This is a genomic window from Azonexus sp., assembly GCF_047638095.1.
GTDB lineage: Bacteria > Pseudomonadota > Gammaproteobacteria > Burkholderiales > Rhodocyclaceae > Azonexus.
Window position 1 is genome coordinate 1 of the sequence record NZ_JBLJBW010000020.1, and the last position, 46,069, is coordinate 46,069.

The window sequence follows — 46,069 nt, forward strand, 5'->3', positions numbered from 1 at the left end:
AGCGCCTGGGCTGGAAAACCCTGGCCGTGAATCTGTCCGACCTCGCCGCGATGGGCGCGACGGCGCGCTGGGTGACGTTGGCCGGGGCCTTGCCGGTCGTCGATGAAACCTGGCTGGCCGCATTTGCCCAGGGTTTTTTTGCCTGCGCACAAACCTATGGCGTGGAATTGGTGGGCGGTGATACCACTGCCGGGCCGCTCAATCTGTGCCTCACCGCGCTCGGGGAAATCGAGCCGGGGCAAGCCCTGCGCCGCAGCGGCGCGCAGGCGGGAGACGAAATCTGGGTGTCCGGCCGCCCCGGCCTGGCGGCTTTGGGCCTGGCGCATCTCCAGGGCCGGATCAAGCTGCCGGAACCTTGGCCGCGCCTGTGTCTGGCGGCGCTGGAAAAGCCCCAGCCGCGCCTGGCGCTGGGGGCCGCCTTGCGCGGCGTGGCGCACGCGGCGATCGATATTTCCGATGGCCTGCTCGCCGATCTCGCCCACATCGCCCGCGCGTCAGGCCTGACGGCGACCCTGCAGCTGGTGCAACTGCCTGCTCTGGGCGACCTGGCCGGGCGCGGTGCACACTACGATGCCGACCTGCGCCGTCTGGCGCTGGAATGCCAGCTCACCGGCGGCGACGATTACGAATTGCTCTTTACCGCGCCGCTCGCTGCGCATAACCGCGTGGCGGAAATCGCGGCGCAGCTCGAATTGCCCCTATGGTGCATCGGCAGCATGTCGGCGGCAGAAGGCGCGGCCGATGTTGGTAGCGCGGTGTGCGTGCTCGACCCGGAAGGGCAGATCGTCGAATTTGCACGCCAAGGTTATGAACACTTCGCCGCCTAAAACGCCCAGCCTGCGTTTTTTGTTTGCCCACCCGGCGCATTTTTTTGCCTGCGGCTGCGGCAGCGGCCTGGTGCCCTGGGCACCAGGCACCTTCGGCACGCTGTTCGCTTGGGCGAGTTTTGGGCTTTTTCGTCCCCTGTTCTCAGAAACGGCGCTGCTCTTTTTGTTCGCCGCCGCCTATCTGGCAGGCATCTGGTTTATTGACCGTGCGGGCCGCGCCCTCGGCGATCCGGACCACGGCAGCATCGTCTGGGATGAAATCGTCCCTTTCTGGCTGGTGCTTTTGCTCGCGCCGCCGGGTTTTGCCTGGCAGCTGGCGGCGTTTGTCTTGTTTCGCCTGTTCGACATCACCAAACCGCAGCCGGCGCGCTATTTCGATACCCACGTCAAAAACGGCTTTGGCGTCATGGCCGACGACCTGGTAGCGGCGGGCTATACCCTCTTTTGTCTGGCGCTGCTGCTTCAGTTATGGCGCTAGAGCGGCGCTTATGCCGCGATTCGGTCGGCGTGCGCGCCCTTGAAAAACAGCGTGTGCCGCACTACTAAAAGCCGCGCTGGGCAGGCATAATCACCGATAAGCTTTATTTTTTGCAAAGAGGCCGGGTAGGGCGATGATTTTGCCATTTTGCTCAGGCGTCGAATTTCCTTTCAAGGGGTTGGGAATGTTCAAAAATCTGAAGATCGGCCTGCGCTTGGCGATTGGCTTTGCCCTGGTGCTGGCTTTGCTGGCCATTATTTCGGCGGTGGCGGTGATGCGTCTGAGTTCCCTGGACCATGAAATCGATATCGTCGTCAACGACCGTTTCCCCAAAACAGAGAGCGCCAATGCCATGATCGCCGCGCTCGACGTCAATGGCCGCCTGCTGCGCAATGCTTACATTTTCAGCGGCGAAGAGCGGCAAAAGCAGTTGGCCCTCTTGCCTGAGCAGAGCAAGATCATGAGCGAGAATCTGGAAAAACTGACGGCGACCATCCGCTCCGAGAAAGGTAAAGCCATCCTGGCGCGCATCAACGCCGCGCGTGCCCCTTACGTGGACAATATGCGCAAGTTTTTGGCCCTTCTGGAAGAAGACCGGCGCGATGAAATCGTGGTGTTGATGCAGGAAGGGCTGCGTCAATCGCAAATCGAATACATTGCAGCGATCCGCGAACTGATCGTTTTCCAGGCAGATGTCATGAAGGCGGACGGCAAAAAAGCCGGCGAAGATGCGCGCAGCGCCATTTTGTTGACACTCTGGCTGGCAGGCGCTTCCGTGTTGCTGGCCATATTGTTTGCCTGGTGGGTGACCCGCAGCATCACGCGCCCGGTGGCGGCGGCAGCGGCGGCGGCCAATGCCTTGTCAGAAGGTGATCTGACCGTGCATGTGGCGGTCGAGAGCCGCGATGAGATCGGCCAGTTGATGGCTTCCTTCCAGGCCATGATCGGCAAGCTGACGCAGATCATCAGCGAGGTGAACGTCGCTTCCAGCGCCCTCAATGATGCTGCCGGCCAGGTCTCGGCGACGGCGCAATCCTTGTCGCAATCCTCCAGCGAGCAGGCCGCCTCGGTGGAAGAAACCACGGCCAGCATCGAACAGATGACCGCCAACATCTCGCAGAACACCGAAAACGCCCGCGTCACCGACGGTATGGCGACTTCCGCCGCGCAGCAGGCAGAAGAGGGCGGCGGCGCGGTGCGCGAAACAGTCGATGCGATGAAACAGATTGCCGACAAGATCGGCATCATCGACGACATTGCTTATCAGACCAATCTGCTCGCCTTGAACGCAGCCATCGAAGCAGCGCGTGCCGGTGAGCATGGCAAGGGCTTTGCGGTGGTGGCGGCGGAAGTGCGCAAGCTTGCCGAACGCAGCCAGGTGGCGGCGCAGGAAATCGGCCAAGTGGCGTCTTCCTCCGTGAAACTGGCCGAAAAAGCCGGTGTTTTGTTGGATGAAATGGTGCCTTCGATTCGCAAAACCTCCGACCTGGTGCAAGAGATTGCCGCAGCCAGTAATGAACAAAGCCAGGGCGTGGGCCAGATCAATGGTGCCATGGGGCAACTCAATCAGGCGACGCAGCAAAATGCTTCGGCCTCTGAGGAACTGGCTGCGACCGCCGAAGAAATGGGTGGGCAGGCGGCGCAGTTGTCGGAATTGATGAGTTTCTTCCGCCTCAATGACAGCGCGCGCCCCCGGCGTGCTGCGCCGACGGCGAAAGCGCCGGCCAAAGCCGCCAAAACGGCGAGCCGCCCCGCTGCACGCAGTTTCCAGGCCACGCCGGCGCTCGATGAACAGGATTTTGAGCGTTTCTAAAGCAAGGGAGAGAGCAAGATGAATCAACTGGTAACGGCCTCGGCCGATCAGCTTGCCGCCCGGCGTAACACCGGCGGTGGCGACACGCATCAATATCTGACCTTCAATCTGGGCGGCGAGATGTTTGCCGTCGGTATTCTCAACGTCAAGGAAATCATCGAGTACGGTAATTTGACTGAGATTCCCATGATGCCGGCCTTCATTCGCGGCGTCATCAATCTGCGCGGCGCGGTGGTGCCGGTGGTCGATCTGTCGGCGCGTTTCAGCGGCCAGACCAGCACGGTGCAGCGGCGCACCTGCATTGTCATCGTCGAAGTCGAGCAGGACGAGGCCAAGCACGATATCGGCATCATGGTCGATGCCGTGTCCGAAGTGCTGGAAATCCAGGCCTCCGAAATTGAGCCGCCGCCCGCCTTCGGGGCCAAAATCCGTGCCGACTTCATTGCTGGCATGGGTAAGGTGACGGGCAAGTTCGTCATTATTTTAGAAATTCAGAAAGTGCTCTCGGTCGATGAAATGGCTCTGCTTTCTGATATGAGCCAGGGTAGTTCAGAAGTTCCACACCACTAAACCTGCTTGAGTGAGGCTTTTATGCGCGCGTTACAGAATTTTCGTATTGCTCCCCGTCTGACTCTGCTGCTCTTGATCGTCATTGTCTTGATGGCGGCGATTGCGCTGATCGGTTTGTCCAATTTGAGTGCGCTGGTTGGGCAAAATGAGAAGACTTTCCAGGAAAATACACAGCCCAAGAGCGAGTTGGCAAGCCTGACGAATCACTATGCAGAAATTCGCACGCAGATTCTGCTCGCCTTGCAGCATGCCCCGGATAGCCCCTATCTGGAAATGCATGATCATCCGGTCAATCTGCACGCCGACGCCATCAATCAACGGGTGCAGGAAGGCGAAAAACTCTGGCAAAGCTTCAGCACGCGTGCGGTTGAGCGTTCCGAGCGCGAAGCGGCATTGGTCGCCGCGCTGACCGAGGCGCGCAAGGCGCTGCTCGATGCCGGCCTGAAACCCACCCTGGCAAGCCTGACGCAAGGCGATTACCGACAAACCAACGTGCATCTCTTGCAAGATCTCAACCCGCGCCAAAACGCCTTCAACAAAGCGTCTACCGATTTGGCTGCAGAACTTGAAAGCGCCGCGCAGGCGCTCAATGTGGCGGCGGCGCAAAGTGCCGCAGTGGCGCGCAACTGGATCATTGGTGCAGGGGCTTTTGCGGTGTTCGTCGCGGCGCTTTTCGGTTTTGCCATCGTGCGCTCGATCACCCGCCCCTTGGGGGAGTCGGTGCAGGTGGCGCACGCCCTGGCCGAAGGCGATCTGACGGTGAGCTGTGTGCCGCAAGGGCGCGATGAGCTGGCCGAGTTGCAGGGGGCGATGCAGGGCATGATCGAAAAACTCGGCGGCATCATCACCGACGTCAATAACACCAGCAATGAAATCGGCAATGCCGCAACGCAGGTGTCGGCGACGGCGCAATCCTTGTCGCAGTCCGCTAGCGAGCAGGCAGCTTCGGTGGAAGAAACCACCGCCAGCATCGAAGAGATGACCGCCTCCATTGCACAAAACACCGAAAACGCCAAACTGACCAATGGCATGGCCAGCCAGGCCGCGCAGGAGGCGGCCGAAGGCGGTACGGCCGTGGCGCAAACCGTCGATGCCATGCACCAGATCGCCGACAAAATCGGCATCGTCGATGATATTGCCTACCAGACCAATTTGCTGGCCTTGAATGCTGCCATCGAAGCGGCGCGGGCCGGTGATGCCGGCAAGGGGTTTGCGGTGGTGGCGGCAGAGGTGCGTAAGCTTGCCGAGCGCAGTCAAGTGGCGGCGCAAGAAATCGGCGCGCTGGCTTCTTCTTCGGTGCAGCGTGCCGAAAAAGCGGGGGCTTTGCTGGGCGAAATGGTGCCGAACATTCGCAAAACTTCCGATCTGGTCGAAGAAATCGCTGCCTCGTCCAACGAACAATCGGTAGGCGTGGGGCAGATCAACAGTGCGATGAGCCAGGTCAATCAGGCCACGCAGCAAAATGCCTCGGCTTCGGAAGAACTGGCGGCGACGGCGGAGGAAATGAATGGTCAGGTCAATCAACTGCAAGATTTGATGTCGTTTTTCAAACTTGCACGCTGAATTTTTCTGCCTTCTGCCTTCTGCCTATGCCCGCACTGACCCGAAATCCGCACCATGTATGAACTAAAAATCAGCGACGCGGAATTCGCCCAGTTTCAGCGTTTTATTTACAAGGTGGCAGGCATCAGTCTGGCCGACAGCAAAAAAGTGCTGCTCATGGGGCGCCTGGGCAAACGCTTGCGCGCCTTGGATTTGACGAGTTTTGGTGAGTATTACCAGTACGTTGCCAGTGGTCAGGATGCGCTCGAGCGCCAGACCATGATTGATTTGCTGACGACCAATGAAACCTATTTTTTCCGCGAGGAAGCGCATTTCAATTTTTTGCGTCAGGTGATCGTGCCGGGGCATCCCAAAGGGCAGTCGCTGGATGTTTGGAGTGCCGCTTCGTCGACCGGTGAGGAAATTTATACACTGTGCATGGTTCTGGCGGATGAATTGGGGGCTAACGGGGCATGGAGTATTTTGGGCTCCGATCTCAGTACGCGGGTGCTGGAAACAGCACGCCGTGGGCAATACTGGCTGGACAGGGTGCGCGGCCTGCCGCCGGCCTACCTGAAAAAGTACTGTCTGAAAGGCGTTCGCAACCAGGAAGGCAGTTTTCTCATCGCGCCGGAATTACGTCGCCACACGCGCTTTCAGCAGGTCAATCTGAACACGGCCTTGCCCGATCTGGGGAAATTCCACGTGATATTTTTACGTAACGTGATGATTTATTTCGATAACGACACCAAGCGCCAGGTCGTTGCCCGTTTGGTGGAAAAACTGCGCCCAGGCGGCTATCTGATCGTTGGCCATTCGGAAAGCTTGAACGGCATCAATGAGCAGGTGCGCGTGGTGAAACCCACGATTTATCAGTTGCCAGCATAAGCATGAAAAAAATCAAAGTCATTGTGGTCGATGATTCGGCGGTCGTGCGCCAGGTGAATCGGGAAACACTGGAAAAAGCTCCGGATATCGAAGTCATCGCGGCCTGTGCCGACCCGCTGTACGCACTTGATAAAATGCAGCGCGAGTGGCCGGATGTGATCGTCACCGATATTGAAATGCCGCGCATGGACGGCATCACTTTCTTGAAAAAGATCATGGCGGAGCGCCCGACGCCGACGGTGATTTGTTCCTCGCTGGCCGAAAAAGGTGCGGCAACGACGATGGAGGCACTGGCCGCGGGCGCTTTGTCCATCATCACCAAACCCAAGATGGGGGTGAAGCAGTTTTTGCAAGACAGCGGCGAAGATATCGTCAGTGCCGTGCGCGCTGCCGCGCGAGCCAATGTGCGCCGCATACAAACTGCCGCCGCCCCTGGCGCGGCACTGCGCCCGAAGTTGTCCACCGATGCGGTCTTGCCCCCGGCGAGCGGCACGGCCATGCACAGCACCACGGATAAGGTGATTGCCTTGGGGACTTCGACCGGCGGAACACAGGCACTCGAAGCCGTGCTCACCCGCCTGCCGGCCACCTGTTCGGGTATCGTCATCGTGCAGCATATGCCAGAAAAATTTACGGCGCTCTTTGCCGAGCGCCTGAATGGCTTGTGCGCCTTGGAGGTGCGCGAGGCCAAAGAAGGTGACCGCGTGATGCCGGGCCGCGCCCTGATCGCACCGGGCGGGCGGCATATGGTTTTGAAGCGCAGCGGCGCGCAGTATTACGTTTCGGTGATCGATGGGCCGCTGGTGAACCGGCACAAACCGTCGGTCGATGTGCTGTTTCGCTCGGTGGCACAGGTGGCCGGGCGTAACGCCCTGGGCGTCATCATGACCGGCATGGGCGACGATGGCGCGCGCGGTTTGAAGGAAATGCGCACGGCGGGCGCGGCCACCGTGGCCGAAGATGAATCGACCTGTGTCGTTTTCGGCATGCCCAAGGTGGCGATCGAGATGGGGGCTGCGGAAAAAGTGCTGCCCTTGTCGCGCATTCCGGAAGAAATCATTGCTTATGGCCGTTGATCTGTCTGCGCCAGCCAATCCGAAAGAGTTGGAACGCTTGGCGCTCAATATCAATCCGGGCGGCTGGTCGGTGCAGGGGCAGCGCCCGATTGCCACCTTGCTGGGGTCTTGCGTGGCGGTGTGTTTGATCGATCCCAAATTGCGCCTGGCCGGGATGAACCATTTTTTATTGCCCAGTCGGGCGAGCAAAAAAAATACCGACGACGACGTGGTGCTGAGCGGCGATTACGCCATGGAGGTGCTGCGTAACGCCATGTATGCACAGGGCGCGCAAGCCGGCCGCCTGGTGGCCAAAGCCTTTGGCGGCGGCAATATCGTCAGCTCGATCAATATGGCGATTGGTGATCGCAATGCGGCATTTGCGCGGGAGTGGCTGGCGCGCGAAAGCATACCCTTGCTGGCCTCCGATTTTGGCGGTGCCTGGTCGCGCAAGGTGATCGTCGATCCAGTTTCTGGCGATGTGTTTTGTCGGCGCAATCCGATCAATCGCAGCGATGCGCAAGCGATGTTGCAGGCAGAAAACAAGTACGCACAAACCCTGACCCGCCCCCTTGCCGCGCCTAGCCAGGGCAAGAAAATCGAACTCTTCTGAAAAGCGGCGTCCTTTGCCTACGCGGTTGTGGACGCCGTTTTCGCTTACTTCACCCGCATGCCAGGCTGTGCGCCGCTGTCCGGGCTGAGGAGGTAGATGCCCGGGGTGCTGCCGGAGCTGTCGGAGGCGGCCAGGACCATGCCTTCGGATAGGCCAAATTTCATTTTGCGCGGGGCCAGATTGGCGGCCATGACGGTGAGCCGCCCGACCAGCTGCGCCGGATCGTAGGCCGATTTGATGCCGGCAAAAACCTGACGTGGGTTTTCTTCGCCAATGTCTAGCGTCAGGCGGATCAATTTTTCTGCACCCTCGACCTGCTCGGCATTGGCGATGCGGGCGATGCGCAAGTCGACTTTCATGAAATCGTCGATGCTGCATAGCGCGCTGTCGGCGCTGGCGTTTTTGGCGTTTTCTTTGGCGGGGCTGGCGTTATTCGTCACGGTTTTGTTCTCGGTGGGGGCAAGCGAAGTTTTGTTGGCCTCGACCAGCGCATCGATCAGCTTGGGATCGACGCGGGTCAGCAGGTGGCGGTAGGGGTTGATGGCGTGGCCGTCGGGCAGCAGCGTGGCGCTGTCGGCCCAGGTCAGCGGCGGCAGGTTCATGAAGGTTTCGACCTGCGCCGCCAGGCCCGGCAGCACCGGTTTGAGCAGGACGCTGAGCAGGCGGAACAGGTTGAGCGCATTGCTGCAGGCGGCGTGCAGCTCGCTTTCCTTGCCTTCCTGCTTGGCCAGTTCCCAGGGTTTGACGCTGTCGACATACTGGTTCGCGCCATCGGTCAGCGCCATGATTTCGCGGATGGCCTTGCTGAATTCGCGCGCTTCATAGAGTTCGGCAATGCGCGGGGCGGCGGCGTGAATGGCGCGCAGGGCGGGCAGGCTGGCATCGGCGGCGGTGAGTTTGCCGGCAAAGCGTTTTTCGATGAAACCGGCAGCGCGGCTGGCGATGTTGACGTATTTGCCGACCAGATCGGCATTGACCCGCGCCACGAAGTCCTCAAAATTGAGATCGATGTCTTCCATGGTGCTGGAGAGTTTGGCGGCAAAGTAGTAGCGCAGCCATTCCGGGTTGAGGCCGCCGGCAAGATAGCTTTCGGCGGTGATGAAGGTGCCGCGCGACTTGGACATTTTGGCCCCGTCCACCGTCAGGAAGCCGTGCGCGAAAATTTTGCTCGGCGTGCGGTAACCGGCGTGTTCCAGTTCCGCCGGCCAGAACAGGGCGTGGAAATAGAGAATGTCCTTGCCGATGAAGTGGTAAAGCTCGGTTTTGGAGTCTTTGGCAAAAAACTCGTTGAAATCCAGAGCTTTTTGCGTACACAAATTCTGGAAAGCGCCCATGTAACCGATCGGGGCATCGAGCCAGACGTAAAAATACTTGCCTGGTGCATCGGGAATTTCAAAACCGAAATAAGGCGCATCGCGCGAAATATCCCAGTCGGACAGCTTGTTTTCGCCGGGTTCGCCCAGCCATTCCTGCATTTTGTTGGCGGCTTCTGCCTGCAACACGCCGCTGGCGGTGTATTGGCGTAAAAAGTTTTCGCAGCGCGGGTCAGAAAGTTTGAAAAAGTAGTGGTCGGAGTGACGCAACTCCGGCTTGGCACCGGAGACGGCGGAGTAGGGCTCGATCAACTCGGTCGGCGCGTAGGCCGCGCCACAGGCTTCGCAGTTGTCGCCGTACTGGTCTTTGGCGTGACACTTGGGGCATTCGCCTTTGATGAAACGGTCCGGCAGGAACATTTGCTTTTGCGGATCGTAATACTGCTCAATGCTGCGCACCTCGATCAGGCCGGCGGCTTTCAGGCGCTGGTAAATGGTTTCTGCGTAGTGCCGGGTTTCCGGGGAGTGGGTGGTGTGGTAGTTGTCGAAGCCGACCAAAAACCCGGCAAAGTCACGGGTATGTTCGGCGTGCACGCGGGCAATCAGCTCTTCCGGGGTGCAGCCTTCTTTTTCCGCGCGCAGCATGATCGGCGTGCCGTGCGTGTCGTCGGCGCAGACATACCAGCAGGTATGGCCAGACATTTTCTGGAAACGCACCCAGATGTCGGTCTGGATGTATTCCACCAGATGCCCGAGGTGGATGGCACCGTTGGCATAAGGCAGGGCGGAGGTAACGAGAATTTTGCGCGACATGGGCGGAAGAAGGCTCTAATGGACGGACGAATCGTCGATTTTACCGCGCTTACTGGCGTTAAGGCTTTGTTCGATACTGTGAAGCAAGGTTAAAGATTGTGAAATCAGTTATTTATCGCTTGGCAGAATAGGGGTTTATGAGTAAAAATTGATGTTCTTTGGGAGGATGTATGATTTTTGCTGTCGTCGAAGATAGCCGCAGCCAGGCCGAGGTTCTACGCGCCTTGCTGAAAAGCGAAGGCTATCAAGTCGAAGTGTTTGCCGACGGCGAGAGCTTTTTGTCTGCCTTGCCGAGCCAGCGTTTCGACTTTTATGTGATCGATTGGGCCTTGCCTGACATCAGCGGCGACGTGCTCGTAGGCAAGATTCGTGAACATTGTGGCTGGGCGGTGCCGATTGTGGTGTGCACGGCACGCACGGAAGAAGATTTTGCTTCCGACATCCTGCGCCAGGGCGCAGATGATTACATTCCCAAACCTGTGCGCTATATGGAATTTCTCGCCCGGGTCAATGTGCTGCTGCGCCGCGTCAAGGGCAGAACACCGTCTTTGCTGCGTTTTGGCAGTATCGAGCTGGACGTGGATGGACGGCGCATTTCGCTCAACGGTCAGGAAATCGAGCTGACCCAGCGCGAATTCGATCTGGCGGTGGTCTTGCTCAATAACATCGGCCGCGTGCTGGGGCGTGACGAATTGCTGTCTTCGGTCTGGGTGCGCGAGGCCGCGGTCGATACGCGCACGGTCGATACCCACGCCAGCCGTTTGCGTAAAAAGCTTGGCCTGGCGGGCGAAAGCGGCCTCATGCTGATGTCGGTTTATGGCCAGGGTTATCGCCTGGATGCGGTAAGCCGTTAAACGGGCTTTGCGGTATACTCTACGAAATTAGTCGGGTATTTCCCTCATCTTTTCGCTGGAGTAAACCATGAGCCTCGTTGCACAAGACATCACGCACGCCCTGAATGAGGCGATCGATCCCAACACCGGAAAGAGCTACGTCGCCGGCAAGGCACTAAAAAATGTGCGTATCGATGGCAGCGACGTGGCCTTTGACATCGAGCTGGGTTATCCCGCCAAAAGTCAGATCGACTTGATCCGCAAGCAGGTGATTGCGGCAGTCAAAACCCTGCCCGGAGTGGGCAATATTTCCGCCAATGTCTATAGCAAAGTCATCGCGCACGCGGTGCAGTTGGGCGTCAAGCTCTTGCCCGGCGTGAAAAACGTGATTGCCGTTGCTTCCGGCAAAGGGGGGGTGGGCAAGAGTACGACGGCGGTCAATCTGGCGCTCGCCCTGGCGCAGGAAGGCGCGACGGTGGGCATGCTCGATGCCGATATTTACGGCCCTTCGCAACCGCAGATGCTCGGGCTTGCCGGGCAGCAACCGGAGTCGCGCGACGGAGAAAGCATGGAGCCCCTGCTGGCCTATGGCGTGCAGGCGATGTCGATCGGCTTTATGGTCGATGTCGAAACGCCGATGATTTGGCGCGGCCCCATGGTCGTCCAGGCGCTGGATCAAATGTTGCAGCAGACGCGCTGGAAAGAAGTGGATTACCTCATCGTCGACATGCCGCCGGGCACGGGCGATACGCAGCTTTCGCTGGCCCAGAAAGTGCCGGTCACCGGCGCGGTGATCGTCACCACGCCGCAAGACATTGCCCTGATCGATGCGCGTAAGGGTTTGAAAATGTTTGAAAAAGTGAATGTGCCGATTCTTGGTCTGGTGGAAAACATGAGCATTCACGTCTGTTCGAATTGCGGCCATACCGAACATGTGTTTGGGGCAGGCGGCGGCGAAAAGATGTGTGCCGATTACGGTGTGGAATTTCTCGGTGCTCTGCCGCTGGAAATGAGCATCCGCGAAATGGCCGACGGCGGCAAACCCACCGTGGTCGGCGCGCCGGATTCAAAAGCGGCGGAAATTTACCGCGCCATTGCCCGTCGCGTGGCGGTGAAGGTGGCGGAAAAAGCAAAAGACATGACGGCAAAATTTCCCAATATCGTGGTGCAAAACGCCTGATAAAGGCGCAAAAATAGCAAATTTGCATTGCACTGCGTAGGTGATACGCCCATAATCCCGGGCTAATCACCTCGCATGTGCCATGACTGACGCAATAAAATCGATACATAAACTGACCGAAGCCTTGGAACAAGGCTGGATGCAGTATCGTGCGCGCGGCGATTTTGATTTGTTCGTCGAATTTGTTGTTTTGCTCAATGGTTTGGCGGAGCAATTACATCGGCGGCATCTGCCGGGTTTGGTGCGTCAGTGTCAGGAACTTGAAAACGCTGCGCTAACGCTGTTTGTCGAGCCGGAAATGCATCCGGTGCCGCTCGATCAGGCACTGGCGATCGAGCGCAAGTTATCCCCCATTCTCGAGGGTTTGCGCTTGCAGGATGCGCCGCCGGGGCAAGGTGGGCGCAGCAGCGACAGCCGTCCGGGTTTGCCGCCGAAAGTGCGCGGTCGCCGGCGTTTGTTGCTAATCGCCCAGGAGACCTGCAGTCGCGCCCAGGCCTTGGCGCAACGCCTTGAATTTTTTGGTTTTCAAGCCGATTTACGCCCCTGGGGCAGTGATTTTTCTATCGTCGGCGAAGCCCCCCTGGCCGCGGTATTCATTCCGGAACTTGAGGGGCGGGCCTATCCGCCGGCGGCGATTCAAAGCATCGTCCAGATGCGCAGCGCTTTTCCCGCAACCTATATTTATTGCCTGGGTGCGCCGGTAAATCTGCAGAGCATCATTTTGCTGCAGCGGGCGGGGGCGGATACTTGCTTAACGGTGGGTGGTAGCGGCTGCGCCTTGATTTCGCATGTGCTCGATCTGATTGGTCGCCAGGAGCAAGACGCTTACCGGGTGTTGATCGTGGAGGATTCGGCGACCGCCACCGCGCACGTGCGCCGCGCCTTGACGCAGCACGCCATTGAAAGCCAGGCGATCAACGACCCGCGCCAGCTGCTCGAAGCGGCCGCGCAATATCGCCCAGACGCTATTTTGATGGACATGTACATGCCGTTTTGCACCGGCGTGGAAGCCACCAGTGCGCTGCGTCAGCTGCCGGAATATCGGGCACTGCCGGTAATTTATCTGTCCAGTGAAACCGATATTGCGCAGCAGGTGGAAGCCTTGCGTCTGGGGGGTGACCAATTTCTCACCAAGCCGGCCAACCCCATCATTCTGGCTTCGGTCGTCAAAACCAAGATCGAGCGTTATCGGGAGATGCTGCACGCCAGCCAGCACGATAGCCTGACCGGGCTGCTCAATCACTTGGCGTCAAAAATCCAGGTTGAACGCTTGGCGCTCGATGCGGCGCAGAGCGGTTTATTGACCGTGGCCATGCTCGATATCGACCGCTTCAAGTCGATCAACGACAACTACGGTCACCCCGTCGGCGATCAGGTCATTCGCAGTCTGGGCTGGCTCTTGCGCGGGCGTTTGCGCAGCAGTGACTTGATCGGGCGCTATGGCGGCGAGGAATTCATCGTTGCTTTGCCCGGGGTGAGGCCGGCGCAAGCCATGCGTTTGCTCGACCAGGTGCGCGAGGATTTTTCCCGCCTGCCGCATAGCCACGCGGGCGGCCTGCTGACCGCAAGTTTCAGCTGTGGCCTTGCCCAGTGGACGGGGCAGGAAACCGGGGGCGCTTTGATTGCGGCGGCAGACGAGGCCCTGCTCGAAGCCAAGCGCAGCGGGCGTAATCGGGTGGTGTTTTATGGCGGTGCCGCTGCCATGCAGGCTTTCGATGCGCTGTCAGATGCCGAAATCGACGATGAAATCGACGCCGAAACTACCGCGGCGACGAATTGCGCCGCTTGAAATTCAGGCCGGCTGCGCTGGGTTCGTGCAGGTGAAACAAGCGTTCGGCCCCGGCCTGTAAAAACGCCCGCTCGCTGCCGTCAGCCGAATTCAAGGTGCTGCTCGGCGCGTGCAAGAGTTTGTTGCTCAGACGTAGCGATAGCTGCGTGATGACGTCTTCCGGGTCGGCCCCGCGCGCCAGAAGTTTTAACGCCCGTTCCACTTCCAGCTGCCGGCTGCGCTCGGCGGCATCGCGCAGGGCACGGATGACGGGGACGGTGTCGCGCGCTTGTAGCCAGCCGAGGAATTCGTGCACCCGGTGGCCGATGATGCCCTCGGCTTCGACCACCGCCGCCTGGCGCGATTCGACGCCGCTTTCGACGATCTGCGCGAGATCGTCGACGGTGTAGAGAAACACGTCGTCGAGCTCGCCCGCCTCTTGTTCGACATCGCGCGGCACCGCGAGATCGACGATGAACATCGGGCGATGCCGGCGCGCTTTGATGGCGCGCTCGACCATGCCCAGGCCGATGATGGGCAAGGGGCTGGCCGTGCAGGAAACGATGATGTCGTGCTCCGGCAGGTGCTCCGGCAGTTGGTCCAGACGAATCGCGGTGCCGCCAAAACGCTTGGCCAACTCGCTGCCACGTTCGATGGTGCGGTTGGCAATGGTGACTTGGCGCGGCTGCTGGGCGCAAAAGTGGGCGGCGCAGAGTTCGATCATTTCACCGGCCCCGATGAACAAAATGCGCTGTTCTGCCACCGAATCAAAAATACGCTCGGCCAGATGCACGCCGGCCGCGGCCATGGAAACGATATTGGCACCAATGGCGGTGGTGCTGCGCACTTCTTTGGCGACGGAAAAAGCGCGCTGGAAAAGTTTGTGCAGGCGACTGCCCAAGGTGCCGGTTTCTTCGGCAGCGCGTATGGCGTCCTTGACCTGTCCGAGAATTTGCGGCTCGCCAATGACCATGGAATCCAGGCCGCAAGCCACCCGAAACGCATGGCGAATCGCCGCCGGCTGGTCGTGCACATAGAGGTAGGGCGCGAGCTCTTCCTGGCTGATCTGGTGGTAACGCCCCAGCCAGTCGATGATGGCATCCGGCGTTTCGGCAGCACAGTAGATTTCGGTGCGGTTACAGGTCGATAAAATGGCCGCTTCGCCCACGCCTTGCGTCGCCGCCAGGGCCGCCAGCGCGTGCTGCAATTTGTCGGCACCGAAAGCGACACGCTCACGAATGGCAAGCGGGGCAGAGTGATGATTGATGCCGAGGGTAAAAAGCACAGAAGACCAGATTTGTAATGAAACGCGGAGCGCGATTATAGCATTGCCACCCCATGACTAAAGGAGGTGAGCGCAGCGCGGGCGGGGCCGTTATAATCGGCACTTTCGTTTTGTTTGCCCCGATCATGCGTTCTCTTCTTGTTTTTTCTCTGGCGGTCTTGTTGAGTGCTTGTGCAACGCAAGATGATCCGTCGCGGATTCGCCAAATCGCCCAGGAAGGTGCCTTACGCGTCCATCCGGGCTTGCTGGGGCAGCCCGTACCGGCAGAATTGCAGACTGCTGCAGCGGCCCCCGTGCCGGCCCCGGCAGAAACCTCGTCGATGCGCATGGACGAGCAGGGTTTGCGCGCCCAGCGCAGCGTTTATTTCGATTTGAACCGGGCCGAGATTAAAGCCGACTACGCCAGCGTGCTGGCAGCGCATGGCCAATATCTGGCGCGCCACCCGCAAAGCCGCGTGCGCGTCGAAGGCCATGCCGATGAACGCGGCAGCCCCGCATACAACCAACGTTTGGGTTTGCAGCGAGCGCAAAACGTCCGCGCCACCCTGCTTGGGCATGGCGTGCAGGCCGCGCAAATCAGCGTCAAGAGCTGGGGCAAGGCCAAGCCGAAATTACTGGGGCGTAACGAAGAAGCCTGGGCAGAAAACCGCCGCGCTGACATCGTTTATGAAAAGGAAGACTGAGCGAAAAGATTCGTTTGTCGCCTGTTGTGTTCGATCAAGGCCCCGCAAGGGGCCTTCGTTTTTTCCGGGCGTTTGCCGGATGCACGCCTTTTGTGCGTGCCTATGAGCCGCTTGCCTGGGGTGTTGAAGGGTTTTGACAGCGGAAATGAAGAAGGCCCGGCAGGTTTCCCTGCCGGGCCTGGTTCGGTCGTCCCTAAAGGGACACCTTATTGTAGCAACGGCTCTCACCCCGGAAAGCTACATGGCGTTATTCTACGCACTTTGAATCACAAACTGCAAATCATGAGCGCGACATACACCATAGGCTTGGACATTGGCATCGCATCGGTTGGTTGGTGCGTTCTTGGCGAAACCCGTATCATCGACTTGGGTGTACGCGCCTTCGACAAGGCTGAAACGGCGAAGGAGGGCGAATCGCTGAATCTTGCCCGGCGCAGTGCGCGCCTGATGCGCCGACGTTTGTTCCGGCGAGCATGGCGTTTGAAAAAACTGGTCCGTCTGTTGAAAAGCGAGGGGTTGGTCGACGATAGCAAGGCGTTCCAGCCTGAGCGCACTTTCACCCATCCGCTCTGGCAATTGCGTGTCGACGGCCTAGACCGCCGCCTGAACGACGAGGAATGGGCGCGCGTCATCTATCACCTCTGCAAACATCGGGGCTTTCACTGGATCAGCCGCGCTGAAGCCAAGCAGGCCGAAGGCGATAGCAAGAGCGAAGGTGGAAAGGTCAAACAGGGCTTGGCTGGTACAGCCAAGCGGATGGCGGAAAAAGGCTATCGCAGCGCCGCCGAAATGGTCGTCAATGAATTCGTAAAACCGCAACTCGACAGTAGCGGTTTGATCAAGACAGACAAACAGGGAAATCCGATCCCAACGAGCGCAGCGCGAAACAAGCAAGGCGAATACACCAAAGCGCTTTCGCGGGAACTGCTTGCCAAAGAACTGATGCTGTTGTTCGAGAAGCAACGGGAATTCGGCAACCCGTACGCATCAAAGACGCTGGAGGCCGCCATTCTCGGCAGCGGCGACAAAAAGAGCGGATTGTTCTGGCAGCAAAAACCAGCCCTCGCCGGTGCCGGCCTGCTCAAGATGCTCGGCACCTGCACCCTGGAGAAGGGCGAATACCGCGCCCCGAAAGCCAGCTTCACCGCCGAACGCCACGTCTGGCTGACCCGCCTGAACAATCTGCGCATCGTCACCGATGGCGTTACCCGCCAACTGAACGAACAGGAACGCCAACTCTGCCTGCCCTTGCCTTACCAGCAAGCCAGTGATCTGACCTACAAGCAACTCGGCACGGCGCTGACCAAAGCCGGGTTGCTGCAAACGGGCAGCTTCAAATTCGCCGGTCTTGCCTACCCCACTGGAACACAACAGGCGGAAGGCAAGGCGAAAGACCCGGAATCTGCCGCGCTGGTCAAAATCCCCGCCTGGCAGGAACTGCGCCAAACGCTGATCAAGGCCAGCCTCGATGACGAATGGACAAAGCTCTCGGGCGATGCGCTCTGCGGTCAAGCGGAAATCTTCGACCAAATTGCCTGGGTACTCAGTGTCTATAAGGACGACGATGAAGTCCGCGCCGAACTCGCCAAGCTGGCGCTCCCCAACCGCGATGCGCTCATTGAAGCCCTGCTCAATATCCGTTTTGACAAATTCCACGCCCTGTCGCTGAAAGCCCTGCGCGCCATCGTCCCGTACATGGAAAAGGGGCTGCGCTATGACGAGGCTTGTGTTGAAGCAGGTTATCACCACAGCCAATTGCACAAGGTCGGCGAAGGTGAACACAAGTATCTGCCGTCACTCTACGCCGGACGCGATAAGGACGGGCGCATGCGTTTTGCGGAAGATACTGACATCCCGCGCAACCCGGTTGTCCTGCGCTCACTGAATCAGGCGCGCAAGGTGCTCAATGCCATCATCCGCCGCTACGGCTCGCCGACTGCAGTGCACATCGAAATGGCCCGCGATCTCACTAAGCCACTAAAAGGACATTGGAACTCGCAAGGTAAGTTCATCGAAGGGCGGCAAGATATCCAGAAAGAGCAACTGGAATTTCAAGCCAGAAATCAGCGCGATAAGGAACAATTCATCGAATTATTCGGTCATCCCCCCAAAGGCTCAGAGTTTGAAAAGTGGCGCCTGTACCGGGAGCAGAACGGACAATGCGTTTACTCGCAGAAACCGCTGGCACCGTCGGGCAATGTTGCCGAAATTTTCCTCGACGGCTCCACTGAAATCGACCACGCCTTGCCCTATTCGCGCAGTTTCGACGACAGCAAGAACAACAAAGTGCTAGTCCTGACTCGCGAAAATCGCGACAAGGGCAATCGCACGCCTTACGAATATCTGGGCGGTGCCGAAAACAGCGAACGCTGGCAGCGCTATGTCGCCTTTGTCGAAGCGAACAAGGCCTATCGGCTGGCCAAACGCACCCGCCTGCTGCGCAAGGATTTCGGCACCAAGGAAGCTGAGGAATTCCGCGCGCGCAACCTGAACGACACCCGCTATATCTGCCGCTTTTTCAAGAACTACGTCGAGCAGCATCTGAAACTCGCTGACAGCAGTGAGGCCAAGCGCTGTGTCGTTGTCAGCGGCCAACTGACTAACTTCCTGCGCGCCCGCTGGGGGCTGCTCAAGGTGCGTTCCGACAGCGACCGTCACCATGCACTCGATGCGGCCGTTGTTGCGGCCTGCAGTCACAGCATGGTGCAGCGCCTGTCCAATTACTCGAGCACTCGCGAACTGGAGCAGGTCCGCGATGGCTTCGTCAATATCGAAACCGGCGAAATCGTCAATCCGGCCATGTATCAGCAATTACGCGAGCATTTCCCCGATCCGTGGCCTTACTTCCGGCACGAACTCGAAGCCCGTCTGAAGATCGATTCGCCGGAATTGCTACGCGAAGAAATGGTACGCCTGGGCAGTTACAGCGAGGAAGAGCTCGCGGCCCTCAAACCCTTGTTCGTTTCCCGCGCAGTACAGCGTCGAGGCAGTGGAGCTATTCACGAGGAAACCATTCGCTCATCCAAGCGAATTGCGAATAACCAAAGCCACGTAAGAGTCTCGCTTCAAAAACTCAAGCTGGCTTCGCTTTCAAACATCGTAGGCGCTGGCGATCCTCGAAACGCCTCGCTAATCGATCTGCTGCAAAAACGCTTGATCGAATTCAACGACGATGCAAAACGCGCCTTTGCCGAGCCTATTTTCAAACCTTCCCGCGGCGGCGACGGGCCACAGGTCAAAACCGTCAAACTAATTTCAACTCAAAAGGGGGGTATGAAAGTTCGCGGAGGTGTCGCTGAGCTTGGCGACATGCTGCACGTTGACGTGTTTCGCGATGGAAAGCGGATTCTGATCGAACCTGCCTACATGGCCCACAATTCTGCTCGAATCGCACCTGGCTCTATCCCTGGCAGTGCAGAGTTTCTGTTCTCTCTGACCAAGAATGATTTAGTAGCCGTTACGCTCGGGGATGTCACCTATCAAGGGTACTTTGTCATGTACGAAAGCGACGGCCGTCTAACTCTTCGTGCCCACGACCAACCCAAGCCGGACAAAGACTATTTCCGGAAATCCGTCGCGAGCGCAAAACTAATCCAAAAATTCCACGTCGACACCCTCGGCAATATCTACCCCGCCCCGCCGGAGAAACGTCGTGGGCTGGCGTAGCGTGATGATCTCCCGGCCGGCCAAGCTGCGCCGGGAGCATTTCTCCCTGGCCATCGAGCAGGAGCAGACGGCGTTCGTCCCCTTCGAGGACATCGCTATCATCGTCCTCAACCATCGCGAAATCCAGCTCACCCACCCGGTCCTCTCCGCCTGTGCCGATTACGGCATCGGCCTCTACGCCACCGGCGACAACCACCAGCCCAATGGCGTTTTCCTGCCGTTTCTCGCCCATTCGCGCACCACGCGCCTGATGCGCAAACAGATGGACCTTCCCCGCCCCCTGGCCAAACAAGCGTGGGCCAACATCGTTCGACGCAAGATCGAAAACCAGACTGCTGTTCTTCGTTTTTGCGCAAAAAACGGTGTTGGCCGTATGGATTCCTACGCCCGGCGCGTGCGTTCGGGCGACACGGAAAACCTCGAAGGTCAGGCCGCCGCCTTCTATTTCACCCAACTTTTCGGCCAAGGCTTTTATCGCGCCGAAGAACGCTGGGTCAATGCCGCGCTTGATTACGGCTATGCCGTGTTGCGCGGCGCCATCGCCCGAGGACTGGTCGCCCACGGCATGCACCCGCCGATCGGCCTCTTTCACGCCAGCGAACAAAACGCCTTCAATCTGGCCGACGACCTGATCGAACCCTTCCGCCCCTTGGTCGACCTGCAGGTCGCCAAAAACCCGGCGTTCACCGAAGGCGATCTCAGCCCGCAGGACAAGGCAGAACTGGTTGCCTTGCTCAACGTCGATGTCGGCATGCCGCAAGGCAAGATGTCCGCACTATCCGCCATCGAGTACGCCGCCGAGAGCCTTGTCCGGCTATTCGAACAAGGCAACAGCGAGCTCGAGCTTCCGGCTTTGATCGGCTTGCAGGCCCACCGGCTGGAATGTTGAAGCATGGGATTGGAGACACGACGCTTCATGCGACTCATCGTCTTCTTCGATCTGCCCATGGTCACCAAGACCGAAAAACGCGCCTACGTCCAGTTTCGCCGTTTCCTGCTCAATGACGGCTACGACATGATCCAATGGTCCGTCTATGCCCGGTTGTTGAACGGCAACGATGACCGCGAAAAACATCTCAAACGCCTGATCGATAGCCTCCCGCCTGCCGGATCCATCCGCTGCATGACCATCACAGAAAAACAATTTGCAGGAATACAACTGCTGGTTGGCATGCCGCTTTTTCAGGAAAAAAAGGTTCCGGCGAGCCAGATGTTGCTGTTTTAACCCCAGATTTGCACAAAAAAATTTCCCGCCCAGCTAGGCTGGGCGGGAAATTTAGCTTCGTCAGATTGTAGCTTTCCGGGGTGAGAGAGGGAGCTACAACGCTCGGCCTGCTCGATCTGCTTTTCAATGCGATTGTAGCTTTCCGGGGTGAGAGAGGGAGCTACAACGGATCACGCGCAACCCGGCCATCCGCGAGGGATTGTAGCTTTCCGGGGTGAGAGAGGGAGCTACAACTGGTCACGCATGGCCGTCCTCTCCGCTGGGGATTGTAGCTTTCCGGGGTGAGAGAGGGAGCTACAACCGTTACCAAGGATGGCGTCACTAGGGCCAGGATTGTAGCTTTCCGGGGTGAGAGAGGGAGCTACAACTTTGCCCTTGAGATCGAGCAGGCGGGCATGGATTGTAGCTTTCCGGGGTGAGAGAGGGAGCTACAACAGTCCGCCGGAGCGGGAAACGCCCCATCGAGATTGTAGCTTTCCGGGGTGAGAGAGGGAGCTACAACGGGACATGCGTGCCGAAGAGGCTGGAATGAGATTGTAGCTTTCCGGGGTGAGAGAGGGAGCTACAACATGGTTCAAATTCGACTGCGCAGACGCAGCGATTGTAGCTTTCCGGGGTGAGAGAGGGAGCTACAACTCTCGGAGCATCCTATGACCGACCGCAGACGATTGTAGCTTTCCGGGGTGAGAGAGGGAGCTACAACACAACAGAGAAGGACAACGTGACCAAGAAAGATTGTAGCTTTCCGGGGTGAGAGAGGGAGCTACAACCGATGAGGTTGGGGGGTAGTTCCCCATCAAGATTGTAGCTTTCCGGGGTGAGAGAGGGAGCTACAACAAATCGTGATCATGTTTTTCTCCGGGTTAGGATTGTAGCTTTCCGGGGTGAGAGAGGGAGCTACAACCTCTACCAGGATCAAGTGAACATCAATCTGGATTGTAGCTTTCCGGGGTGAGAGAGGGAGCTACAACCGAGTGTATGGAAGGGTGGCGTCGAGTATTGATTGTAGCTTTCCGGGGTGAGAGAGGGAGCTACAACGCCGGCCGCGAAGGCGCTATTCCTAAACCAGATTGTAGCTTTCCGGGGTGAGAGAGGGAGCTACAACAGCAGTAGCGCGTGTCGCACCAGTTTTTCCGATTGTAGCTTTCCGGGGTGAGAGAGGGAGCTACAACACAGGCACGGCCAGCATTGCCGCTGTTTGGGATTGTAGCTTTCCGGGGTGAGAGAGGGAGCTACAACGTCCTAGGCGGACAGCCCTGCACCGGCAAGGATTGTAGCTTTCCGGGGTGAGAGAGGGAGCTACAACGTCACACACTGCGGATGTGATCCGACTGTTGATTGTAGCTTTCCGGGGTGAGAGAGGGAGCTACAACGAGCAGCAGGCATTGTTCTCCGACTGTGGGGATTGTAGCTTTCCGGGGTGAGAGAGGGAGCTACAACGCAAGGATGGTGACCTTGACTTCTCCAGGAGATTGTAGCTTTCCGGGGTGAGAGAGGGAGCTACAACGAATTGAACCCGGTCATGGCCACTGCCATGGATTGTAGCTTTCCGGGGTGAGAGAGGGAGCTACAACTTACAGCATTCCACCCAAGCCCCGCGAATAGATTGTAGCTTTCCGGGGTGAGAGAGGGAGCTACAACAAGGCGCGATTGTGGAAATCGTTGGGCGTTGATTGTAGCTTTCCGGGGTGAGAGAGGGAGCTACAACGTAACGCCATTGACATTGATCGTCACCGCGGATTGTAGCTTTCCGGGGTGAGAGAGGGAGCTACAACCGGCTCACCACCACGACAGCCCGGCGACTGGATTGTAGCTTTCCGGGGTGAGAGAGGGAGCTACAACAAGGCCTGCTGATTCAAGGGGGGGAAAATGGATTGTAGCTTTCCGGGGTGAGAGAGGGAGCTACAACTCCAGCGAAGCAGGAACCCGCCGAAGCGACGATTGTAGCTTTCCGGGGTGAGAGAGGGAGCTACAACTTGACGGCAGCCATGGCAGCGGCAAACGGAGATTGTAGCTTTCCGGGGTGAGAGAGGGAGCTACAACAGGCCACCCTGTGGGGCAAGCGCGCCGAATGATTGTAGCTTTCCGGGGTGAGAGAGGGAGCTACAACGTGCCCAAACGCGGCCAGCTTCATCCATTAGATTGTAGCTTTCCGGGGTGAGAGAGGGAGCTACAACTTGATCGCATCAACAATCGCCTTGATGTTGGATTGTAGCTTTCCGGGGTGAGAGAGGGAGCTACAACGAACTTTGACGCAGAGGGATTCGTGCGAGAGATTGTAGCTTTCCGGGGTGAGAGAGGGAGCTACAACCGCGCATCCATCTATCGCTCGGCTGGAGCGGATTGTAGCTTTCCGGGGTGAGAGAGGGAGCTACAACCAAAGGAGGAAAAGATGACACCAGCACAACATTGTAGCTTTCCGGGGTGAGAGAGGGAGCTACAACCAGCTTCGCGCTGCATAGAGCCTTTTTGCTGATTGTAGCTTTCCGGGGTGAGAGAGGGAGCTACAACCGAAGCGGCGCTGGAGCTGAACCGTATGGCGATTGTAGCTTTCCGGGGTGAGAGAGGGAGCTACAACTGGTGGATAGCTGGGAGGTGTGGGACGACTGATTGTAGCTTTCCGGGGTGAGAGAGGGAGCTACAACGAATTTCTTGACCGGGCGTTTGTTGTATTCGATTGTAGCTTTCCGGGGTGAGAGAGGGAGCTACAACGACGCGGTGCAGTTTGGTGACGCCGCCGTGGATTGTAGCTTTCCGGGGTGAGAGAGGGAGCTACAACGATTATGCGTTATTCCCTGTAAACACGCGGGATTGTAGCTTTCCGGGGTGAGAGAGGGAGCTACAACGTACCGCAAGATTTCCGCTTCCCTGTATCTGATTGTAGCTTTCCGGGGTGAGAGAGGGAGCTACAACAAGGGCATCGTGGCGCTGGCAGCCTGGCTGGATTGTAGCTTTCCGGGGTGAGAGAGGGAGCTACAACGAATCGATCTGAACGTCCCCTTCGCTGACAGATTGTAGCTTTCCGGGGTGAGAGAGGGAGCTACAACAATGGGTAAAGCGGTGGGGTTTGTGAATTTGATTGTAGCTTTCCGGGGTGAGAGAGGGAGCTACAACCATCGGAAATACATGTGGGATGCGCCGCCGGATTGTAGCTTTCCGGGGTGAGAGAGGGAGCTACAACCTACTACGCCAATGCTACCCCCTTCGTCGAGATTGTAGCTTTCCGGGGTGAGAGAGGGAGCTACAACCTGTGCGCCAAGTAGTTACAGCCGCCCTGGGATTGTAGCTTTCCGGGGTGAGAGAGGGAGCTACAACCTATCACTGAGCCCCGACGATTCAGGCAAAAACGGCTTGGTCGTTTTTGTGCGCAGCGGTACGCATTCTGAGCTGTTCTCTTGAGTCTGCGCCTGCGAGTGCGCGCAGACTCTCGAGGGGGTACCATCGACCAACGCCCGCAATTTGCGTAGCGGATGAGCAGCTGGAATCTGCTGCTCCAGAGTTTGATAGCCGAACATCTCCGATTGGCTTATGTCGGCACGGCGCATGAAATCTCTATTTCGTTGGATTTGAAGGGTAAATCATGTCGTGCGCATGGGTTTGGTGGGGTTTTCAACGGCCTGTTATAGCTTGTGGTAAATCTGAGCCCCGGTTTTGACGAATTCCACGGCCTTGGCTTCCATGCCCTTCTCCAGCGCCTCGCCTTCGGCGATACCTTGGGTGGCGGCGAAATCGCGTACTTCCTGGGTGATCTTCATGGAGCAGAAATGTGGCCCGCACATCGAGCAGAAATGCGCGACTTTGGCGGATTCCTTGGGCAGCGTCTCGTCGTGGAATTCGCGCGCTTTGTCTGGGTCGAGGCCGAGGTTGAACTGATCTTCCCAGCGGAATTCGTAGCGCGCCTTCGATAGCGCGTTGTCGCGGATCTGCGCGCCTGGGTGGCCCTTGGCGAGGTCGGCGGCGTGCGCGGCGAGTTTGTAGGTGATGATGCCTTCCTTGACGTCATCCTTGTCGGGCAGGCCGAGGTGTTCCTTCGGTGTCACGTAGCAGAGCATGGCGGTGCCGTACCAGCCGATCATCGCCGCGCCGATGCCGCTGGTGATGTGGTCGTAGCCCGGCGCGATGTCGGTGGTCAAGGGGCCGAGCGTGTAGAACGGGGCTTCCTTGCAGTAGTCGAGCTGCAGGTCCATGTTTTCCTTGATGAGATGCATGGGGACGTGGCCCGGCCCTTCGATGATCGTCTGCACGTCGTGTTTCCAGGCGATTTCGGTGAGTTCGCCGAGCGTCTTCAGTTCGCCCAGTTGCGCTTCGTCGTTGGCATCGTAGATCGAGCCGGGACGCAGGCCGTCGCCGAGTGAGAAGGCGACGTCGTAGGCTTTCATGATCTCGCAGATGTCTTCGAAATGGGTGTAGAGGAAGCTTTCCTTGTGATGCGCCAAGCACCATTTGGCCATGATCGAACCGCCGCGGCTGACGATGCCGGTCATGCGATTCGCCGTCAGCGGCACGTACGCTAGCCGTACGCCAGCGTGGATGGTGAAGTAGTCGACGCCTTGTTCAGCCTGCTCGATCAGCGTGTCGCGGAAGATTTCCCAGCTCAGGTCCTCGGCCCTGCCGTTCACCTTTTCCAGCGCTTGATAGATCGGCACCGTACCAATCGGCACTGGCGAGTTGCGGATGATCCATTCACGTGTTTCGTGGATGTTCTTGCCGGTGGATAAATCCATCACCGTGTCGCCGCCCCAGCGGATCGACCAGGTCATTTTTTCGACCTCTTCCTGAATGCTGGAACCAAGCGCCGAGTTGCCGATGTTGGCGTTGATCTTGGTCAGGAAGTTGCGGCCGATGATCATCGGCTCGCTTTCCGGGTGGTTGATGTTGTTGGGGATGATGGCGCGGCCACGGGCGATTTCCGAGCGCACGAATTCCGGCGTGATCTCGGCGGGAATCGCCGCGCCGAAGCTCTGCCCCGGATGCTGGCGGGTGAGCAGCGCCGCCATTTTCGCGCCGGTCGGGCCGGCGGCGTGCAGCGATTCAACGTAGGCGGCGCGGTTCAGGTTTTCGCGGAGCGCCACGAATTCCATTTCCGGCGTGATGATGCCTTGGCGGGCGTAATGCATCTGGCTGACATTGGCCCCCGTCTTGGCGCGGCGCGGCTGGCGCTGCAGGCCGGGAAAGCGCAGTGCGTCGAGCGCCTGGTCGGCGGCGCGCTGACGGCCGTATTCGGAGGAGAGGGCGGGCAACTCCTCGGTGTCGCCGCGTTCTGCTATCCATTTGGCGCGCAGCGCCGGCAGGCCGGAGCGGATGTCGATCTTGGCCTGCGGGTCGGAATAAGGGCCGGAGCAGTCGTAGACAAAGATCGGCGGGTTCTTTTCACCACCGAAGGCCGTCGGCGTGTCGTCCTGGGAGATTTCGCGCATCGGCACCTGCAGATCGAGGCGCGAGCCGGCAATGTAGACCTTGCGCGAGTTGGGTAGCGGCGCAATGGCGGCGGCGTCCACCTGGGCATTGGCGGCGAGGAATTGTTCGTTGGCGTTCATGTTGGCTCCGTGGGCAAGGGCAGCCGGTTCAGACGGCGGCGGAGGCAACAGGTTCCGGCGGAAAAAATTTCTGGCGGTGCCGTTTCCCTACGCCGGCATGACCCGGACAGGTTCGAAGGGACTCTCTCAGCCAGAAATTTCCCCGGCACCCCTAACGTGTCGCGGCAAGTTACTGGAAAGGCTGGCAAAATGCAATGTGCTCGGCGCGGCTCAAGAAGTTTGCTGGCGGGCCGAAATAAAACATCCGTTGTGTGTGCTGCTGTGCTTGATGTGCGCTCAAGATAAAGGAAATTCCATGCCTTCTTTGTTTCTGGTGTTGACTCTGTTCGGCGCTCTGGCGGCACCGTGCGCGCTGGCGGCATCAAATTGGCAGAATATTTCGACCGATGCCGGGCGGCGCATTGAGCTCGATCGCACGACCTTGAAACGCACCGGGAACGTGGTGGAAATTCTCAGCCGCGTCACGCTCGAGCGCGAATTGCTGGATGCCCACACCGGTGTGCCCTACCGCATCATCGAGGCGACCACGCGTTATGACTGCGGTACGCGCAATGCCAAAACTATCAAACGCGTTTATCGTCAGAGTGAAAAAGAAAGTCTGCGCGAAGAAGCGGTGTCCGGTGTCGAACTGCCCGTACGCAGCGGCACGCTGGATGACCGGGTGTTGCGTGAAGTCTGCCGCCCACCGAAAGACGATCCATTGGCGCTGGCCAAAGCGGCCAACGAAGCGGCCGACGGTTTGCAGTTGGCGAATGCGCGGATGCTCGAAAAAGCGCGGGCAAGTGAACAAAAAATCAGTGAACAAAAGGCCAGTGCACAAAAAGTGGCCGATGTGGCGGGCGGCTCGATTCGCCCCAATCTGAAAGCCCAGGTCACGCCGCCGACGGTGCCGCCCGCGCCGGCGAATGCCACGACGAATGCGAACGCGGCCGCGGCACCCGCCCCCACGCCGGGTGCGGCAAATGCGGCAGAGAAACCTCTGCCTGCCGTCAAAGCCCCGAGTGGATCGACACAATACGTCAAACGCAATGTGGCCAACCCGGCGAAAAAACCGCTCGCTTCGCCAGCAAATCCTCGGGCCGCGGCGGGTGCTTATATGCTGGAAGTGCTGCCGGCAACGGCGGTTACGGGGCGCGTTACCTGGGGTTACGAAGGCGCGGGGGCACCGGAACACTGGGCGCAGCTCGATGCGCGTAACAGCCTATGCGCCAATGGCAAACGTCAATCCCCCATCGATTTGCGCCAGGGCATTCGTGTTGATCTGGAGCCGCTGCAATTCGACTACCGCCCCTCGAGGTTTCGCATCGTCGATACGGGCCACGGCTTGAGTGTGGCGGTGGGCGAGAGCAGTTTCAGCTTGACCGGAAAAACCTACGAGCTGGAGGAAATTCATTTTCATCGTCCGAGCGAAATCATGGTCGATGGTCAGCGCTATGCCATGGACGTGCATCTGGTGCACCGCGCCAGCAACGGTGCGCTCGCTGTGGTGGCGCTGCCGGTCGAAAGCGGGAGTGAGCATCCGCTGATCCAAACCCTGTGGAACAATCTGCCCTTGGAAAAAAATCAGCCGGTGGCCCCGCCAAAAATCGTCATCGAGCCCAAGCAACTCTTGCCTGGTTCGCCGCAGTACTACACCTTCATGGGCTCTCTGACGACGCCGCCGTGCAGCGAAGGGGTGTTGTGGATCGTCATGAAGCAGCCGGTGCAATTTTCCGAAGAGCAGATTCGCATTTTTTCCCGCCTTTATCGCAATAATGCGCGCCCGGTACAGCCGACTTACGAGCGTTTGATCAAGGAAAGTCGTTGAATTTGCCCTGCGTATGAGGCAAAACCCAGGCGTGGACTTGGGTATAATCCGGCAGTTTTCTGCCTCGTTTTTCTGGTTTAAGTGACAAAAGTACGCGGCAGTGCTTTTTACTGGCTGTGCAAGCGGAGATTTTCATGAATATCGAACAAGCGCGCTTCAACATGATCGAGCAGCAAATCCGCCCCTGGGATGTGCTCGACCCCCGGGTGCTGTCCCTGCTGAACGAGGTGAAGCGGGAGAATTTCGTGCCGCCGGCACACCGTGATCTGGCGTTTGCCGATCTGGAATTACCCCTGGGTGACGGGCAGGTGATGCTGCCGCCACGCATGGAAGCGCGCCTGTTGCAGGAATTGATGGTGAAGCGCAGCGACCGCGTGCTGGAAATCGGCACCGGCAGCGGTTATATGGCGGCACTTTTGGCCGCGCGCGCCGAACATGTCACCAGCCTGGAACGTCGTCCGGCCCTCGCGGCCATGGCGCGTGAGAATTTGCAGCGCAGCGGTGTCGATAATGTGACGGTCGAAGTGGCCGACGGTCTTGCCGGCTGGCCGCAGCGCGCACCGTTCGATGTGATCGTGGTTTCCGGCGCGGTGCCGGAAGTGCCGGCGGCCTTGCTCAAGCAGCTGCGCGTCGGTGGGCGTCTGGCGGTGATCGTGGGGGTGGCTCCGGTCATGGAAGCCCGTCTCATCACCTGTACGGCAGAAGCGACTTACCACGCGGTCAATATGTTTGAAACGCAAATGCCGGCACTCGACGGCGCGCCGGAACCGGCAGGCTTTAGCTTTTGATTTGGCCTCGCGATGATGCATAAACCGCTCGTTGCAGTTTTTTTCTCGTTGTTTTGCGGCACGCTGCAGGCGGCGGATTTGCTCGAAATGTATCGGGCTGCCGCCGAGAACGACCCGATTTATGCTGCCGCCCGTGCCACGCGCGAGGCAGGGCAGGAAAAAAAAGCGCAAGGCCTGGCCGGTTTGCTGCCCAGCCTGAGTTTGTCGGGCGTCACGCAATGGAACGATAACCAGAGCGAGCCGCGCAATTTGCCGGCGGCGCGCAGCGATCGTCAGTACAACACGCACAGCTACCAGCTCAGCCTGGTGCAGCCTTTGTTTCGCTGGCAGAACTGGGTGGCCTACGATCAGGCCAAGCTGCAGACGGGGCAGGCGGAAGCGAATTTCGCCCTGGCCCAGCAGGAGTTGATTTTGCGCGTGGCGCAAGCCTATTTTGATGTGCTCTATGCCAGCGAAAATCTGGCGGCAGTGCGTGCCAATAAGGAAGCCATTGCGCAGCAGCTTGCCTTGGCGCAAAAAAGTTTCGAGGTCGGCACCAGCACCATCACCGATACTCACGAAGCCCAGGCGCGCCATGATCTGGTGATTGCTCAGGAACTTGCCGCCGAGAGTGAATTGGAAGTGCGCCAGGCGGCACTGGCCGCGCTCATTGGTCAGGAGGCCGGGCCGCTTGCCCCGCCGCGTGCGGATTTGGCGCTGGAAAACCCAAGCCCCAAGCGTTTGCAAGACTGGCTGAGTGCTGCCGAAGCGGAGGCTTTGACGGTGCAGGTGCAGCGTTTGCAGGCAGAAATCGCTGGCCGCGAGGTCGATAAACAGCGCGCCGGCCATTATCCAACGCTCGATCTGGTCGCCAATCGCGGCAAAAGCAAGAATTTTGCCGCCAATACCGGCATGGTCGATACCGATAGCAGCAATGTCGGCGTGCAGTTGAATGTGCCGCTCTATCAGGGCGGTCTGGTGGCGTCTCGCCAGCGCGAGGCGGCGGCCAATCGGCAGGCGGCTCAGGCCGGGCTGGAGGCGGCGCGGCGCAACGCGACATTGGCGGCGCGCCAGTATTATCTGGGCGTGAGCAGCGGTCTGGCTCAGGTCAAGGCCTTACAGGCGGCTTTGCGTTCGTCGCAGTCGGCGCTGGAATCGAACAAACTGGGTTATGAAGTCGGGGTGCGCATCAATATTGATGTGCTCAATGCGGAAAACCAGGTGTATGTCACCCGGCGCGATCTGGCCAAGGCGACTTTCGACACTTTGCTGGCGCAGCTGCGGTTGAAAGCGGCGGTCGGGCGCTTGGGCGAGGAAGATGTGCTCAGTCTCAATGCCTTGCTTGATCCGGCGCAGGCGCGCTGATTTCCTGTAGCAAGGCGAGGGTACGCTCGCTGGCCCCTTGATGGGCGGCGGCAAAAGCCAGGCTGCGTTCGCGCATCCTCGTCAGGGTGCTTGCATCGGCAAATAATTCCTCGACGGTTTGCAAAACTGCGTCGGCATCCTGGACGCGCCGGGCGCAGCCAGCGGCAATCGCATCTTCACTGGCCTGCAGGAAATTGAAGGTGTGGGGGCCCAGAAGCACTGGACAGGCACAAGCTGCGGCTTCGATGAGGTTTTGCCCGCCCAAGGGCAGCAGACTGCCGCCGATGAAAGCCAAATCGGCGCAGGTGTAATAGGCGGCCATTTCGCCCATGCTGTCCCCCAGCCAAACCTGCGTCTCCGGCGTTGGCAGCCCGGCGCTGCGCGCCCGCCAATTGAGGCCGCGTGCGCGCAGTAGCTGGGCGATTTCGCTAAAACGTTGCGGGTGGCGGGGCACCAAAATCAGCAGAGCAGCGCTGGGTTTTTTTTGCCAGGCGTCCAGTAACAAAGCCTCTTCACCTTCGCGCGTGCTGGCGGCGAGCCAGGCCGGGCGTTTTTGACGTTCCTCCCGCCAAGTGGCACCCAGGGTGAGCAAGGAGGCTTGCGGGCGCACGTCGAACTTCAGATTGCCGCACACCGTCACGGCCTTCGCCCCGAGCGAGCGCAAGCGTTCGGCATCGGCGGCAGTCTGCGCGGCGACGGCACTGAGCTGGGCAAAAGCGGGCGAGCTGAGGGCAGAAAAGCGCTGATACCCCCGGGCAGAGCGCTCTGATAAACGGGCATTGGCCAGCGCGATGGGAATCGATCGATCCGCCGCCGCGGCCAGCAGATTGGGCCAGATTTCGGTTTCCATCAAGACGCCGAAGCGCGGCTGGAAATGGCGGAAAAAACGCGCCACGGCATCCGGGAAATCGTAGGGCAGGTAGGCTTGCAGAACGCGCTCGCCATAGAGCTGATGCGCCGTTTCCCGGCCGGTCGGCGTCATGCCGGTGATGAGAATCTGGTGATCCGGCCAACGTTCGCTCAGGGCATGCAGCAGCGGCTCGGCGGCGCGGGTTTCGCCGACGGAGACGGCGTGCAGCCAGATCAGCGGTTTCCTGCCGGGCGGGGTTTTCGCCTGGGTGAGCGCCTGGGCAAGCGCCGGATAAAAGCCAAAACGCTCACCCAGATGTTCACGATAGGCCGCTTGTTTGCGCGCGCGCCAGAACAGGCGCAGCAGGATCAGCGGCGTCGCCAGATAAAGGATGAGGCTGTAGAGGCGGCGCGGCATGCGAGCGGGGATTCAGCGCCGCCGGTAGCTGACGAAGGCGTAGCCATCGCGCGGGTCGCGCCGGGTTTCCTGCCAGTCGGTGGCGGAAATTTCAGGGAACCAGGCATCGGCCTCCGGTGTCTGGGCGACTTCGGTGATCTCCAGGTGCTGTGCGAGGGCGAGGGTTTGGCGATAGATTGCTTCGCCGCCGATTACGAAAATTTTTTCGGCCTCGGCGGCAAGCGCCAGCGCGGCCTCGACGGAATTCGCCAGTTCGGCGCCCGGCGCAGCGTAGCCGGCTTGCCGGCTGACCACCAGATTGCGCCGTCCGGGCAGGGGGCGGAAGCGTTCCGGCAGGGACTCCCAGGTCTTGCGCCCCATCAACACCGTGTGGCCGCCGGTGAGTGCTTTGAAATGCGCCATGTCTTCCGGAATCTGCCAGAGCAGGCGGTTGTCCTTGCCGATGGCGCGGTTGGCCGCTACGGCGGCAATGAGGATGAGTTCAGGCATGTTTATCTCTGCAAGTGGCGCAGGTGCGCGACCAGGCCCTGTGTCGAAGTGTCCTGCCCGGTGAGCGGCGCGCCGCGCAGTGCCGGGGTGAGTTGTCCGGCCAGTTGCTTGCCCAGTTCGACGCCCCATTGGTCGAAGGAATTGAGGTTCCACAACACGCCCAGGCAGAAGGTTTTGTGCTCGTAAAGAGCGAGCAGCTGCCCCAGGCTGAAAGGATCGAGTCTCGGCAAAATGAGGGTGCTGGAAGCGACGTTGCCGGGAAAGCTGCGGTAGGAGAGGAGTGCTTCCGGGCTGCCGGCGCTGCGTGCTTCTGCTGCCGTTTGCCCGAAGGCAAGCGCGGCGCTTTGCGCCAGGCAGTTGGCGAGCAGACCGTCGTGGTGGCCGGGCAGGGGGAAATCGGCGCGGGCGAGTGCGATGAAATCGCAGCTCAACTGCATTTTTCCCTGGTGTAAGAGCTGGAAAAAAGAATGCTGGCAGTTGGAGCCCGCGCTGCCCCAGACGATGGGTGCGCTGGCGTAATCGAGCCTCTGGCCGTCGCGATCCACCGATTTGCCGTTACTTTCCATTTCCAGTTGCTGCAGGTAGTCCGGCAGCTGTGCGAGCGAGTGGCTGTAGGGGAAAACGCCGTGGCTGGTGGTGCCGAGAAAATTGTTGTTCCAGACGGCGATCAGGGCCAGCGTCAGCGGCAGGTTTTCGTTATCGGGCGCATTGCAGAAGTGCGCATCCATGGCCTGGGCACCGGCCAGAAGCTGTGCGAAATGCTTGAAGCCAACGGCCAGCGCCAGCGATAGGCCAACCGGCGAGCACAATGAAAAACGGCCGCCGACGGAATCGGCGAAGGCAAAGACGTTTTCTTCTGGAATGCCGAATTGCGCCGCCGCAGCGAGATTGCTGGAGGTGGCGACGAAGTGTCTGCTGACGGCGCTCGGATCGTGCAGCGCCGCGAGCAACCAGTCGCGGGCGCTCTGGGCGTTACGCAGGGTTTCCAGGGTGGTGAAAGTTTTGCTGGCAACGATGAAGAGCGTGGAACGCGGGTTCAAGCGGCTCAAGATGCCGGCGAGGTCGGCACCATCGAGGTTGGCGACGAAATGCACGCGCAAATCGGCTTGCTGGAAGGCGGCGAGCGCCTGTGTGGCCATGCGCGGGCCAAGATCGGAGCCGCCGATACCGAGGTTGACGACATCGGTGATGCGCTCTCCCGTATAGCCGCGCCAGTTGCCGCTGTGGATGCGCTCGCAGAACTGCGCCATGCGCGCTAGGCTGGCCCGTACTTCTGCCGGCGCGGCGGCACCGGCGCGCAGGGCCATGTGGCTGACGGCGCGCCCTTCGGTGTGGTTGATGGGTTCGCCAGCCCGCATGCGCGCCAAGTCATCGCGCCAGGCGCAGGCGCTGGCCAGAGCGTGCAGTTTTTCCAGGGTCTGCGCGTTCAGGCGCTGTTTGGAAAAGTCCAGCAGCCAGTCGCCGTGACGCAGGGAGAGTGTGGCAAAACGCCCAGGGTCGGCGGCAAAGAGCTGGCGCAGATGCAAAGGCGCGATTTCCTCGGCGTGGGCTTTGAGCGCCTGCCAGGCAGGGAGCTGGGTGCGTTGGCTCATGGGCGGATCTAGACCGCGACCGGGGCGGCGATATGCGCGTCCGGGGCGTAATCGTCGAGGCGGAAATCCTCGAAACGGAAGGCGAACAGGTCGCGCACTTCTGGGTTGATCCACATGCGCGGCAGCGCACGCGGGGTGCGCGTGAGTTGCAGGCGGGCCTGCTCGAAGTGGTTGCTGTAGAGGTGGGCATCGCCCAGGGTATGCACGAATTCGCCGGGTTGGTAACCGCACACTTGCGCCAACATCAGCGTGAGCAGGGCATAGGAGGCAATATTGAAGGGCACGCCGAGGAAGATGTCGGCGCTGCGCTGGTAGAGCTGGCAGGAAAGTTTATTGTCGGCGACGTAGAACTGGAAGAGACAATGGCAGGGCGGCAAGGCCATGGCGTCGACGTCGCCGGGGTTCCAGGCGGACACGATGTGGCGGCGCGAATCCGGGTTGTTTTTCAGGCTGGCGAGCAATTGGCTGATCTGATCGATGCTGCGCCCGTCCGTGCTCTGCCAGCTGCGCCATTGCTTGCCATAGACCGGGCCGAGCTCGCCGTCGGCGTCGGCCCATTCATCCCAGATGCGCACGCCGTTGGCGTGCAGGTAGGCGATGTTGGTGTCGCCTTGCAAAAACCACAGCAGCTCGTGAATGATCGAGCGCAGGTGCAGCTTCTTGGTGGTCAGCGCCGGAAAACCCGCGGCAAGGTCAAAGCGCATCTGCCAGCCAAAAATGGAGCGGGTGCCGGTGCCGGTGCGGTCGGCCTTGTCGTGTCCGTGTTCCAGAACGTGGCGCATGAGGTCAAGATAGGGCTGCATGGCGGATTAAAAATTGGAAAATGGCAGCATTCTAATCGAAGCAAATGTAGAATTGCCGGTTCATGCCGGCGGGTTGGTGCGTCTATGCGCATGAAATTTTGCCCGGCGTGCGCCTTGTGCGCGGGGGCGAAAAAATCGGGGCATCGTAAAAGGGAGTCGTAAAAAAGCATGGGCGGGTTGTTTGATAAACAAAGTGGGCATCCCCTGGCGGACAAACGCGAGCTGCAGCGCATCATCGGCGAGTTGCCGGGCGATAACGCCTTCAAGGCGCTCGATGAAATCGGCATCTGGCTCGATTCCCTGGTGGCCGGGGGCGAATTGCCGGCAGAGCGCAGTTTTGAGGCGGCGCGTCAGCTGGCGGATGCCGCCGCACCGCACCTGCGCCGCCTGGCGCACGAGTATTTGCACACGCCGCGCCTGTCGAAGGCGGAAGAAAACCGGCTGTGGTCGATTCACAGCGGCTTTTGGTCCTCGTTTGCCGATGTGCTCGAGCGCGCGCTGATTTCCTTCATTTCGCGCAAACCCACGGCAGAGCAGGCGCGCGCACTCTTGCCGGCGCTCTCTACCTATTTGCTCGGTGCTTTGCGCACGCTCATCAAATGGGAGCAGTTTCGTTACGGGCCGCCGCCCAAGGAAGTTTGGCGTCGCCTCGGGCAGGCCTTGCTGGCGGCAGAAGCAGTCGGCGTCGGTATGCAGTCGGTGGCGACCGGGGGGCTGCTCGGCAATAGTTCGCCCCTGACCGAATACCGCAAGGCAATGATTTTTCAGGCGGCGTCGATGGACAGTCTCTTGCCGCTGGAGATCGAGTTGGCTGAGGCGTTCATCAGCCACTATCTGGCGGCGTTTGATTTTCTTTCGACGGCAGAACACGATTGTGTGTACTGGGTCGATCTGCGGGTGGGGCAGCCGCCGCAACGGCTGGCCAAAATGCCGGAACAGGTGACGCCGTCGCAACGTTTTTATCGTCCGGGCGCAGCGCACGGCCAGATTCTCGGGGTGTTGCGCCAGCTTGAGCGCGGTGCGGAGGTGCCGCCGGAAATCAATCTCGGCGGGCAATATCCGGTCAAAACCCTGCTTCCCGTCTTGCGTCATTTGTGCGCCTATCTGGCACCGGTGCCGCCGCAGCGCCGGCACGATCGGCACCACGTCCGGCATCAGGTGCAGGTGTTGCACGGGCTGGTCAATGCGTTCGTGATTTTTTCCCGCGAATTCGGCGGCCAAGCCATGGGTTTACAGGTTGAATCTTGGCAGGTGGATAACGTCAGCCGGGGCGGTTTTGGTGTGTTGCTCAATGAGCCGCCGAAAGACTGGCTGCGGGTCGGGGCTTTGCTGGCCATGCAGCCTGCCGGTGGCGAAAACTGGCTCTTGGGCTGCGTGCGCCGTTTTTATCGAGGCGTCGATAGCGCCTCGCGGGTGGGTATTCAGACCTTGTCGCGACAGGTCGAGGCGGCCGAGCTGGTGCCGGTGCGCAGCGGCGAAAACACGCGGGGCGCGGCCGTGCCCCTGCTGATTCTGCTGGAGGGCAATTTGCCGGGCGAAGTGCGCCTGGTCATGCCGCCGCACACTTTTGACAGCCGCGAGCGCTTTGAGCATGTTTTGCAAGGCCAGCGCGTGTTCTTTGAATCCCTGCTTTTGCTCGAACACAACAGCGACTACGAAATTGCCCGTTACCGCCTGCTGCAGGCAACCTGAGCGCGGCTTAAACCGAGCTGCCGGGTTTTTGCAGCGATTTCGGACGAAAAACCGGAATCACTTCGGCGCGGGTTTCGATGTAAGGGCCGTGCAATAAGTCGATGCAGCAGGGAATGGCGGCAAAGATGCCGAGGTGGCGAAATTGCCCGTCTGCGCCGCGCACGCCTTCCAGGGTTTCGCGGATGGCCTTGGGCTGGCCAGGTAGGTTGACGATCAGGGACTGCCGGCGGATCACCGCCACCTGACGCGACAAGATTGCCGTAGGGACGAAATTCAAGCTGATACGTCGCATTTCCTCGCCAAAACCGGGCATTTCTTTATCGGCCACGGCCAGCGTGGCTTCTGGGGTGACATCACGCAGCGCCGGGCCGGTGCCGCCGGTGGTAAAAACCAACTGGCAGCCGGCCTGGTCGACCAGTTCGATCAAGGTGCTTTCGATATGCGTTTGCTCATCGGCAATCAGGCGGCTTTCTTCCTGCCAGGGCGTGATGAGTGCCTGGTTTAACCAGTCGCGCAGAGCGGGCAGCCCTTGGTCGGCATAAACACCGCTCGATGCGCGGTCGCTGACCGAGATGAGGCCGATGCGCAGGGGTTTAGACGTCGTCATGGCGGTTTTCCTCGGTTTGCGGGGCGCTGGTTTCGCCATCCAGTGTTTTCAGATACTGAAAAATCGCCCGATAGTTTTTTGGCGGCTTGTTGTTTTCCTGTTCTTTCAAAGCGTTGCGGCGCAGCTGGCGCAAATACTGCAAATCGGCTCCCGGCCACTGGCGGGTGATTTCGCTCAAGGTATTTTCATCGCTCAAAAGCTGCGTGCGCAGGCGTTCCAGGCGGTGCAGGCGGGCGGTTTCGGCGCTTGATTCGCCGCGGACCAGGGCCAGCCCGGCAAGAATCGGCGCACTTTCGACGCTGCGCATCAATTTGCCGATGTATTGCAACTGCCGCCGGCGCGCCCCGTGTGCCGTGATTTTTTGCGCCGCACGCACGGCGGCGTGCAAATCTTCAGGCAAATCCATGCGTTTCAGCTGGCCGGGAGACAGCTCGACGAGTTCGCTGCCTAAATCGCGCAAAGCGTGCATGGCGGCCTTTTGCTGGGTTTTCGAGCGGCGCTCCTGATCGTCGCCGTAGTCTTCGCTGGTGTCGTGTGCAGACATGATGGTGCGCGGCTTGAGCGCCGATGCGGGAAATGAGGGCTGCTATCATAGCGGTTTTCCCTCTCGGCGCTGCGCGCGCCGCATCGCCATGAGCCATTCCAGCGGTTTTTCCTATGCCTTTGCCGATTTGCAACAACTGAGCGCGGACGTTCTTGCCTACGCCCGCAAGCAAGGCGCAAGTGCTTGCGAAGTCGACGTGTCGGAAGGTTTTGGGCAGTCCGTCACGGTGCGCTGCGACGCGGTCGATACCATCGAATACAACCGCGACAAAGGTGTTGGCGTCACGGTCTATGCCGGCCAGCGCAAGGGCTATGCCAGCACCTCCGACTTTTCACCGCAAGCGCTGCGCGATACGGTGGAGGCAGCGCTCGCCATTGCCCGCTTTACCGCGGAAGATGATTGCGCCGGATTGGCGGATGCCGCTTTGATGGCCAAGGATTGTCCGGATCTGGACCTGTACCATCCGTGGGCCATTGATGTTGCTGAAGCGATCGATCTGGCGCGGCGTTGCGAGCAAGCAGCTTTTGCTGCCGATGCGCGCATCGATAACTCGGAAGGGGCGAGCGTTTCGAGCCAGGAGGCGCATTTCGTTTCGGCCAACAGCCTGGGTTTCATGGGGGGCTATCCGACTTCGCGGCATTACATTTCTGCTGCGGTGATTGCTGGCGAGAGCGAGGAAATGCAGCGCGACGACTGGTATAGCACGCACCGCGATGCGCGCCAGTTGCTCGCCCCGGAAATCATTGGCCGCACGGCCGCCCAGCGCGCCGTGGCGCGCTTGAACAGCCGGCAGATCAAGACGGGAGACTATCCCGTGCTGTTCGAAGCGCCGCTGGCTGCGGGTTTGCTCGCCAGCCTGGTGCATGCGGCCAGCGGCGGTGCGCTGTATCGCAAATCCTCGTTTCTGGTGGACCATCTGGGGCGCAAGATCATGCCGGATTTTGTCCAGATCAGTGAGCGCCCCCATCTTCCCGGCGGTTTGGCCAGCGCAAGTTTTGATAGCGACGGCGTGGCGACGCGCGATTCCGAAGTGGTCACGGCAGGGGTGCTGGCGCGCTATTTTCTTTCCGCTTACACCGCGCGCAAACTTGGACTGCAGACGACGGGTAACGCCGGCGGCAGCCATAATCTGATCATCGAACCTGGGGCGCTGGATCGTGCCGGCCTCATCAAACAAATGGGGCGTGGCTTGTTGCTGACCGAAGTGCTGGGACATGGCATCAACTACGTCACCGGCGATTACTCGCGCGGCGCAGCCGGTTTCTGGGTGGAAAACGGCGAAATTGCCTATCCGGTGGAAGAAATCACCATTGCCGGTAATTTGCGCGATATGTTCGCCGCCATTGCGGCCGTGGGCAATGATGTGGAAGTGCGCGGCAGCAAGCAAACAGGGTCGATTTTGCTCAACAAAATGACGGTGGCCGGCGCATGAGCGCGCAGGTGTTGACGCGTCTGTGTCTGGTTCGGCACGGCGAAACGGCGTGGAACGCCGAGCGACGTATTCAAGGTCAGATCGATATTGCGCTCAATGCCGCAGGTCGTCGGCAGGCGCGGGCAGCGGGAATGGCCTTGCGCGCCGCGGGTTTGACGGCGCTTTTTTCCAGCGATTTGCAGCGTGCCTGGGAAACTGCGGGCTTGATTGGCGCAGCGATCGGGCTTACGCCGCAGCCGGAACCCGCGCTGCGCGAGCGCGATTACGGCATCTTTGCCGGTCTGACCTATGCACAAGCCGAAGCGGAACATCCCGAAGCCTACGCCGCCTTTGCCGGGCGCAATGCGGATTACGCATTTGAAAATGGCGAAAGCCTGCACGGGCTTTACCGACGGGTGACGCAGCGCTTGCAGCAACTGGCGGCGCAGCATGCCGGTGAGGCGATTGGTTTGGTGGTGCATGGCGGCGTGCTCGATGTAATCAACCGTTTCGTGCGCGGTAAACCGCTGGAAATGGCGCGCGACTTCCTCATTCCGAATGCCGGCATGAACTGGCTTGAGCTGCGCGATGGCGTTTGGCGCATCGTCTGCTGGGGCGAGACGGCGCACCTGAGCGCGGCAGCGCTGGATGAATTGCCTGCGTGATAGAATCCGCCTCCTTCCCTTTCTTGCATCGAGGCGCACCCCATGTTTTCCGCGAAAGACACCCTGGCTACCGTTGATCCTGAACTCTGGCAGTCCGTGCAGGCCGAGAACCGCCGGCAGGAAGAGCATATCGAACTGATTGCTTCGGAAAATTACGTCAGCACGGCGGTCATGGAAGCGCAGGGTTCGCAGTTGACCAACAAATACGCCGAAGGCTATCCGGGCAAGCGCTATTACGGCGGCTGCGAGCACGTCGATGTCGCCGAGCAGATCGCCATTGACCGCATCAAGGCGCTGTTTGGTGCGCAGGCTGCCAACGTGCAGCCCAATTCCGGCTCGCAGGCCAATCAGGCCGTGCTCATGGCCTTTGCCAAGCCGGGCGACACCATCATGGGCATGAGCCTCGCCGAAGGCGGCCACCTCACCCACGGCATGCCGCTCAATATGTCCGGCAAATGGTTCAATGTCGTTTCCTACGGGCTGGATGCCAGCGAAGCGATTGATTACGACAAAATGGAAGCGCTCGCCCGCGAACATAAGCCAAAAATCATCGTGGCGGGGGCATCGGCCTACGCTCTGAAAATCGATTTCGAACGTTTTGCCAAAATCGCCAAGGAAGTCGGCGCGATTTTCTGGGTCGATATGGCCCATTACGCCGGTTTGATTGCTGCCGGACTGTACCCAAACCCGGTGCCGCACGCCGACGTCGTCACCACCACCACCCACAAAACCTTGCGCGGACCGCGCGGCGGCGTGGTGTTGATGAAGGCGGAGTACGAAAAAGTGATTAACTCCGCCATTTTCCCCGGCCTGCAGGGCGGCCCGCTGATGCACGTCATCGCCGCCAAGGCGGTGGCTTTCAAGGAAGCGGCGACGCCGGAATTCAAGCGTTATCAGGAACAAGTCGTCAAAAATGCGAACGCCATGGCGCGCGTGCTGGCGGCGCGCGGCCTGCGCATCGTTTCCGGGCGCACCGAGAGCCACCTGTTTCTCGTCGATTTGCAAGCCAAGAACCTCACCGGCAAGGACGCCGAGGCGGCCTTGGGGCGGGCGCATATCACGGTGAACAAAAACGGCATCCCGAACGATCCGCAAAAGCCCTTTGTCACCTCTGGTATTCGTATCGGTTCGCCGGCCATGACCACGCGCGGGTTTGGCGAAGCCGAAGCGGAGCAGATCGCCCACTTGATTGCCGACGTGCTCGATGCTCCCAGCGATGAGGCCTTGGCGGCTCGCGTGTGCACCCAGGTGGCGGATTTGTGCCGGCGTTTCCCGGTATATGGCGCTTAAGGTATTTTGGCCAGGGGCGCTGCCAGGGCTTGAGTTGCGGCGATGAAGTGCCCCTTTTGCGGTCATGAGGAAACCGGGGTGGCGGACACCCGGGTTTCCGACGAAGGCGACATCGTGCGCCGTCGGCGTAAATGCGCCGCCTGCGAAAAACGCTTTACCACCTATGAGCGGGCGGAAATTCAGCTGCCGCAGGTGGTCAAGAAAAACGGTTCACGCATCGAATTTTCCCGCGCCAAGCTGCGCGCCAGCCTCGATCTGGCCTTGCGCAAACGCCCGGTGTCGACGGAACTGGTCGATGCGGCGATTATCGCCATCGAAGAAAAGCTTTTGTCGGCCGGTTTGCGTGAGGTTTTATCGCAGCAGCTCGGCGAGCTGGTCATGGCCGAGTTGAAAAAACTCGACAAGGTGGCCTACATCCGTTTTGCCTCGGTGTATCGAAATTTCGAGGACATCGACGCATTTTCCCGGGCGATCAAGGAAGTTTCCCCGGGTACACGCAAAAAATGAGCTTTACGGCGCTCGATCACGCCATGATGGGGCGAGCGCTGCAACTGGCCGAACGGGGGCTGTGGACGACCACGCCCAATCCGCGTGTCGGTTGTGTCATTGCGCACGGCGAACAGATCGTTGGCGAAGGCTGGCACGAGCGCGCCGGCGAGCCGCATGCCGAGGTGTACGCCCTGCGCGCAGCGGGCGAGGTGGCGCGTGGCGCGACGGCCTATGTCTCGCTCGAACCCTGCAGTCACCACGGGCGCACGCCGCCCTGCGCCGAGGCGCTGATCGCGGCGGGTGTGGCGCGGGTGGTGGCGGCGATGACGGACCCCAATCCGCAGGTCGCCGGACGCGGACTGACCAGGCTGGAAGCGGCGGGTATCCGCACGGCCAGCGGTTTGCTGGCGGCCGAGGCCGAGGCGCTGAATATCGGTTTTGTTTCCCGCATGCGGCGGGGGCGGCCCTGGGTGCGCCTGAAAATGGCGGCCAGCCTGGATGGCAAAACCGCGCTGTTAAATGGTGCCAGCCAGTGGATTACCGGCCCTGCCGCGCGTCAGGATGGCCACCGCTGGCGCGCCCGCGCCTGTGCCATTCTCACCGGCAGCGGTACGGTGCTGGCCGATGATCCCCGCCTGACCGTGCGCGCGGTGGACAGCGCGCGCCAAGCTTTGCGGGTGGTGGTGGATTCCCGTTTGCAAACGCCGGCGAGCGCCAAGCTGCTGGCCGGCGGCGCGCTGCTGGTCAGCGCCCGCGCCGATCTGCCGCAAGCCCCGGCCTTGCGGGCGGCCGGGGCCGAAATTCTGGCCCTGCCCGGTGCCGATGGACGGGTCGATCTGGCGGCCTTATTGGAAAAACTCGCCGCACGGGGTTGTAACGAAATCCACGTCGAAGCGGGTGCCGGGCTCAACGGCGCTTTGCTGCGGGCGGGCCTGGTGGATGAATTGATTGTTTATCTGGCCCCCTGCTTGCTGGGCGATCAGGCGCAAGGCCTGTGCCAGTGGCCGGCTTTGACGACATTGAGCGCACAGACCAAGCTGGATTTGATCGAGCTGCGCAAAATCGGCGCGGATATTTTTCTGCGCGCTCGGCCGCTCTAAGCCGCTGGACCTGCGCTGCAAACCGCGCAGTCCGGGTCACGCTTGAAGCGCACGCTGCGCCATTGCATGTCCAGGCTGTCGATCAGGAGTAAACGGCCATTCAGCGTTTCGCCGATACCGGCGAGCAATTTGAGCGCTTCCGTTGCCTGCATGCTGCCGATAATGCCGGTGAGCGGCGCGAATACGCCCAGGGTCGCGCAGCGGGTTTCCTCGACCTCGGCAGCCTCTGGAAACAGGCAGTGGTAGCAGGGGGCGTTTTTCTGATGCAGGGCGTAGACGCTGACCTGGCCGTCGAAACGGATGGCCGCGCCGGAAACCAGCGGTTTTTTTTGCGCCACGCAGGCGCGGTTGATGGCGTGACGGGTGGCGAAGTTGTCGGTGCAATCGAGCACGAGGTCGGCCTCGGCGGCAAGCTCGGCCAGGCGCGCCGCGTCCAGGCGTTCGGCCAGCGGCACGACGCGCACCTCCGGGTTGATCTCGGCCAGGGCAATTTGCCCGGAGAGCGCCTTGTTCACGCCGATGCGGCTGTCGCGGTGAAGGATCTGGCGCTGCAGATTGGTCAGATCGACCGTGTCGTCGTCGGCCAGCGTGATCTGCCCGACGCCGGCTGCGGTCAGGTAGAGCGCTGCCGGCGAACCGAGACCGCCGGCGCCGACGATGAGCACGCGGCCATTCAGGATGCGCTGCTGCCCTTCGACGCCTAGCGCATCGAGCAGGATGTGCCGGCTGTAGCGCAGGAGTTGCGAGTCGTTCATCGTATACCTGACTCCGGTTTGAAACTCCGCCCTTCAGGGCGGTGCGAAGAGCGAATACCCTGGCCAGAAGGCCGTGGTTTCACTCGTAGCGATTCGGCAGTGGCGGCAAACCCCTGCCAAATTTTGTTGTGACTACGGAGCTGAAGAAGACTTCAAGTTAAATAGTCGCGGTTTCATCCCCTCCTGCATGATTTGCGTGGCTTTGAGGATGTTCAGCGCCTGCTGGAATTGGTAATCGTCCTTGCTGGCGTATTCCAGGCGGGCGTGCGGCAGATCGTCCTCTTCCTTGGCGTTCTTACCCGCTTCTTTGTTGTCCTTCTCGTTCTTGGCGGAGGGTTTGGCGGCGGGTTTGTTGTCCTTGCCGGCCTCGGCCTTGTCGTTTTTATCGCTCTTTTCGTTCTTGTCTTCCAGGTGGCGTTCCAGATCGGCTTCGCGGATGCGTTCGCCGCGGCTGCCATTGGCGCTTTCCTCGACGACGATGTCCGGCGTGATGCCCTTGGCCTGGATGGAGCGGCCTGAGGGCGTGAAGTAACGCGCCGTGGTCAGCTTGATGGCCGTGTTGTTGGGCAGCGGCAAGACGGATTGCACCGAACCCTTGCCGAAAGTCTGGGTACCGATGATGGCGGCACGTTTATGGTCTTGCAGCGCGCCGGCAACGATTTCCGAGGCCGAGGCCGAGCCGCCATTGACCAGCACCACCATCGGTACTTTCTTGACGCCGACCGGCAGCTTGACGAGCGGATCTTCGCGGCTGCCGCGCAGGTAGTCGCTGGGGCGGGCAAGGAATTCCTGCTTGGCGTCCGGGGTGCGACCGTCGGTCGACACCACTTTCAGGTCGGCCGGCAAAAAGGCCGAGGAGACGCCGATTGCGCCGTTCAAAAGACCGCCGGGGTCGTTGCGTAAATCGAGTACCAAGCCCTTCAATTCGCCGTCTTTATAAAGATTGCCCAGGTGTTTGGCGAGGTCGGCGAGCGTGGTTTCCTGGAACTGGGTGATGCGCACCCAACCGTAACCGGGTTCGATGAGCTTGGATTTGACGCTTTGCACCTTGATGATTTCACGCGTCAGGGTGAGCTCGATCGGCTTGTTTTCGCCCTTGCGCAGAATGCTCAAACGAATCGAGGTTTTCGGCTTGCCGCGCATCTTTTTGACCGCGTCCGAAAGGCTCAAACCTTTGACCAGGGTGTCATCGAGCTTGAAAATGAGGTCGCCGGATTTGACACCGGCGCGGTAAGCCGGGGTGTCTTCGATGGGGGAAACCACCTTGACCAAGCCGTCTTCCATGCCGACTTCGATGCCCAGGCCGCCAAATTCGCCCTGCGTGCCGACCTGCAGATCCTTGAAGGAATCGGTGTCCAGATAGGCCGAATGCGGGTCGAGGTTGGAGAGCATGCCGGAAATGGCGTTGGCGATCATTTTCTTGTCTTCGACCGGCTCGACATAGCCCTGCTTGATGGCGCTATAGACTTCGGCAAAGGTGCGTAAATCGTCGATCGGCAGTTTGCTGGTCACGTCTTTCTGGGCGAAAGCCGGTATCTGCAGGGTGATCAGCGCGCCGGCGACAAAGCCGCCGAAGGCGAGGCTCCAGGTTTTCAGTTTGCTCATTTCAACGTAGCCCAGGATAGGGGATCGATAGGTTGGCCTTGACGGCGAATTTCAAAGTATAAACCGGATTCCGGGTTGCCCCCGGTGTTGCCGACGCTGGCGATAGTGTCGCCACCTTGCACGGCTTGCCCGACCTGTTTGAGCAAGGCGTCATTGTTGCCGTAAATCGATAGATAGTTGTCGCCGTGGTCGATGATGAGGAGGTTGCCAAAACCGCGCATCCATTCGGCAAAAACCACCCGCCCTTTGGCAATGGCTTTGACCGGCTGGCCGTTGGCGGCGCGAATGAATACCCCGCGCCACTGGCCGCCGCCTTCGCGTGCGCTGCCGAAGCGGCCGCTGACAGCACCTTGGACGGGTAGGCGCAGCCTGCCTTTGAGCTTGGCAAAGCTGCCGTCGCTGGGGGCGGGTTCATAGTGGTTTTCGGTTTCTCCGGCGGATTTTTTCTCGCTGGCGGCGGGCGGCGGCGTCTTGCCTGCGGCAGCGGCTTTGCGTGCCGCTTCTTCCATCTGCTTGCGCCGTTGCGCTTCGGCGGCGCGCGCCGCAGCCGCTTGTTGGGCAAGGATGCGCGAGAGGCGGTCGATGAGCTGCGTCATGCGTTTTTCGTCGCGCTGCAAGGCACCGATTTCGCGGCGCTGGCTGCGGACCTTGTCAGAAATTTCGGCGTAGAGGGTTTTGTGCGCCTGGCGCTCTTTATCGAGCTCGCTGTGCTGTTTGCGCTGCTCGTTTTCGACTTCGGCCAATTCGCTGCTGCGTTCGCGGGTTTGTGCAGCGAGTGTTTTTTTCTGCTGGATGGTTTGGCGGATTTCGCCCATCAGATCGCTACGCGCGTTGGCAATGGCAGAAAGATAGTGCAGGTCGCGCGCCATTTGGTTGGGGTCGTCGCCGTTGAGCAAGAGTTGCAGCGAATCCGGGTCGCCGCGCAGATATTGGCGGTAAAGGAGTTGCTCGAGCTGGGTTTGCTGCTGGGTGAGCGTGGCGGCGAGGCTGCGCGATTGATTTTCCAAAGCGCCCAACTGGGTTTGCAACTGGCCGCGCTGGCTGCCCAAATCGTGCAGCTGGCGTTGCAAGCGGGAAATTTGTCGCTCGGATTCACGCAGTCGGTCGGCAGCATCGGCGCGGCTGTCTTCGTTGCTGCTCAATTCCTTGCGCAAACCGTCGATGCGTTGGCGCAGTTCGCTTAAATCGGCGCGTTTTTCGGCAACTTCGGGCGCGCTGGCAGTTTTTTGCGCCCACAGCGGGCTGGCGCAGAGGAAATACAGCGCAAACGCCAGCATCGAATGGGCGATGGACCGGCGCTGAAATGAAAAGGACATGGGGGCGATTCGAGAGGTGTTCTTGTTATGGCAAGGCTTATTCTATAATCAACCGTTCAACTGAAACGAGGTTTTCACATGGTGGCCATTTCATCGATCAATTTGATCGAAAAACAGGAGCACATCGAGACGGCAGCGCGCGCGCTGAAGGCGATTGCGCACCCCTTGCGCCTGAAAATTCTCTGTGTGGTCGGCGACCAGGAAGCCTGCGTGCAAGATATCGTCGATACCGTAGGTACCTCGCAGAGCAATATTTCCCAACATCTGGCGATTCTGCGCGAAAAAGGCGTCTTGCTGACGCGTAAAGATGCGAATCGGGTTTTTTATCGGGTGGGCGATCAGCGCACCCTGCAGCTCATCGGCATGATGCGCGAAGTTTTTTGTGGAGTGGAGTCTTAACCCATGCCGATGGAGTT

General features: G+C 59.9%; 37 protein-coding genes, 1 CRISPR repeat array and 1 riboswitch. Of the genes, 25 read left to right on the forward strand and 12 right to left on the reverse strand.

Translation table 11 applies throughout. The annotated features are described in order from the left end of the window. The 8 genes from thiL to ACM62Q_RS07060 all read left to right on the forward strand — a co-directional run. Positions 1–827 (forward strand): thiamine-phosphate kinase (gene thiL, locus ACM62Q_RS07025; protein ID WP_415034961.1); only part of this gene is annotated, 827 nt, incomplete at its 5' end. Then, positions 808–1,305, forward strand: coding sequence for a phosphatidylglycerophosphatase A (locus tag ACM62Q_RS07030; RefSeq protein ID WP_415034963.1), 498 nt, complete (start codon positions 808–810; stop codon positions 1,303–1,305). The genes thiL and ACM62Q_RS07030, both read left to right, overlap by 20 nt. Positions 1,306–1,489: 184 nt before the next feature. Further along, complete coding sequence (locus ACM62Q_RS07035) at positions 1,490–3,118, forward strand: methyl-accepting chemotaxis protein (protein ID WP_415034965.1); 1,629 nt, start codon at positions 1,490–1,492, stop codon at positions 3,116–3,118. Positions 3,119–3,136: 18 nt separating this feature from the next. Then, positions 3,137–3,688, forward strand: coding sequence for a chemotaxis protein CheW (locus ACM62Q_RS07040; RefSeq protein WP_415034967.1), 552 nt, complete (start codon positions 3,137–3,139; stop codon positions 3,686–3,688). Positions 3,689–3,709: 21 nt separating this feature from the next. Next, positions 3,710–5,251 (forward strand): methyl-accepting chemotaxis protein, encoded by a 1,542-nt coding sequence (locus ACM62Q_RS07045; protein ID WP_415034969.1) that lies wholly within the window; start codon positions 3,710–3,712, stop codon positions 5,249–5,251. 54 nt (positions 5,252–5,305) lie between these two features. Next, positions 5,306–6,118 (forward strand): CheR family methyltransferase, encoded by an 813-nt coding sequence (locus ACM62Q_RS07050; protein ID WP_415034971.1) that lies wholly within the window; start codon positions 5,306–5,308, stop codon positions 6,116–6,118. A 2-nt stretch (positions 6,119–6,120) separates the two neighbouring features. Next, positions 6,121–7,194, forward strand: coding sequence for a protein-glutamate methylesterase/protein-glutamine glutaminase (locus ACM62Q_RS07055; protein WP_415034973.1), 1,074 nt, complete (start codon positions 6,121–6,123; stop codon positions 7,192–7,194). Next, positions 7,184–7,786: a chemotaxis protein CheD gene (locus tag ACM62Q_RS07060; RefSeq protein ID WP_415034975.1), complete on the forward strand. Its 603-nt coding sequence runs from the start codon at positions 7,184–7,186 to the stop codon at positions 7,784–7,786. The genes ACM62Q_RS07055 and ACM62Q_RS07060 overlap by 11 nt, the downstream gene beginning before the upstream one ends. Positions 7,787–7,830: 44 nt before the next feature. Here the strand turns inward: ACM62Q_RS07060 and metG are convergent, their stop codons facing one another. After that, entirely contained in the window at positions 7,831–9,912 is a 2,082-nt protein-coding gene (gene metG / locus ACM62Q_RS07065; RefSeq protein ID WP_415034977.1) for a methionine--tRNA ligase, read from the reverse strand. A 170-nt stretch (positions 9,913–10,082) separates the two neighbouring features. On the opposite strand from metG, the gene ACM62Q_RS07070 reads away from it, so the two are divergent. The 3 genes from ACM62Q_RS07070 to ACM62Q_RS07080 all read left to right on the forward strand — a co-directional run bounded on the left by ACM62Q_RS07070 (position 10,083) and on the right by ACM62Q_RS07080 (position 13,714). Continuing rightward, the gene (locus ACM62Q_RS07070) at positions 10,083–10,766 is read left to right on the forward strand and encodes a response regulator transcription factor (RefSeq protein ID WP_415034979.1); all 684 of its coding nucleotides are present in this window, start codon (positions 10,083–10,085) and stop codon (positions 10,764–10,766) included. A gap of 67 nt (positions 10,767–10,833) precedes the next feature. Further along, positions 10,834–11,925, forward strand: a complete 1,092-nt coding sequence (gene apbC / locus ACM62Q_RS07075) for an iron-sulfur cluster carrier protein ApbC (RefSeq protein WP_415034981.1) — start codon at positions 10,834–10,836, stop codon at positions 11,923–11,925. A gap of 82 nt (positions 11,926–12,007) precedes the next feature. Beyond that, positions 12,008–13,714 carry a diguanylate cyclase gene (locus tag ACM62Q_RS07080; RefSeq protein ID WP_415034983.1) on the forward strand — a complete coding sequence of 569 codons (1,707 nt, stop codon included), beginning with the start codon at positions 12,008–12,010 and terminating at the stop codon, positions 13,712–13,714. Here ACM62Q_RS07080 and hemA read toward each other — a convergent pair. Next, positions 13,686–14,978 carry a glutamyl-tRNA reductase gene (gene hemA, locus ACM62Q_RS07085; protein ID WP_415034985.1) on the reverse strand — a complete coding sequence of 431 codons (1,293 nt, stop codon included), beginning with the start codon at positions 14,976–14,978 and terminating at the stop codon, positions 13,686–13,688. The genes ACM62Q_RS07080 and hemA overlap by 29 nt on opposite strands. A gap of 53 nt (positions 14,979–15,031) precedes the next feature. On the opposite strand from hemA, the gene ACM62Q_RS07090 reads away from it, so the two are divergent. The 4 genes from ACM62Q_RS07090 (at position 15,032) to cas2 (ending at position 20,552) form a co-directional block, all read left to right on the forward strand. Beyond that, positions 15,032–15,661, forward strand: coding sequence for an OmpA family protein (locus tag ACM62Q_RS07090; RefSeq protein WP_415034987.1), 630 nt, complete (start codon positions 15,032–15,034; stop codon positions 15,659–15,661). Positions 15,662–15,943: 282 nt separating this feature from the next. Beyond that, on the forward strand, positions 15,944–19,327 hold the full coding sequence (gene cas9, locus ACM62Q_RS07095; protein WP_415034989.1) for a type II CRISPR RNA-guided endonuclease Cas9: 3,384 nt from the start codon (positions 15,944–15,946) through the stop codon (positions 19,325–19,327). Positions 19,328–19,331: 4 nt separating this feature from the next. Further along, positions 19,332–20,216 carry a type II CRISPR-associated endonuclease Cas1 gene (gene cas1 / locus ACM62Q_RS07100; RefSeq protein WP_415034991.1) on the forward strand — a complete coding sequence of 295 codons (885 nt, stop codon included), beginning with the start codon at positions 19,332–19,334 and terminating at the stop codon, positions 20,214–20,216. 27 nt (positions 20,217–20,243) lie between these two features. Beyond that, complete coding sequence (gene cas2, locus ACM62Q_RS07105) at positions 20,244–20,552, forward strand: CRISPR-associated endonuclease Cas2 (protein ID WP_415034993.1); 309 nt, start codon at positions 20,244–20,246, stop codon at positions 20,550–20,552. A gap of 63 nt (positions 20,553–20,615) precedes the next feature. Next, positions 20,616–23,867: a CRISPR direct-repeat array (repeat unit 37 nt; unit sequence GATTGTAGCTTTCCGGGGTGAGAGAGGGAGCTACAAC). 305 nt (positions 23,868–24,172) lie between these two features. On the opposite strand, the gene thiC is transcribed toward cas2, so the two are convergent. Further along, the gene (gene thiC, locus ACM62Q_RS07110; protein ID WP_415034995.1) at positions 24,173–26,089 is read right to left on the reverse strand and encodes a phosphomethylpyrimidine synthase ThiC; all 1,917 of its coding nucleotides are present in this window, start codon (positions 26,087–26,089) and stop codon (positions 24,173–24,175) included. Between the two features lie 67 nt (positions 26,090–26,156). After that, positions 26,157–26,252: riboswitch (TPP riboswitch) on the reverse strand. A gap of 132 nt (positions 26,253–26,384) precedes the next feature. Between thiC and ACM62Q_RS07115 the strand changes: the two genes are divergently transcribed. The 3 genes from ACM62Q_RS07115 (at position 26,385) to ACM62Q_RS07125 (ending at position 30,028) form a co-directional block, all read left to right on the forward strand. Further along, positions 26,385–27,896, forward strand: coding sequence for a carbonic anhydrase (locus ACM62Q_RS07115; protein WP_415034997.1), 1,512 nt, complete (start codon positions 26,385–26,387; stop codon positions 27,894–27,896). A 134-nt stretch (positions 27,897–28,030) separates the two neighbouring features. Further along, positions 28,031–28,684, forward strand: coding sequence for a protein-L-isoaspartate O-methyltransferase family protein (locus ACM62Q_RS07120; RefSeq protein ID WP_415034999.1), 654 nt, complete (start codon positions 28,031–28,033; stop codon positions 28,682–28,684). Positions 28,685–28,696: 12 nt separating this feature from the next. After that, a complete protein-coding gene (locus ACM62Q_RS07125; protein WP_415035001.1) occupies positions 28,697–30,028 on the forward strand; it encodes a TolC family outer membrane protein in 1,332 nt (443 codons plus the stop codon). Here ACM62Q_RS07125 and waaA read toward each other — a convergent pair. From waaA to ACM62Q_RS07145, 4 genes are read right to left on the reverse strand one after another with little or no spacing between them, the layout of a single operon-like run. After that, positions 29,994–31,295, reverse strand: a complete 1,302-nt coding sequence (gene waaA, locus ACM62Q_RS07130) for a lipid IV(A) 3-deoxy-D-manno-octulosonic acid transferase (protein ID WP_415035003.1) — start codon at positions 31,293–31,295, stop codon at positions 29,994–29,996. The two genes, ACM62Q_RS07125 and waaA, sit on opposite strands and share 35 nt — an antisense overlap. A gap of 12 nt (positions 31,296–31,307) precedes the next feature. Further along, positions 31,308–31,784 (reverse strand): dihydrofolate reductase, encoded by a 477-nt coding sequence (locus ACM62Q_RS07135; RefSeq protein ID WP_415035005.1) that lies wholly within the window; start codon positions 31,782–31,784, stop codon positions 31,308–31,310. A 2-nt stretch (positions 31,785–31,786) separates the two neighbouring features. After that, the gene (gene pgi, locus ACM62Q_RS07140) at positions 31,787–33,376 is read right to left on the reverse strand and encodes a glucose-6-phosphate isomerase (RefSeq protein WP_415035007.1); all 1,590 of its coding nucleotides are present in this window, start codon (positions 33,374–33,376) and stop codon (positions 31,787–31,789) included. A gap of 8 nt (positions 33,377–33,384) precedes the next feature. Continuing rightward, positions 33,385–34,179: a thymidylate synthase gene (locus ACM62Q_RS07145; protein WP_415035009.1), complete on the reverse strand. Its 795-nt coding sequence runs from the start codon at positions 34,177–34,179 to the stop codon at positions 33,385–33,387. Between the two features lie 168 nt (positions 34,180–34,347). On the opposite strand from ACM62Q_RS07145, the gene ACM62Q_RS07150 reads away from it, so the two are divergent. Then, entirely contained in the window at positions 34,348–35,871 is a 1,524-nt protein-coding gene (locus ACM62Q_RS07150; RefSeq protein WP_415035011.1) for a hypothetical protein, read from the forward strand. A 7-nt stretch (positions 35,872–35,878) separates the two neighbouring features. On the opposite strand, the gene mog is transcribed toward ACM62Q_RS07150, so the two are convergent. Both mog and yjgA read right to left on the reverse strand, forming a co-directional pair. Next, positions 35,879–36,478 (reverse strand): molybdopterin adenylyltransferase, encoded by a 600-nt coding sequence (mog, locus tag ACM62Q_RS07155; protein WP_415035013.1) that lies wholly within the window; start codon positions 36,476–36,478, stop codon positions 35,879–35,881. Further along, complete coding sequence (yjgA, locus tag ACM62Q_RS07160) at positions 36,465–37,022, reverse strand: ribosome biogenesis factor YjgA (RefSeq protein ID WP_415035015.1); 558 nt, start codon at positions 37,020–37,022, stop codon at positions 36,465–36,467. The genes mog and yjgA overlap by 14 nt, the downstream gene beginning before the upstream one ends. Positions 37,023–37,110: 88 nt before the next feature. On the opposite strand from yjgA, the gene pmbA reads away from it, so the two are divergent. Genes pmbA through ribD form a run of 5 tightly spaced genes read left to right on the forward strand, consistent with a single transcriptional unit; the run spans position 37,111 to position 41,977 of the window. Continuing rightward, complete coding sequence (gene pmbA / locus ACM62Q_RS07165; protein WP_415035017.1) at positions 37,111–38,454, forward strand: metalloprotease PmbA; 1,344 nt, start codon at positions 37,111–37,113, stop codon at positions 38,452–38,454. Next, a complete protein-coding gene (locus tag ACM62Q_RS07170; protein ID WP_415035019.1) occupies positions 38,451–39,098 on the forward strand; it encodes a histidine phosphatase family protein in 648 nt (215 codons plus the stop codon). The genes pmbA and ACM62Q_RS07170 overlap by 4 nt, the downstream gene beginning before the upstream one ends. A gap of 42 nt (positions 39,099–39,140) precedes the next feature. Beyond that, on the forward strand, positions 39,141–40,388 hold the full coding sequence (gene glyA, locus ACM62Q_RS07175) for a serine hydroxymethyltransferase (RefSeq protein ID WP_415035021.1): 1,248 nt from the start codon (positions 39,141–39,143) through the stop codon (positions 40,386–40,388). 42 nt (positions 40,389–40,430) lie between these two features. Next, positions 40,431–40,895: a transcriptional regulator NrdR gene (gene nrdR, locus ACM62Q_RS07180; protein WP_415035023.1), complete on the forward strand. Its 465-nt coding sequence runs from the start codon at positions 40,431–40,433 to the stop codon at positions 40,893–40,895. After that, positions 40,892–41,977 (forward strand): bifunctional diaminohydroxyphosphoribosylaminopyrimidine deaminase/5-amino-6-(5-phosphoribosylamino)uracil reductase RibD, encoded by a 1,086-nt coding sequence (ribD, locus tag ACM62Q_RS07185; protein ID WP_415035025.1) that lies wholly within the window; start codon positions 40,892–40,894, stop codon positions 41,975–41,977. Before nrdR ends, ribD begins: the two co-directional genes overlap by 4 nt. Here the strand turns inward: ribD and ACM62Q_RS07190 are convergent. From ACM62Q_RS07190 to ACM62Q_RS07200, 3 genes are all read right to left on the reverse strand, one after another. Beyond that, complete coding sequence (locus ACM62Q_RS07190; RefSeq protein ID WP_415035027.1) at positions 41,974–42,732, reverse strand: HesA/MoeB/ThiF family protein; 759 nt, start codon at positions 42,730–42,732, stop codon at positions 41,974–41,976. The two genes, ribD and ACM62Q_RS07190, sit on opposite strands and share 4 nt — an antisense overlap. Before the next feature lie 132 nt (positions 42,733–42,864). Next, entirely contained in the window at positions 42,865–44,337 is a 1,473-nt protein-coding gene (locus ACM62Q_RS07195) for a S41 family peptidase (protein ID WP_415035029.1), read from the reverse strand. Continuing rightward, complete coding sequence (locus tag ACM62Q_RS07200) at positions 44,334–45,653, reverse strand: murein hydrolase activator EnvC family protein (protein ID WP_415035031.1); 1,320 nt, start codon at positions 45,651–45,653, stop codon at positions 44,334–44,336. The genes ACM62Q_RS07195 and ACM62Q_RS07200 overlap by 4 nt, the downstream gene beginning before the upstream one ends. Positions 45,654–45,731: 78 nt before the next feature. Between ACM62Q_RS07200 and ACM62Q_RS07205 the strand changes: the two genes are divergently transcribed. Next, a complete protein-coding gene (locus ACM62Q_RS07205; protein WP_415035033.1) occupies positions 45,732–46,052 on the forward strand; it encodes an ArsR/SmtB family transcription factor in 321 nt (106 codons plus the stop codon). Positions 46,053–46,069 lie beyond the last annotated feature (17 nt).

What these genes read in the sequence shown, in the direction of transcription:
- ACM62Q_RS07030 (WP_415034963.1), top strand. Translation starts at nt 808, where the DNA reads ATGAACACTTCGCCGCCTAAAACGCCCAGCCTGCGTTTTTTGTTTGCC.
- ACM62Q_RS07035 (WP_415034965.1), top strand. Translation starts at nt 1,490, where the DNA reads ATGTTCAAAAATCTGAAGATCGGCCTGCGCTTGGCGATTGGCTTTGCC.
- ACM62Q_RS07040 (WP_415034967.1), top strand. Translation starts at nt 3,137, where the DNA reads ATGAATCAACTGGTAACGGCCTCGGCCGATCAGCTTGCCGCCCGGCGT.
- ACM62Q_RS07045 (WP_415034969.1), top strand. Translation starts at nt 3,710, where the DNA reads ATGCGCGCGTTACAGAATTTTCGTATTGCTCCCCGTCTGACTCTGCTG.
- ACM62Q_RS07050 (WP_415034971.1), top strand. Translation starts at nt 5,306, where the DNA reads ATGTATGAACTAAAAATCAGCGACGCGGAATTCGCCCAGTTTCAGCGT.
- ACM62Q_RS07055 (WP_415034973.1), top strand. Translation starts at nt 6,121, where the DNA reads ATGAAAAAAATCAAAGTCATTGTGGTCGATGATTCGGCGGTCGTGCGC.
- ACM62Q_RS07060 (WP_415034975.1), top strand. Translation starts at nt 7,184, where the DNA reads ATGGCCGTTGATCTGTCTGCGCCAGCCAATCCGAAAGAGTTGGAACGC.
- metG (WP_415034977.1), bottom strand. Translation starts at nt 9,912, where the DNA reads ATGTCGCGCAAAATTCTCGTTACCTCCGCCCTGCCTTATGCCAACGGT.
- ACM62Q_RS07070 (WP_415034979.1), top strand. Translation starts at nt 10,083, where the DNA reads ATGATTTTTGCTGTCGTCGAAGATAGCCGCAGCCAGGCCGAGGTTCTA.
- apbC (WP_415034981.1), top strand. Translation starts at nt 10,834, where the DNA reads ATGAGCCTCGTTGCACAAGACATCACGCACGCCCTGAATGAGGCGATC.
- ACM62Q_RS07080 (WP_415034983.1), top strand. Translation starts at nt 12,008, where the DNA reads ATGACTGACGCAATAAAATCGATACATAAACTGACCGAAGCCTTGGAA.
- ACM62Q_RS07090 (WP_415034987.1), top strand. Translation starts at nt 15,032, where the DNA reads ATGACTAAAGGAGGTGAGCGCAGCGCGGGCGGGGCCGTTATAATCGGC.
- cas9 (WP_415034989.1), top strand. Translation starts at nt 15,944, where the DNA reads ATGAGCGCGACATACACCATAGGCTTGGACATTGGCATCGCATCGGTT.
- cas1 (WP_415034991.1), top strand. Translation starts at nt 19,332, where the DNA reads ATGATCTCCCGGCCGGCCAAGCTGCGCCGGGAGCATTTCTCCCTGGCC.
- cas2 (WP_415034993.1), top strand. Translation starts at nt 20,244, where the DNA reads ATGCGACTCATCGTCTTCTTCGATCTGCCCATGGTCACCAAGACCGAA.
- thiC (WP_415034995.1), bottom strand. Translation starts at nt 26,089, where the DNA reads ATGAACGCCAACGAACAATTCCTCGCCGCCAATGCCCAGGTGGACGCC.
- ACM62Q_RS07115 (WP_415034997.1), top strand. Translation starts at nt 26,385, where the DNA reads ATGCCTTCTTTGTTTCTGGTGTTGACTCTGTTCGGCGCTCTGGCGGCA.
- ACM62Q_RS07120 (WP_415034999.1), top strand. Translation starts at nt 28,031, where the DNA reads ATGAATATCGAACAAGCGCGCTTCAACATGATCGAGCAGCAAATCCGC.
- ACM62Q_RS07125 (WP_415035001.1), top strand. Translation starts at nt 28,697, where the DNA reads ATGATGCATAAACCGCTCGTTGCAGTTTTTTTCTCGTTGTTTTGCGGC.
- waaA (WP_415035003.1), bottom strand. Translation starts at nt 31,295, where the DNA reads ATGCCGCGCCGCCTCTACAGCCTCATCCTTTATCTGGCGACGCCGCTG.
- ACM62Q_RS07135 (WP_415035005.1), bottom strand. Translation starts at nt 31,784, where the DNA reads ATGCCTGAACTCATCCTCATTGCCGCCGTAGCGGCCAACCGCGCCATC.
- pgi (WP_415035007.1), bottom strand. Translation starts at nt 33,376, where the DNA reads ATGAGCCAACGCACCCAGCTCCCTGCCTGGCAGGCGCTCAAAGCCCAC.
- ACM62Q_RS07145 (WP_415035009.1), bottom strand. Translation starts at nt 34,179, where the DNA reads ATGCAGCCCTATCTTGACCTCATGCGCCACGTTCTGGAACACGGACAC.
- ACM62Q_RS07150 (WP_415035011.1), top strand. Translation starts at nt 34,348, where the DNA reads ATGGGCGGGTTGTTTGATAAACAAAGTGGGCATCCCCTGGCGGACAAA.
- mog (WP_415035013.1), bottom strand. Translation starts at nt 36,478, where the DNA reads ATGACGACGTCTAAACCCCTGCGCATCGGCCTCATCTCGGTCAGCGAC.
- yjgA (WP_415035015.1), bottom strand. Translation starts at nt 37,022, where the DNA reads ATGTCTGCACACGACACCAGCGAAGACTACGGCGACGATCAGGAGCGC.
- pmbA (WP_415035017.1), top strand. Translation starts at nt 37,111, where the DNA reads ATGAGCCATTCCAGCGGTTTTTCCTATGCCTTTGCCGATTTGCAACAA.
- ACM62Q_RS07170 (WP_415035019.1), top strand. Translation starts at nt 38,451, where the DNA reads ATGAGCGCGCAGGTGTTGACGCGTCTGTGTCTGGTTCGGCACGGCGAA.
- glyA (WP_415035021.1), top strand. Translation starts at nt 39,141, where the DNA reads ATGTTTTCCGCGAAAGACACCCTGGCTACCGTTGATCCTGAACTCTGG.
- nrdR (WP_415035023.1), top strand. Translation starts at nt 40,431, where the DNA reads ATGAAGTGCCCCTTTTGCGGTCATGAGGAAACCGGGGTGGCGGACACC.
- ribD (WP_415035025.1), top strand. Translation starts at nt 40,892, where the DNA reads ATGAGCTTTACGGCGCTCGATCACGCCATGATGGGGCGAGCGCTGCAA.
- ACM62Q_RS07190 (WP_415035027.1), bottom strand. Translation starts at nt 42,732, where the DNA reads ATGAACGACTCGCAACTCCTGCGCTACAGCCGGCACATCCTGCTCGAT.
- ACM62Q_RS07195 (WP_415035029.1), bottom strand. Translation starts at nt 44,337, where the DNA reads ATGAGCAAACTGAAAACCTGGAGCCTCGCCTTCGGCGGCTTTGTCGCC.
- ACM62Q_RS07200 (WP_415035031.1), bottom strand. Translation starts at nt 45,653, where the DNA reads ATGTCCTTTTCATTTCAGCGCCGGTCCATCGCCCATTCGATGCTGGCG.
- ACM62Q_RS07205 (WP_415035033.1), top strand. Translation starts at nt 45,732, where the DNA reads ATGGTGGCCATTTCATCGATCAATTTGATCGAAAAACAGGAGCACATC.